This window comes from Enterobacter cloacae complex sp. 394F7, assembly GCF_057320385.1.
The window spans coordinates 115344-173014 of the sequence record NZ_JBXWCS010000007.1 but is presented as its reverse complement, the minus strand read 5'-3'; the positions used below and the strand labels follow the sequence as shown (position 1 = coordinate 173014).

Sequence of the window (57671 nt, the reverse complement as noted above, 5' to 3'; positions counted from 1 at the left end):
ACGGCCGGTTTGCCTCTCTTTCGGCGTAACATGAAACTTGATTTGTTCGCCTCGCAGCACGGTGTTGAGCGCGCGCAGATTCATGGAAAAGAAGGAGAGGTAAGAGGCCCTGCCGTCCCAGGCCGAAATCCCCCAGGTGCCGAACATAAAGGCCAGCTCAGAGAGGATAAAAAAGGGCAGAAAGTGGAGATAGAACGGCGTCGACCAGGCTGAAACCGGTGGAATGCCGGTGAACAGGTAAATGATGGGCGAAATCAAAAACACCGTGTTCCACACGCAGGCCAGATAAGACCAGAAGGTTGTGGCGTACATCAGCGTCTGAGGGAGAGAAAGCTTAAAGCGGCGGCGACTGAAGATATTGTCATGGAACAAAATATCCAGCGAACCGGCGGCATACTTAAAGCGCTGGATCATCCATGTCAGCATATCCTGCGGGGAGAGCATTTTCGATTCAACGCGCGGGTGCATGACCGAACGCCAGCGTCTTGCGGCATCACCGTGCAACAAAATTGAGGTATAGATATCTTCCGATACGTGGAATTTGTAGGGCGTTAATTCGGTGTCAAATGCCACGTGCGGACGCATCGCATTCTGCAAGGCTTCCCGCGTTTCTTCGTCACGGATATCCCGGGTATGGCGATGGATCTCCTCTTCAACAGACCAGGCATAGCTTCTCAGTGCGGCCTGCATTACGGCCTCACGGCGGTGAATGGAGGCCGCCCCACAGCAGAATGCCGCATTGGCCCAGTTGCGGCGTCGCAGGATCACGTCATAGAACATGCGCGGGTCGTTGAAAAACGGATCGCGGCCAAGGGTCACCGGGCCAACCAGCTTCTGGATCGCCCAGCCCAGGCCATAGCCAACTTTCCCTGCTTTACGGTGTCCCCAGTGTGACAAATTTTCGCCTTCCGGCAGGTCGAAGAACCATTGGGGGGTCTGTACCCAGGCGACATCGGGGTCGCGAAAATAGCCGAGCGTATGGCTGAGAAGAGTAGGGAAGACCCGGGTATCGGCATCGCAAATAACAATGAAGTCGCCGTCGGTTTGCTCAAGGCCGTTGCGCAGATTGCCGGCCTTAAAGCCGATGTTAGTCTGGCGACTGATGTAATTGACGCCTTCCTCTTCGCAGACGGCTTTCATCTCCGGGCGGCGGCCGTCATCAAGCACGTGGATCCGGTAGTCAATCGGGAAAGGGTAATCCATCTTCAGCGCATCCTGAATGGAGAGCCGTACCAGCTCGGTGTCTTCGGAATAGGTTGCGATGAATAAATCCACTTTAACAGGACGCGGTTCCGTGGCCTCCTCGGGCGACAGACAGGCGTTAATATCGCTGGGAGGGGGACTTTGCGGTGGATCCTCTTCTTTCCACAAATTGATGGTAAACAGCACGGTTCCGATCCATGCCAGGGTTTCGGCGAGGACCAGCGGAATGGCATACCACAAGGCATCGGTATTCAGGGAGGCGGTCCAGCGCCAGTAAATATAATTTGCGCCCAGTATGAGCGCCGCGACCGCTAACACCTGCCAGGTCATCATGACCCAACGTGGCGTTTTTAACGGTTCCGGAGGTTGACGATGTTCAAAACGGGAAAAATAAAAATCCATAGATCCGGCTTTCCTGATTCCGTGAAAATGCAGCCCCATTCTGCGGCGCAGACAGTTACCCGAAGGCCAAAGAAAAAGCGATTGAACGAAATTTAAGGTAAGTGTAGAACGTCGAATAAAAGTGTCCAGCCATGCACATGAGTAATATTTAGCATGGGTTAATTGGATGTAAATTTTGCTTAATCCATTTTCTCTGCCAGGGAGAAATTGCGGTTACTATTTCTATAGGCTATCTACTTTATTTAGAACTTTATTTTCGCTTCCTGGTAAAGGACACCCTATGAGCCATATTGCGCCGTCGCTCGCGCAAGAAGATAAATCAAAATCAACACCATGGCGGTATGCCGTTGCAGGTGCACGCGACCTGAGAATCGACTTTATGCGCGGTATTGCCCTCGTCATGATGGTCGTCGCACATACGGAAGTGATGTCAGTATTTAATATATTTTCCTGGGAGCGTTTCGGATTAACCACCGGCGCAGAGGGTTTTGTGATTCTCTCAGGATTTATGTTGGGCATGCTCAACCGTGCTCGCCTGCAAAAAGTGGTATTACTTACGGTGTCATGGGGGCTTTATCTCCGGGCGTGGAAAATATATCGCGTAAATATCATTATCATAGTGTCATTTATTCTTCTGTCATGGGTTCCCAATATTACTCTTTTCGAGGTTACCCATTTTACCGATCGCTTTTCGGGTGAAAGCTGGTCGCTTTATCCGGTGACACCGCAAATAAAAGAGACCTGGTTCAATATCATTCTCTATTTGCAGATTGGCCCCCATCAGACTCAAATTCTTGGTCTATATATCTTTTTATTGCTCTTTAGCCCTCTGTTTTTAGGGATGTTGCAGAAAGGGAAGGTCTGGTGGCTGCTGGGGCTGTCGCTGCTGGTGTACAGCCTGTGGCAGCGTTGGCCGCTGCGGCTGACGCCAGCGGAATTCGAATTCGCTTTTCCGCTGCTGGCCTGGCAGTTCATTTTCGTGCTGGGCATGGCGTGCGGCTGGTACAAAGCCGAATTACTCTCTTTTGCCCGCACGCCGGCAGGTAAAGTGGTGGTGGTTGCGCTGGTGATGGTATCACTTGTTCTGGGGTTTGTTGCGCAGAACCATACCAACCCGTTTATGCCGCCTGCGCTGCTGTTGCATGTGATTCCACCTGACACCTTCAACACGTTTTATCACACCTGGGCTGCAAAAAATGGGCTGGGTCCGGTGCGGGTATTAAACGATATCGCGCTGATGGTTACCGTCTATCTGGTGCTGACCTGGTGGTGGGTGCCGCTCAACAAAATGTTCGGATGGTTTCTCATTCCGTTAGGCCAGCACTCGCTTTATACCTTTATTTTGCATGTGTACGTGGTGTTGCTGGTGAGTCAGTTCATTACGTTCGATTTATGGCGTCACGCCTGGACAGAAAACACGTTAGTGCATGCTGCGGCACTAGGCATACTGTGGCTCATGGCGAAATATAACGTCGCCGCACGCTGGATACCTAACTAAGGATGGCGGTTATGCGCGAGAAATGGCTTCTGGCGGGCGTGCTGCTCGCCGCAACATCTTCCGCAGATGCGGCACAAAGTAATGAAAATGACACCCTGCGCGATAAAAACGGCGAACCGGTACAGGCTGGCGTATTTACCAGTCGATGGGGGCGCCTGTTTTCGGGTAATGACAAAAAATTCTCAGGTGCCCTGAGTTTCAGTTCGGGGCTGAAAGAGCAGTGGATGAGCATTCCAAACAGCTCAGACAGCGCCACACAAAAGCGAAAAATTAACCAGACGCTGAATCTCAGCCTGCAGTATTCGCCCTATAGCTTCTGGTTTGCCAACATTACCTCCCGGCTGCCGGTCAGGGATACCAGTCGCTACACCGCAGATTTTCGTTACAGTTTTGGCTATGACGACTGGCATGCTAATACGGTTAGCCTTGTGTACAGCAACTACGGTGATAATCACTTCTGGACGCCCGGTAGCCGACGACATACCTACTTCGAGCAGGGGGCGGTGACTCTCGCCTATAAGTTTTCCTTACCGAAGCCGATAGAAAAATCGCTTCTGATCAACAAAGGCGACTCTATTATCTGCCAGGCAGGGTACAGTTGGGTCCCACGTTACTATGACCTTAGCAGCGATGACATTCGCAAAAATAAAAATGTATTCCTCGGCGGCTGCGGTTACACCTTTAAACAGCATTTCTTTATTCGGGCAACGGCATTCTGGTTCCCCGACAGCAGTCAGCAACAACCCTGGAACGGCGATTACAGCTACAGCTTTGGTTATGCAGGCTATACGCCGGGTTCGTTCTCCGTCCAGTACGCGAACTACTCGGGAACACGCTACCCGGGCCACAGTAACGGGAATGCTAAGTTCCGCGAAGGCACCGTCAGCCTTATCTGGTTCTTACCGCTATAGGGGGATGCATGTCAGCGCTGCACGTTTTAATCGTTGAAGATTCGCTGATTTATCGTCGCTTACTCTCCCGGATGCTCACCCAGTGGGGCTACATCGTGAGCGAGGCGGAGAATGGCGTCGCCGCGCTGGAGATATTGGCCAGCGAGCCCGTCAGCATGGTGATCAGCGACTGGGAAATGCCCGTGATGGACGGGCTGGCTCTGTGCAAGGCGATCCGTAGCCGCGAATGGGGTCACTACGTTTACGTCATCCTGTTAACGGCGCGCGAGAACACGGGCGATTTGACGCAGGGTTTTCATGCCGGGGCCGATGATTTTTTGAGTAAGCCCGTCGAGCAGGCAGAGCTACGGGCACGGTTACACGCAGGAGGGCGCATTTTGACGCTGGAAGCGACGCTCGCCGCGCACAATAAGCGTCTGAGCGAGGCCTTACACCAGCTTGAACAGGATCTTGAGCTGGCGGCGCGTGTCCAGCACTCCGTGCTGCCTTCGCACCGCTTGCGTTATGGCAATTACTTTTCCGACTGGCTTTTCTTACCCTCAGCCTGGGTCTCGGGCGACGTCTTTAATATTTTTGCGCTCGATTCCCATCTGGGTTTTTATTGCGTCGATGTTTCCGGTCACGGCGTAGGCGCGGCGATGATGTCCCTCGCGGTTGCGCGCCAGTTTTTACATGGCCGGGTGGTGGACCGGTTCTTGTTTACCGAAGCGGGCGGGGTTCAGTCTCCCGCTGAGGTGATCAGAATTCTGAATAGCCGGTTTTGCAGTGAAGAGAACGACATCACCAGCTATTTCACCATTATCTACGGGGTAATCGATCCTGCAACGGGTCAGGGATTGTTGTGTCAGGCAGGGCATCCTACCCCCGTAATTGTGAATGCAGACAGTGCCGTCACCGCCGTGGGTGACGGCGGACCGCCTGTAGGGCTGATCCCCGATCTCAGCTGGGACGATGTGGCGTTTACCCTCAATCCAGGGGATCGCTTATGCTTATTCAGTGACGGGATCACGGAATGTGAGAATGTCGAGGGCGAGCAGTTTGGCCCGCAACGTCTCCAGCGCTGGCTTCATCAGCACGCCCGTTTGCCTGTTGATGAACTGTTATCACAGTTTGGTCAACACCTGACCGACTGGCGTAACGCACATCGCGATGAACCGACCGCCTTAACTGACGATGTTTCACTATTAGTAATTGAGCGGCAGGGAGAACAGAATGATGATGAACACTGAACGATTACCGCATGCCAACGTACTTACGCCGGCGGTCCGGCGGCTGGATGCCTCCGTTGCGGCAGCGTTTAAAGCCACTGTGACGGAAGAAATTGGCAGCGATCGTAAAGCCCTGATTGTCGACTTTAGCAAAGTAGATTTCATCGACAGCAGCGGGCTGGGGATGCTGGTGTCGTTGTTCAAGTTGATGAATGGCAAAGGCGAAATGGCGCTATGCTCCCTGAACCCAGGGATCATGAATATGTTCACTCTGACCCGGATGGATCGCATATTTCGCATATATCCGGATAAAAGCACCGCGCTTGCGCAGCTGGGGCAGTAAATGCAGACGCCGGAGCAGGCAGAATTTCCGGCGGTGCTCGGCTCGCTGACGCCGCTGGCAAGCTGGCTGGAAGAGAGGCTATGCGCGCTTACCGTTGATGATGAATGGCGTTTCGCGCTCGATCTCGCCGTCTGTGAAGTGGCGACGAATATCATCCGGCATGCGTTGCATGAGGATCCCTCAAGCGCATTCCGCGTGCGGTTCGACATCCGCGACAGCGACGTCTGCCTTATCTTTACCGACGCAGGTGAGGCGTTCCCGCAGGAGCGGCTTGATGCCGCCAGACGAGACCGATTTTGTGAAACATCGCCATTGCTGGAGAGCGGCAGAGGGTTGATGCTGATTTTGCTGAGCGTCGATCGTTTTACGGTGGAGCGCGTGGCGGGTGAGAATATCGCCACGCTTGAAAAGAAAATAAGCGTATGACCCGATGACCATACGCGTGCTGTGGGACTATTGCTTATTCGTCGCAAACAGCTCCGGCGCCCACGGTGTGGGATCAACCTCCATGAACGGCGCCCGTTCAAACCGCGCCTTCAGCGCCCACGGCACCGTGCAGTCGAAGATAGTCTTGCAGGAAATGCCGTTTCCACGGATCGAGGTGTTGTAGTCCGGCGACTGCGACGGATCCAGCTGGTGGCCGCGGATCCCCGGAAGCGTGGTAATGCTCACATCGCCCTGCATGCGGGTGGTCATTGCCCACAGGATGTCGTCACTGTCGAAGATATCCACGTCTTCATCCACGAGGATAATGTTTTTCAACTCTGAATAGGTGGCCAGGGCGATAAGTGCCGCCTGGCCCTGACGTCCTTCGTCTGACGGCTGGCGTTTTTTCACCTGTAAAATGCCGAGGAATTTACCGCCCCCGGCGGTGTGCGCATAGACGTTTTGCAGAAAGCCGGGAATGGCCTCTTCGACCGCGTTGCGAATGCTGGCCTCGGTCGGTAAACCGGCAAGCGTGGTGTGCTCTTCGCCCGGGCCCACCAGCGTCTGCAGGATCGCGTGGTTTCGCATCGTCACGGCTTTCACTTTGATCACCGGCAGAGACGGATTCGCCTCGCCGCAGTAGCCCGGGAACTCCGGCATGGCGTGGCCGGTGTTGGTGTGCTGATCTTCTCTTACGCGCACGCCGGGAAGCAGTTCGCCCTCGATGATGATTTCCGCCCGCGCGATCGCTTTCTCTTTTACCGCCACGCCCTGTACCAGCTCCACCGGTTGCTGGCGTAATGCCCCGGCGACGCCAAGCTCGTTGTAACCGAATGGCGTGGTTGGCGCTTCGAAACAGGCCCCAATGTAGATAGCCGGGTCAAGTCCCATATTGATGGTGACCGGCAGTGGTTTGCCCGCCGCTTCGGCCTTCTTGCGAAAGACTTCGATATGGCGACCGGCGGCAAGGAACATAGAGAGTTCATCTCGCTCCTGCACACAGAGACGGTGAATGGTCACATCGGTCAGCGAGGTATCTTCCGGATCGCTTGCCAGTACCAGCCCCAGACAGAAAAAGGGGCCTGCATCAATCGGCGTGTTGGTCGGGGCCGGAAGCAGCTTACGCAGGTCAAAGTCCGGATCGTCGGCGTAAAAGACCTGCTCCTGGCACGGTGCCTGCGAGGCCGGAACCACCACCGGTGCAACCGGGTTTTTCACCGCCTGACCAACGTGCTGCGCCAGCTTCGAGGGTTCACAGCCCAGCAGAAGCGCCGCTCTTTCCCGGCTGGCGTGCATACCTACCAGGATGCGGGAGCCGGGGTAGCCCTTCACGCTATTGAACATCATGGCCGGGCCCGTGCGGGTGGGGCGTTTTACGGTACCGCCCGCGCCGATATGGCGGTAGACGCCCGCCAGTTCAGCATTGGGATCTACCGGGTGATCGGTTTCGATATAGTGACCTGGATGGCGTTGCAGCAACGCGATGGCGCTTCTGAGATCGTTGATGGGGTTTTGCATGTTTTTCTCCCTTAATGGCTGACCTCCATTGTTGGGCGAACGACAGATAGCATCAATTGCATCATTGATGCTATTTTGATAAGAATTTTATTATCAATTTTCGCGGGACTTCATTATGCAATTTCGTCTGATGCGTAATTTTCTGGTGGTAGCCGAAGAGCTCCATATGCACCGCGCCGCGGAGCGTCTGAACATGGCGCAACCTGCGCTGAGCCAGCAGATTAAAGCGCTGGAGGCGCGTCTGGGCGTCACACTGTTTAGCCGGGCACATCGTCGCTTAACCCTGACGCCTGCCGGAGACGCGTTTCTGGTCAAAGCCCGGCTGGCAATTGCGATGACCGAGCAGGCCGTGCTGGACGCCAGACAAACCGCCCGTGGCGAACAGGGGGTGTTGAATCTGGGATGTGTATCGAGTGCGATGTTTGACGATAAGCTGCCTGCAACGCTGCGCCAGCTGCACGAGAACTGGTCCGCAATTGCCATTTCGCTGATGACCGGGAACGTGCAGACGCTTTACGAAGCCGTGCAGACCAACCAGCTGGACGTGGCGATTATCCGGGCTCCGCTGCCTGCGTTACCTGACGATCTGCAATCTCGCCCCTTTACCTCAGAGAAAACGGTGCTGGCGCTGCCTCGCCAACACCCCCTGGCCACGTCATCCGCACTGACACTTTCATCCGTGAAGGACGAAAAGTGGATCTCGCTGCGCGATCCGCAAGGCATGGGGCTGGAACAATATTTCTATGACGCCTGTAACGGTGCGGGTTTCCAGCCGGAGGTGGTGCAGAATGCCACCGACGTGCCCACCGTCATCAGCCTTGTCGCGGCGGGATTTGGCATTGCGCTCTTGCCCGCCTCAGCAAGGGCGGTGTGCGTCGGGAATGTGGTTTACGTCGACATTATTGATCGGCTCAGGGAGAGCGAGCTGACGCTGGTTTGTCACCGAATCATTCGTTCTGAAGTCTTAAAAAAATTCCTCACCACCGTTGCTCAGGGTTGACGCCCGGCGGCCAGCAGCAGTTGTTCGCGCAGCCAGGCGTTCGCCGTGTCCTGACTGTTTTTAGGATGCCAGAACATGCTGATGGCGATCGGCTGGAGCGGCAGCGGGGGCGGGAAAATATCGAGCGTGGTGGCGAACTGCTGCAACATGCGTCCCGGTAAGGTGCAAATCAGGTCAGTCCCCGCCACCAGAGGCGGTGCCATGGCATAGCTTTGCGTGGACATCACCACGTTGCGTTGATATCCCAGCCCGGCCAGCGTCTGGTCGACAAAGCCGGTAAATGGATCGCCCTGGGAGGAGACCACCAGATGAGAGAGGGCGCAATACTGCGCCAGATCCAGCGGCCCCGTACCGCGAGGATGCCCTTTGCGCTGGGCGGTGGCAAACGCGTCTTCAAACAGTTTGCGTCTGACCCAGCCGTCATGCGCGCCCGCACTCACGCCGATGTAAATATCAACGTCTCCGCTTTCCAGCTGCTGGGGCAGGTTCACCCACTCCGGCAGGGCGAAACGCAGGCGGATCCCCGGCGCTTCACGTCTGATGTGATTCAGCAGTTCAGCCCCAAGCATCAGAGCCGGGTTTTCATGCAGGGCAATGACGAACGTGCGATTGCTCTCGCGGTGGTTAAACCCGGTGGGGGCAAGCATCGCGCTGATGCCACGCAGAACGGCCGCAACCTGAGGCCTCAGCGCCTCGGCTCGGGGTGTGGGCAACACCCCACGTCCATGTGGGGAAGGGATAAACAACGGCTCGCCAAAAATGGCACGCAGGCGCGAAAGACGGGCTGACAGCGCGGGCTGGCTGACCCCCAGACGTGCGGCGGCGTGCGTGATGTTCCGGTCGGTGAGCAGTGCATCCAACGTCAATATCAGGTCAATATCCATGTCTGAAAATGGCGTCATGTTGTTTTCCGTTGTTTATTTAGCTGTGCTGGCGTCCCGGTTGGTATAGGTAACCGGAACCCAGGCATAGCCCGCGCGTTCGCCTTTGGTGACATAACCGATACCGGGGAACGGCAGGTGTGGCGCGGCAACCAGATCTCTGTTTTTGACAAAGTCGTCAAAGGCCTGCTTGCGCACACGGGCTGCTCCGTCCTGATCTTCATCGTAGGCGATGGTCACATCAGGCTGCGGGAACTGTACCGCAGCGACGTGGATAATGTCGCCCACGAAGGTAATTTTCTCGCCTTTACTTTCCAGCGTATAGAAGGCCGAGCCCGGTGTATGGCCGGGGTGAACCGTTCCGGCAATACCCGGCAGCAGCGCTGATGTACCGGTAAACGGCACCACTTTGCCGGCATCAAGGTACGGTTTTAAGGTCTTCTGTGCCACGTCAAAGTAGTTCTGATCGTAACCGGTTTTTTTCTGATTCTCTTCATTGAAGAAAAAGTCGATATCCGGTTTCCCCACGAACACGCGGGCGTTGGTAAATACCGCCTTACCGTCCTTTATCAGGCCACCGGAATGATCGGAATGCGCGTGCGTCAGTAAGATTTCCGTGATGTCCTGCGGTTTGATCCCCTGCGTGGCCAGGCTCTCGATTAAACGCCCGCCGTTGCCCGGACCAAAAAGCTGGCCTGAACCGGTATCGACCAGAATTTTGTGTCCCGGCAGCGCAATCAGAAAGGCGTTAATGGAAGCTTCAACCGGGTTAGCCTGGAAATTTTTCGCCAGTAACGCATCGGTTTTCTGCGCTGTGGTCCGGCGCAATAGCGTGTGCAGATCCTGCGCGACGCTGCCGTCCGTAAACGACGTAACCAGCACGTCGCCCACCTGAACGCTGTAACCGCCCGCCGGTTGTTTCACCACGTGCTGAGGCGTCTCTGCCAGGGAGTGCAGCGCAGGGTAAAAGAGCAGTGAACTGGTGATAAGCGTAGAGAGGGCAAGTTTCTTGACAGTAAGCATGATGATCTCCTTTAGAAAGTCCTCATCTTACTTATGCATCAAAATTTAAGAACCCGCTCAACAGTGATAGGACCTATAAATGGGATGGATAGCTCAGTGGGTTGGCCGGGCAACGGCAATACCGTGCCCGGCGGGCAGATTGTTACGGCTTCCAGCTGTCCGGCGTGGCTTTTGACCATGAGCCATAAGCGGCATTAGGCAGCACAATCCAGTCATTGCCAAAATGCTCTGCGCTTGCCTCAACCAGCTCGCGCTGCTGCTCACTCGGTTTTTTGTTTTTAAACTGCACGGCGAAATCCGGCAGACTGTCGCCAAACAACATAATGATCTGTTGCTTTTTAAGGATGCTCTGGCGGCGCTCTTCTTTACTCACCGTATCCAGAAGCACGCTGTCGTCCGAGACCTGCGGCAGGCCAAGGGATTTTAACGTGTTGATGGTATCTGCTTTATTTTCCTGCATGCGGTCAGAGACGTAGTAGATACGCACCTTGCTTTGATTCACATGCTCAAGAAACGCCTTCGCGCCGGGGATCAGGCCGGGTTTTCCCTGTTTTTCCCAGTCGCTCCAGGTATCCCATTGGGTGTAGTCATGGCACTGTTCCATGTCGCGCACGAGCAGCGGGGTGTTGTCGAGCACGGTTTCATCCAGATCCATGACCACCGCGTAATTTTCTGGCATTTTCAGATCTTTCACTTTCTCGTCAAAACGGCCGGTGGCAAAACGGTACGTCTGCAGTTGAAGCGCCATGATTTCAGCTGACTTCTGCTGGTAGCGCAGCGCCATTTCATAGGCTTTTGGTTCACACAGTTCATTATTTGCCGCGGTAGCGGTTGCGCTCAACATCGGTACTGCCACCAGTAATGCCTTAGCTATTGAATTCATTATTGTTTCCTTAACACCCTTGTCAAAATGACGAAAGCGTAATGAATTTAAGTGACAGAAAAATGACGGTTGCACGTTGGGGCTCTGTTGAAACGTGCTTTCGATCCTGAACTAAGCTTGTACTTCATTCCGCGTAAAATGTGGGTCATTCGAGGACAATGAATGGAATTCAGGACATTTCAAAAGCAGTGGGGTGCTGAGTTTATTTCCGGTGACGTTGTACGTTTTCGCGTCTGGGCTGAGGGACAACAACAACTTACGCTACGTCTGGCAGAACGCGATCTGCCCATGACGGCGGTCGGTAACGGCTGGTTCCAGATTGACGTACCTGGCGTGACGCATGGCACCGAGTATCAGTTCGTTTTACAGGACGGCATGGCGGTACCTGACCCCGCATCGCGGGCGCAGAAAGGGGACGTTAATGGCCCCTCCGTGGTGATTGACCCCGGCCGCTATCAGCCCATCAACCCAGACTGGGCAGGGCGACCGTGGGAAGAGACGGTGATTTACGAACTGCATATTGGCACCTTTACACCGCAGGGCACCTTCCGGGCGGCTATCGACAAGCTGCCGTATCTGGCTGAACTCGGCATCACCCAGCTTGAAGTTATGCCGGTTTCACAGTTCGGCGGCAACCGCGGCTGGGGCTATGACGGCGTATTGCTGTATGCCCCGCACTCCGCCTACGGCACGCCGGAGGATTTTCACGCGTTCATCGATGCGGCGCACGGCCTGGGCCTTTCTGTCGTGCTGGATATCGTACTCAACCATTTCGGCCCGGAAGGAAACTACTTACCCTTGCTGTCACCCGCGTTTTTTGATGCGCAGAGAATGACGCCGTGGGGTAACGGTATCGCCTATGAACGGGAGCCGGTCAGACACTACATTCTTGACGCGCCCCTGTTCTGGCTGACTGAATACCGTCTGGATGGCTTACGGTTTGATGCCATCGACCAGATTAAAGATACGGCGTCGAAACATATTCTTCAGCAGATCGCGGAAACGATCCGCGAAGCGCTCCCGGATCGTCATATCCATCTCACCACCGAGGACAGCCGTAACGTGATTTTCCTGCATCCTCGGGATGAGAAGGGAGCCACGCCGCTGTTTACCGCCGAGTGGAATGATGATTTCCACAACGCCGCCCACGTCTTTGCCACCGGCGAAACGCATGCCTACTATCAGGATTTTGCCTTCGAACCGGAAAAAAAATTCGCCAGAGCACTCGCAGAAGGGTTTGTCTATCAGGGTGAGGTCTCTTTGCAGACCGGACACTCACGCGGGGTGGAATGCCACACCCAGCCGCCGACCTTCTTTGTCGATTTTATTCAAAACCACGATCAAACCGGTAACCGCGCCCAGGGCGAACGGCTTATTACCCTGGCGGGCGCGGATAAAACCCGCGTTCTGCTCGCCGCGCTGCTGCTGTCACCCCATATCCCGCTGCTGTTTATGGGCGAAGAGTATGGCGAAACCAACCCGTTCCTGTTCTTTACGGATTTTCATGGCGATCTGGCGAAAGCCGTGCGGGAAGGGCGGGCAAAAGAGTTTACCGGCCACAGTGGACACGATGGCGATGTACCGGATCCGAATGACGAGCAGACTTTTGCCCGCTCAAAACTGGACTGGCACAACGTGACGACTGCGCAGGGTAAATCCTGGCTGCGCTTCACGCGAAGCCTGCTTGTCCTGCGGCATCGCTATCTTGTGCCGTTACTTCGCCCTGGCGGCACCGTTGAGGGCAAAATCGTTAAGACCGCTCCCGGTATGGTGGCGGTGAGCTGGTCTTTCCCGACGGGGACATTGTCGCTGGCGCTGAATATCGGTAATAAGCCCGTTGACGTTCCTGCGCTGGCAGGCGAAACGCTCTTTAGCTGGCCGGAGGCCGCTGAGGTGTTAGTGCCAAACAGCATTGTCGTTCGTTTTGCAGATGGAGACGCATCATGATCCCTTGTGCCACATACCGAATACAGTTCCGCAATGGCATGACCTTTGACCGCGTGGTGGAGCTGGTGCCATACCTTAAAGACCTCGGGATCAGCCATCTCTATGCCTCACCGATATTTACCGCCACCACCGGTTCAACCCACGGTTATGACGTTACCGATCCTAACGAAATCGATCCCGCCATTGGCGGGCGCGCCGGTTTCGACCGCATGACGGCGGCACTCAGGCAGGCGGGAATGGGGCTCATTCTGGACATCGTCCCTAACCATATGTCGACCTCGCTGCAAAACCGCTGGTGGCGGGATGTTATCGCGTTTGGTCAGCAAAGCCGTTACGCGCACTATTTTGATATCGACTGGTCGCGCCCGCTGACGCTGCCGTTCCTTGGCGACACCTTTGAGGCCGAGCTGGAGAAAGGGGCAATTACTCTGAAACGTGACAGTGTCACCGGTGAGGCCGCGCTGGTCTACTATGACACAGCCTATCCGCTTAACCCCGGAACATGGGCTGCGGAGAAAAGCATCGAGGCGATCCACGCGGCGCAGAGCTGGCGGCTGATGTCCTGGCGGGAAGCGCCGAAACAGCTCTCATGGCGGCGCTTTTTTGAAATTACCGGCCTGGTGGGCGTCAGAGTGGAAGACGAGGGGGTGTTTCAGGATTCGCATCGCCTGATCCTCGAGCTCGTGCATACCGGCATTGTCGACGGGTTGCGCATTGACCATATCGACGGGCTGGCCGACCCGCTGGGTTACCTGCAGCGGTTACGGCAGGCAACCGGTCCCGACTGTTATATCACGGTGGAAAAAATTCTCGCCAAAGGGGAACAACTGCCTGTGGAATGGCCGGTATCCGGCACCACCGGATATGAGTTTATCGCCTCGCTGGCCGAAGTGCTGGTCGACGATAATAACCTCGGGCGGCTGGAAAAAATCCACGACGAGACGCTGGGCGTGACGGTCGATCGCCATGCGGAACTTCGCAACGCTAAAGGGCTGATGACCGATCGCAATTTTGAGGGTGAATTCACCACGCTGCTTAACATTGCCACCGACCTTGCCCGATGCAACGACATTGACGTGCCGCAGGACGACATACGCTACACGCTGCGCGAACTGCTGATTGCGTTTCCGGTCTACCGCACCTACGGCACCGCCGACGGGTTAACCGCCCCGGATGTCGCGCTGTTGAACCGCGTTGTCGCCAGCGTCGACGCACCGGAACCGGCGTTAAGCCTGTTGGTGAGGATCCTCACCGGCGACCTGGACGCCAGCAGCCGCGATGCAGCCTCGCTGTTCATAACCCGCTTCCAGCAGCTTACCGGGCCGCTGATGGCGAAATCGGTGGAAGATACGCTCTTTTTCCGCCATAACCTCGAGCTCGCCCTGAACGAAGTGGGGGCCGATCCCACCCCGCGCGCGTTTTCGTTATCCCGCTTTCACCAGGAGATGCGTATTCGTCTGGCCCGTCAGCCCGATGCGCTGCTGGGGACCTCCACGCACGACACCAAGCGCGGGGAAGACGCGCGGGCACGCCTCTACACCCTGACGGAAGCCCCGGAACAGTGGGGCGAAAATCTGGCGCGCTGGCGGCAGATGAACCAGACCCAGGTGCGTTTTCTCAATGACGGTACCGCGCCAAACGCGGCCGATACCTGGATGATCTACCAGGCGCTGGCGGGCGTCTGGCCTGCAACGTTGTCGCCTGACGATGGTGAAGGGCTGAAGTCTCTCGAAGCGCGTTTCCTCGGGTTTATTGAGAAAGCGCTGCGCGAGGCCAAACAGCGTACCGACTGGATCGACAGCAATGAGGGCTATGAGAGCGTGGTGCTGAATTACGTCCGGCACTTGCTGTCCCCTGAGAACACGCTGTTCCTGCATGATTTCTCGTCCTCCCTGCAACCCTTTATCCGCGCCGGGCTGATGAACAGCCTGAGCCAGACGGTGATCAAACTGACGGCGCCGGGCGTACCAGACATCTATCAGGGAAGCGAGGCGCTTAATTTTAGCCTGGTCGACCCGGATAACCGGCTGGAGCCGGATTTCGCCACGCTGAGGCAAAACCTGAGCAGCGCCGACGCAAAGCTCTTTGCCGACGAACAGCAGTGGCGAAACGGCAAGGTGAAGCAGTATGTCACCGCCACGCTGTTACGCGTCCGGCAGCACTATTTATCGCTCTTCCAGTACGGCGACTGGTTGCCGCTGAAGGTCAGCGGCGAGCGCGAGGAAAACCTGATTGTCTACGCGCGCGTGAAGGACGGGGAGGCGCTGATTGTTGCCGTACCGCGTCTGGTTTTTGCTAGCCCCACAAACGAAACGCTGTGGGCCAACACTTCGGTCGTCATCCCCGAAGAGCTTTCCGGGAAACGCTACCGGGATCTGTTTACCGGTGAACGTCGGGCGCTGCGGGAGACGCTGGATTTAACGTCTGAAACAGGAAGTTTGTTAGTTCTGCTTACCTGCGAATAATCGTGGAGAACGAAAATGGCAAAGGAAAATACGTTTGACATACGGGCCGGTCATGGCCAGCAGCTGGGTGCAAATTATGACGGGAAAGGGGTTAACTTCGCGCTTTTTTCAGCCCACGCCGAGCGGGTGGAGCTTTGTCTGTTTGATCCCTCCGGTAAAACGGAAATCGCCCGTCTGGAGCTGCCGGAATATACCCACGAGATCTGGCACGGCTATGTGCCCGACCTCCAGCCCGGCGCGCTGTATGGCTATCGCGTCTACGGGCCGTATGACCCGGAAAACGGGCATCGCTTTAACCCGCATAAGCTGCTCATCGATCCCTATGCCCGTGAACTGGTGGGCGATATCGACTGGAATGATGCCCATTTTGGCTACGAACTGGGTCATGATGCGCTGGATCTGAGCTTTGATACGCGTGACAGCGCGCCGTTCACTCCAAAATGCAGGGTTATCGATCCGAATGCGTTTGACTGGCAGGACCATCAGCGGCCAGCGATCCCCTGGCCGCATACCGTGGTCTATGAGAGCCATGTGAAAGGTTTCACCCAGCTCAACCCGGCGATACCGCCCGAGCTGCGCGGCACCTTTGAAGGCATGGGGCATAAAGCCTCGGTCGATTACATCAAAAGTCTGGGTATCACCGCCGTCGAGCTGCTGCCGGTTCACTGGTTCCCGGACGATCAGCACCTGCTGGACCGCGGCCTGAAGAATTTCTGGGGCTATAACACGCTGGGCTTTTTTGCGCCCGCGTCACGCTATTACGGCCCGGCGGGGATCCAGGGCTTTCGCGATATGGTCCGCGCCTACCATGACGCGGGTATCGAGGTGATTCTGGATGTGGTCTATAACCACACGGCAGAGGGCAATGAGCTTGGCCCGACGCTCTCGTTCAAGGGTATCGATAACTACAGCTATTACCGCACGTTGCCGGATCAGCATCGCTATTACATCAATGACACCGGCACGGGGAATACGGTGAACACCTCACATCCGCGTGTGCTGCAGATGATCATGGATTCGCTGCGCTACTGGGCGGAATCGATGCATATCGACGGTTTTCGCTTCGATCTGGGTACGATACTGGGGCGCGAGCCAGAAGGGTTCGATCCGCGCGGCGGCTTCTTTGATGCCATGACCCAGGATCCGGTTTTATCAAAACTCAAGCTCATCGGTGAGCCCTGGGATATCGGCCCCGGCGGCTATCAGGTGGGCGGCTTCCCGCCCGGCTGGGGCGAGTGGAACGACAAATATCGCGATACCGTTCGTGAATACTGGCGGGGCGATAACGTTCCCACTGATTTTGCCGCCCGCCTGCTGGGCTCGGGCGATCTCTATGATTTACGCGGGCGTCGCCCGTGGGCCAGCGTCAACTTTATTACCGCGCATGACGGCTTCACGCTGAACGATCTGGTGTCGTACAACGAGAAACACAACGCCGATAATGGTGAAGAGAACAACGACGGGCATAACGATAACCGCTCGTATAACTATGGCGAGGAAGGCCCGACCGAGAACCCGGACATTATTGCCACCCGTGAACGGCAGAAACGGAACTTCCTCACTACGCTGTTGTTCTCCCATGGTACACCGATGCTGCTGGCCGGGGATGAGTTTGGCCGGACGCAAAAAGGGAACAACAACGGCTATTGCCAGGACAGCGAGATCTCCTGGATCAACTGGAAAGGGTTGTCAGAAAACGACGTCGCGCTGCGCGAGTTTACCCGGCACCTGATTGCGCTTCGCGCCAAACAGCCGCTGCTGCGCCGGGAGAGCTGGCGAGACGGTCTTGAGATCCGCTGGTTTAACGCCGGAGGAGGACCGCAGCAGTCTGAGCAATGGGAGGAAGGCTCGACAATCGGCGTCTCCATCAGCCGGCCCGATCTCATCCAGGAGGAGGGGATCTGGCACGACGTGCTGATGCTGTTCAACCCCTTCGAAGGCGCCGTGTCGTTCCAGATCCCGCAGTTTGGTGAAGGAGGCTGGGTGCTGGAACTCTCCACGGCGGGGGAGGTTGCCACGGGCGAGGTCATCACCCGGACCGTGGATTACGAACTGGCGGGGCGCAGTATTACTCTCTTCAGACGCCCGTGATGTCAAAGTGATGCCGCCGCCCGTGCGGCGGTGTCATACAGGGATGAAATGGTGCGCAGCAGCTGGGCGGTGTCACCGATAGCGGCACCCGAAATCCCGCTTTCGGCATGTATGTTGATCAGACACGCTTCGCGCACATCCCGGTATTTCATGCACAGTGCTTTTCCCGCCTCGGTGGTGGAGAAGAAAAGCTCTTTTCCTGCCTTTTCACTGGTGACGTAGCCCGCCTTGACCAGCTTTTTCAACGCGTAGGTCACCACGTGGGTGTCTTCCACGTTGAGCACAAAACAGATATCGGCCAGCTTCTTCTTGCGATTGCGGTGATTCACATGATGCAAAAGCGAGACGTCAAAGGCCCCCATATCCGGCTCACCGGCCGCGGTCATGCAGCGCACCATCCATTTATTGAACGCGTTACTGGTCATGATCAGCGCGTACTCCAGCTCCGATAGCTCCGCGCAGCGCTCGGAAACCAGATGGCGGGAGGAGACGATCCGGCCGTCGTTAATGTCGTCGTGATTCATTGATGCAGCACTTTTCTTCAGGGTCATAACGTTCCTTACGGGAGTGTGGCTGTTGCCCGGAAATGTAAACTCATCGATAAAATAAGAACATTTTATTGATAAATTGTTTACATGTTTTTGCGGTTCAGATATAGCTTTTTAACGCAGGTTTTCGAAGCCTGACGGAAAACACAACATCGCTCGCCGCAAATTAAAAAAATAGCCGTCGGCGCGCAACGCTCACTTTGGATAGGGTAACGTTTATGGACGGTTCTACACTGTTGCCGCTTATCGGGATCCCGGTGGTGGTTATTGGTTTTGCCCTGCGCTTCAACCCGCTACTGGTGGTCGTGGTAGCGGGGCTGACGACGGGTCTACTGGTTGGGATGGATTTCGGCATGCTGCTGGAAACCTTCGGCGAGAAGTTCGTCAACAGCCGCTCTCTGGCCACATTCATTCTGATCCTGCCGGTTATTGGTCTGCTGGAATATTACGGTCTAAAAGAGCGCGCACAGGCGTGGGTGGCGAAGATCGCCAGCGCCACTTCGGCGCGTATTCTGATGATCTATTTTGTCGCCCGCGAGGGGACGGCCGCGCTGGGGCTGATGTCGCTGGGCGGTCATGCCCAGACGGTGCGTCCGCTGCTGGCACCGATGGCCGAAGGGGCGGCGCTGAACGAATACGGCGAACTGCCCCAGCATATTCGCGACAAAATCAAAGCCCATGCCGCCGCGTGCGACAATATCGCGGTGTTCTTTGGCGAGGATATTTTTATCGCCTTCGGGGCGGTGCTGCTGATCGACGCTTTCCTGAAGGAGAACGGTATTCAGGGTATTGAACCGCTGCATATCGGCCTGTGGGCGATCCCGACGGCGATTGCGGCATTGATTATTCATATGACGCGTCTGTTGCGCCTGGATGCCAGCATCCGTCGTGACGTGATGGCCTGGAAAGCCGGGCAGGGAACGCAGGAGATCGCGCCATGATGACGCTGCTCACCATTAACCGCGTGTACTACCTGATTGGCTTTGTCGTGATGCTGCTGGTGGTCATGACCCTGCGCGATCGCGCCAACCCCAAACGTTTTACCACGGCACTGTTCTGGTTTCTGTTCGGTGGGATCTTTCTGTTCGGTGACCTGATGGTGCAGGAGCTGGGCCGCTCGCTGGCGTACCGGATCATTGGCGGCGCCGTGATTGTAATTGCCCTGCTGGCAGGCTTTGGGCTGGTCGGTAAAGGGCAGTACAAGATGGCCAGCGAGCCCGAGCGTATTGCCTCGTCAAACCGGCTGAAAAACTGGCTGTTTTTACCTGCCCTGATGATCCCGGTAGTGACGGTTATCGGCACGCTGTTCCTGAAAGGGGTGTCGATTGGCGGGGTTTACCTGCTCGATCAAAAACAGCTCACGCTGGCGGCGCTGTGCGTGGCTTGTGTGGCGGCCATCCTTACCGGCTGGTGGCTGACAAAAGGAACGCCGCTGCATGCCGTCCGTCAGTCTCGCCGCCTGGTGGATACCATTGGCTGGGCGGTGATCCTGCCGCAGATGCTGGCCATGCTGGGCGGGGTTTTTGTGGTGGCCAATACCGGCAACTCCGTGCAGAAGGTGGTCAGCCTGTTTGTGAATCCGGACAGCCGCTTTATGCTGGTGGTGATTTACTGCGTCGGCATGGCGCTGTTCACCATGATCATGGGTAATGCCTTTGCGGCCTTCCCGGTGCTCAGCGCCGGTATCGCCTTACCGTTTCTGATCCACGTGCATCACGGTAATCCGGCACCGCTGCTGGCGATTGGTATGTACGCTGGCTATTGCGGCACGCTGATGACGCCGATGGCGGCGAACTTCAACATTGTTCCCGCCGCGTTACTGGAGCTGAAAGACAAATATCAGGTCATTAAGATCCAGATCCCGACCGCGTTAACCCTGCTGGTGGTCAACGTGTTCTTAATGTATTTCCTCGTGTTTCGCTAAGCGTGGCAACCTAAGGAGCTGTGATGGAATTAACGCAACACCAGGCTGATGCTTTTGCCAGAATGCCTTTGACCTATCTGCGCCAGGAATACCCGAACCACATTATGCATCTGCTCAATGATGACGGGGACGTCCTGCCGCCGCGCGAACTGCATCCCATTTTTTATGGCTGTTTTGACTGGCACTCGGCGGTACACGGCTACTGGCTGCTGCTGCGCTGCCTGCGCCTCTACCCGGAACTGTCGTGCCGGGATGACATTATCACGCTATTTGCCGACCATCTCACGCCAGAAAACGTGGCGCAGGAGCTGGCCTATTTCAACGCGCCGTTCCGCGCCTCGTTCGAGCGTCCGTATGGTTACGGCTGGCTGCTGGCACTGGCCCAGGAGCTGAAACAGTCATCGCTGCCGCAGGCGGCAGGCTGGTATCAGACGCTTGCGCCGTTAACGCAGGACATTCGCAACCGTCTGGTGGATTACCTCAGTAAGCTGACGTACCCGATCCGGGTTGGCACGCATTACAACACCGCGTTTGCCCTCGCGCTGGGGATCGATTACGCCCGGGCGGTGGAAGATAACGCGCTGGAGAGTGCCATTCTGGGGGCGGCGACGCGGTTTTATCACGCGGATACCCAGTATCCGGCTCACTATGAACCGGGGGGCGATGAGTATGTGTCCGGCGCGCTGACAGAGGCTCTGCTGATGAGCAAGGTCGCGGAGAATTTCCCGGCCTGGTTCGACGCGTTTCTGCCGAATATCGGGGCTGTTTCAGCGCTGATGAACCCGGCAGAAGTGAGCGACCGTACCGACCCCAAAATTGCGCATCTGGACGGATTAAACCTCAGCCGCGCCTGGTGCATGAAGCATATTGCCAGTGCGCTGCCGGAGGATCATCCGGCGCAGCAAGCGCTGCGTGATGCGGTGGCGAAACACCTGAAGGCGAGCGTCGGGCATGTTGTCGGCAGCCACTACAGCGGTGGGCACTGGCTGGCGAGTTTTGCGCTGCTGGCGCTGGAGTAAATATGGGGGCAGCGTCGCAGGACGCTGCCCTGGCATTTATGCCGTAGCCTGTCGCGCGCGACGCAGTCGGCTAACGCTAAATAATACTGACGCAGTTGACGCGATCACCGCGATCCACAGCGCAATATGAACGGCACCGTCATCCAGCATTTGATGATCTGACCCTGCGGTCGCAGCCAGCAAAACTCCCACCACGGCGGCACCGAGACACTGGCCGAACGTTCTGACGATGGACAACACCCCGGATGCATAGCTGGCGTACTCCCGGGCAACGTTAGAGAGCATTTCACGGTTATTGGGACTCTGGAAACAGCCAAAGCCGATACCGCACACCAAGCTCCTGAGGCAGATATCCCAGGCAGAAGGGCCGGCAGGCAGCGTCGCCAGCAAAATCAACCCAACGACAAAAATCATCAGTCCAAGTGTGGAGATCAACGGGGCGGAGATCGTGTCTGCCCAACGGCCCGCGTGCGGCGCAATAAGTACGATACCTATCGGCCAGGGGGTGAACAGTAAAGCGGAGATCGCCGGGCTATAGCCGTACACGCTCTGAAACAGAAACGGCAGCGCGATAAAGGTAATGCCCTGACTCACAAACGAGGCCAGCGAGGTTAGCGCGGCGAGGGTAAACCGTCCGTTGCTGAATATCACCGGCGGCAGGATGGGGCTCCGGGCACGGCGGATATGCCAGACAAAAGCGATGAGGCTGACCGTAGCGACAAATGCCCAGCAAACGGTGCTGATGGCGTGCGCTCTATTCTCTATGCTGTTTGCCGCCATGATCATCGACCCCAGCAGGATCACGGACAACAGGGCACCGGGCACGTCGAACGGGGACGTATCAGAGGCCGTCGCCCGCGGCAGCGCTTTCCAGGCCAGCAGCAGGGCAACGGTGCCGGGAATAATGTTGATCGCGAACAGCCATTGCCAGCTCAGTACGTCGAGTATTGTTCCGCCCAGCACCGGTGCAATGGCGGTGCTGGCGGCGATAAACAGAGCGTGCAGCCCCAGAATGCGGCCAAGCAGCCGTCCCGGGAATACCGAGCGCAGGATCGCCGGGGCAATACTCAGCGTGGCCGCGCCGCCGATACCCTGCAAAATACGCATCCCGATCAGCATTTCCGGCGTTGTTGCCAGCGCGCAGCCGAGCGAGGTCAGGGTAAACGTAGCCAGTCCCGCCAGAAACACCGGGCGGTAACCCACGCGCGCGGCAAGTGCGGCGAAGATGGCTAACGTCATGGCCGCAGACAGCAGATAGCCGTTGGCGAACCAGACTGCGACATTCGCGGGCACCTGCATCGCGCTGGCCATTGATGGCAGGGCAATGTTGATCATGGTGCCATCGAATACGCCCATCAACGTGGTGGTCATCACCGCAGCCATCACCCGGGCGCGTTCATGTCCCGGTAACCCTTCGTCGCCGGGTTGGTTTGAAAAGAGCGTCATCGTGTTATCTCCAGGCAAAAATGTTGATGACGACACTATAGTAATGGGTTATACAGGGCGGAAGACGCAGCATTTGCACTTATACGTTGCATCAAACGCCCTGTATGAGGAGGTTTTGTGACCGATCCTGATTTCAACTTGCTTGTCGCGCTCGACATCCTGCTGGCTGAAGCCAGCGTGGCGGGGGCGGCGCGGCGTCTTAACCTGAGCACCTCAGCCATGAGCCGCACGCTGAGCAGGCTTCGTGAGGTCACCGGCGATCCGATTCTGGTGCGGGCCGGGCGTCAGATGGTGCTGACTCCGTGGGCCGAAGCCACCCGGGATCGCGCCCGACATGCGCTGCATGAGGTAAGGGCGGTGCTGCAGCCTTCAACGGACACCTTCCGGGCAGAAAATCTTGAACGGGTGTTTACCGTCAGAGCCAATGATGGCTTTGTGGTGGCGTTTGGCCCGTTGCTGATTGCGGCCGTTGCGGAAGCAGCGCCGGATGTCTGCATCCGCTTTGCCCCGAAACCGGAGAAAACGTCGCGTTATCTGCGGGAGGGGCTGGTTGACCTGGAAATTGGTGTGCAGAGCAACATGGGGCCCGAAATTCGTCTGCAGCGACTCTTTGAGGACCGCTTTGTTGGCGCGGTGCGCAAAGGGCATCCACTGGCGGCGCTGCCAGCAGTCAGCCTTGAGGATTATGTCGCCTGGGGTCATGTGGTGACCGCGCCAAATGGCTCATCACACGGTTTTGTTGATGATGCCCTGGCCGCGCGGGGGATGAAACGCAAAATCGCCAGCGTGGTGCCCGGTTTTCCGACTGCCTTATCCGTGGCGCTGGCGTCCGATCTGATTGCGATGGTCCCGGCGTTGTATCTGCTCAATCAACCGATGAGCGAGAATGTGCACATCTTTGAACTGCCGTTCAACACCCGGACCATTACCGTATCTCAGATGTGGCACCCGCGGATGGAACAGGATCCGGGCCACCGGTGGCTCAGAGAGAAGGTGCTATCGGTGTGCCATCAGTCGCGGCACCGATAATATAAAACGGGTCGACACGGCATCGGATTCCACACGTACGTTGCCGTGATGCGCGGTGATGATGGATTTCACAATCGCCAGGCCGATCCCGCTGCCTTCGCCTTTTCGCTGTCTGGACGGATCCACCCGGTAAAAGCGGTCGAACAGCCGGGGCAAATGCGCCTCAGGGATCGGCTTGCCGGGGTTGGCAACGATCAGCTCGCACGCATTTTCCTTTTCGCTTACCGACACGGTCACCGTTTCTCCTTCCGGCGTATAGCGCAGGGCATTGGAGAGCAGGTTATTGATGGCTCTCCGGAACATCTGCGGATCGCCGTCTATCCGGCAGGGCGTGCCGTTAAAACGCAGCGTGATATGGCGTTCTTCCGCCCAGGCCTCGAAGAAATCAAAGACTTTCATCACCTCCGCGCTCAAATCAAAGGTTACCCTGTCAGGGATCAGCTGATTATTATCCGCCTGGGCCAGGAACAGCATATCGCTGACCATGCGGGTCATCCGGTTGTACTCTTCAAGGCTGGAGTACAGCACATCCTCCAGCTCTTTCGGCGAGCGGTTCTGGCTTAACGCAATTTCCGTTTGCGTTACCAGATTGGTGATCGGGGTTCTGATCTCATGGGCGATATCGGCAGAGAAATTTGCCTGACGGGTAAAGACATCCTCAATTTTTTCAATCATGTGGTTAAACGAGATCACCAGCTGCTCCAGCTCAACCGGCACCCGCGACGGCTCAAGCCTCGCATCCAGATTCTCTGAGGTGATATTTTTTATCGCATTGCTGACGTTACGCAGGGGCAGGTGTCCCTGACGTACCGCGATGCGAATGAGCAGAATAATCAGCAGGCTGATCGCCACCGCGATGGCAATCAGGTTCTTTTTCAGCGCCTCGAGGTAGTGAAGATGAAAATTAATGGAGAGGCCGATCAGCATGACATAGTGTTGTTCTTTTCCCTGCAATGTCGCCGTGCCGGAAGAGGCGATAATCCGGTATGTTTCCATCTTCATGTCGGACCCGGCGTGCATCGCCTTGCCAGCGTCCTCCACTGACCAAAGAAACACATCCTGCGCGCGGCGATGGGCGCTGAAATCCGCGGTATTCACCGCTGGCCGGATGGCCTCACCCTGTGAGCTGAAGAGCACATTGCCACGGGGATCGAGCAGCAGGACGGCAACGTTGCGATAGCTGGCCAGCGACTCTTTGATTTTGCTGATTTTCTTTTCATCCGGATCCGCGGGCGACTGCAGTATGCGGTGCATGGCGCGGCTGATTTGTTGCAGATCGCTGATATCCTGCTCGGCAAAGTGCTTTTCAACGGAGTGGAGCATAAACCAGGTAAACGCGAAAAAAGCCAGAATGGTGGAGAGGCTGATAAAGAACGTCAGGCGCAGAGCCAGGGAGAAGGGGCGTCTGGCGGGCTTACTCTGCATCCGGAACCTCCAGCATATAGCCCACGCCGCGTACCGTCTGGATCAGTTTCGGTTCATAATCGTTATCGATTTTGGCGCGTAACCGCTTCACCGCGACGTCAATCGCGTTGGTGTCGCTGTCGAAATTCATGTCCCAGACCTGCGCGGCAATCAGCGAGCGGGGCAGCACTTCACCCTGATGGCGAACAAAAAACTCCAGCAGGCTGAACTCCTTGCTGGTGAGCAGAATGCGGTTTCCGGCGCGGTTTACCTTTCGTGATACGAGGTCGATACTCAGATCTGCCACCGTAAACTGGCTCTCGGCGATCACCGTATTGCCGCGTCGTAACAGCGTTCTGACCCGGGCGAGCAGCTCAGCAAAGGCAAAGGGCTTAACCAGGTAATCATCCGCCCCCAGCTCCAGGCCTTTCACCCGGTGATCAATGGTGCCGAGAGCCGACAGCAACAGGACCGGCATTCCCTTTCCGGCAGAGCGGAGCATGCGGATGATATCCCAGCCGTTCACATCAGGAAGCATGATATCCAGAATGAGCAGGTCATAAGCGGCGGTCATGGCGAGATGGTAGCCGGTCAGGCCGTTGTCAGCGCGATCCACCACAAAGCCCGCTTCCGTAAGCCCTTTGCTGAGGTACTCACCGGTTTTAATTTCGTCTTCAACAATCAATATTTTCATCACGCTTCCCCGACTGGCTGCTCAGCACATTCTATTGCACCCGTGACCGTTAACAATGACTTACGCCATAAATGACAACATTGTCATTATCCTGTCACCCGTCAAACAGGACGCGTTCAGTAGAGTAGCCCTAAAAATACTCTGGAATTCATCTGAACCGCTATGTTCCTGCTAAAACGACTAAGCATCACTACAGTATTTATCCTGACAGGATGCGTCTCGCTGGCCCCTGAATACCAGCGCCCGACGTCACCGGTACCCCAGCAGTTTTCGCTGTCGCGTAACAGCCTGACGCCCGTGGAGGGCATGTATCAGGACACCGGCTGGCGCAACTTCTTCGTCGATCCGCAAATCGCGGGATTGATTACAGAGGCCCTGAAGAACAACCGCGATATAAAAATGGCCGCGCTGAAGGTTGAAGAGGCCCGGGCGCAGTTCAACGTGACGGATGCGGATCGTTATCCTCAACTGAACGCCTCCTCGGGCATCACTTACAGCGGGGGGCTAAAGAGTGACAAACCCACTTCCCAGCAGTACGACGCGGGACTTGCGCTTAGCTACGAACTCGACTTTTTTGGCAAGCTAAAGAACATGAGCGATGCCGACCGACAAAACTTTTTCGCCAGCGAAGAAGCCCGTCGTGCCGTGCATATTTTGCTTGTCGCTAATGTGTCCCAGAGCTATTTCAACCAGCAGCTGGCCTACAAACAGCTGCGTATCGCGCGCGATACGCTGTCAAATTATCAGCAGTCTTACGCCTTCGTTGAGCAACAGCTGGTGACGGGAAGTACGAACGTGCTGGCGCTGGAACAGGCCCGGGGGCAGATCGAAAGCACCCGGGCAGAAATTGCCAAAAGAGAGGGGGAGCTGGCACAGGCCAATAATGCCCTGCAGCTGGTCCTCGGAACGTATCGCGCGCTACCTGGCGACGGCGGAATGAACGTCAACGATATTGCGCCGGTAATACTGCCGCCCCATCTTTCATCGGCAATATTGCTGCAGCGCCCGGATATTATGGAGGCGGAGTATCAGCTTAAAGCGGCCGATGCGAATATTGGCGCGGCGCGCGCTGCCTTTTTCCCGTCCATCTCCCTGACCAGCGGGCTTTCAACGGGCAGCACGGAATTATCTGGCCTCTTCACGTCCGGCAGCGGCATGTGGAATTTTATTCCCAAAATAGACATTCCCATTTTTAATGCGGGCAGGAATAAAGCCAACCTGAAGCTGGCCGAAATTCGCCAGCAGCAGTCGGTTGTAAATTACGAACAAAAAATTCAGTCCGCCTTTAAACAGGCCGCCGACGCGCTCGCACTGCGGGACAGCCTCAGCCAGCAGCTTGCTGCGCAACAGCGGTATCTTGATTCGCTAAACATCACCCTGCAGCGTGCCAGAGGGTTATATACCCGCGGTGCGGTCAGTTATATCGAAGTATTAGACGCGGAACGCGCGCTGTTTTCCACGCAGCAAAACATTCTCGACCTTATTTATGCCCGACAGGTTAATGAAATTAATCTCTTCACCGCGCTGGGCGGCGGTTGGGTCGAATAACCTTAATTAACTCAACAGGAAAATAATATGCGTAATTCAATGAAGGCCGTTGTATTCGGTGCGTTCTCCATGATGTTTTCTGCCGGCCTGCAGGCCGAGGTTCATCAGCATGCAGAGATGAGTGCTGCCAGAGAAGGGGCCACAGAGCAGGTTGTCTCCGGGACTGGCATCGTAAAGGACATTGATCTCACAAACAAAAAGGTAACGATCGCTCATGAAGCCATCCCGGAAATTGGCTGGCCCGCCATGACCATGCGTTTCACCTTTACTGACGCAGACGAAAGTATTAAGGCCGTAAAAGTCGGCAACCGCGTGAAATTTTCTTTTGTGCAGCAGGGCAATATCTCTTTACTAAAGAGCATTAAATAGCGAGACACGGCATGGCATCGTTAAAGGTTAAATATGCTGCAATGATAATCGGCAGCCTTCTTGCGGGAGGGCTGATTGCAGTGACGGCGTGGCAGTATATTTATGCTGCAGAAAAAACAGAAATTACCCCGCCGGAACGAAAGGTGCTTTTCTGGTATGACCCGATGAAGCCCGACGTTAAATTCGATAAGCCCGGTAAATCGCCGTTTATGGATATGGATCTGGTACCTAAATACGCGGATGAGAATGACGATAAAAACGGTGCCGGTATCCGTATTGATCCGACGCAGGTTCAGAACCTGGGATTAAAAACGCAAAAAGTGACCCGCGGCACGCTGAATTATGCCCAGACCATCCCGGCCAACGTCAGTTATAACGAATATCAGTTTGTGATTGTGCAGGCACGATCCGAAGGCTTTGTGGAGAAAGTGTATCCCCTGACGACAGGCGATCGTGTGAAGAAAGGCACGCCGCTCATCGATATCACCATTCCGGAGTGGGTGGAAGCGCAGAGTGAGTTCCTTCTGTTGTCCGGCACCGGTGGCACGCCCACGCAGCTGAAAGGGGTGCTTGAACGGCTTCGTCTGGCAGGCATGCCGGAAGCGGATATTCAAAGGTTACGCTCGACCCGCACGGTCCAGACCCGGTTTACCATCAAAGCGCCGATTGACGGGGTGATCACCGGCTTTGACCTGCGTACCGGGATGAATATTTCGAAAGATAAGGTTGTGGCACAGATTCAGGGGATGGATCCGGTGTGGATCAGCGCGGCCATGCCTGAATCCATCGCGTATCTGCTGAAAGACTCCTCGCAGTTTGACATTTCGGTCCCGGCGTACCCGGACACATCGTTTCACGTTGGAAAATGGAACATTTTGCCAAGCGTCGATCCTGCCACCCGTACGCTGCAGGTTCGCTTGCAGGTTTCCAACAAAGACGAACGGCTTAAGCCGGGCATGAATGCGTACCTGAAGCTGAACACCCAAAGCCAGGAGATGCTGTTGATCCCCTCCCAGGCCGTTATCGATACGGGTAAAGAACAGCGGGTCATCACCGTTGACGCGGAAGGGCGGTTTGTGCCGAAGCAGATCCACGTTCTGCACGAATCTCAGCAGCAGTCCGGCGTAGGATCCGGCCTCAACGAAGGGGAGTCGGTGGTAGTCAGCGGTCTGTTCCTGATTGATTCCGAAGCCAATATTACCGGTGCGCTGGAGCGTATGCGTCAGCCTGAAAAGAGTCATTCAGGTCATTGAGGAGACGACGATGATTGCATGGATTATCCGGCGCGCCGTCGCCAACCGTTTCCTGGTGATGATGGGGGCGCTGTTTCTTAGCGTCTGGGGAACATGGACCATTATCAATACGCCGGTGGATGCCTTACCCGATCTCTCTGATGTTCAGGTGATTATTAAAACGAGTTACCCCGGCCAGGCACCGCAAATTGTCGAAAACCAGGTGACGTATCCGCTCACCACGACCATGCTGTCGGTGCCGGGTGCGAAGACCGTGCGTGGGTTTTCACAATTTGGTGACTCCTATGTGTACGTTATTTTTGAAGACGGGACCGATCTCTACTGGGCCCGCTCGCGCGTTCTGGAATATCTCAATCAGGTTCAGGGGAAGCTGCCTGCTGGTGTCAGTTCGGAAATTGGGCCAGACGCTACGGGCGTGGGCTGGATCTTTGAATATGCGCTGGTGGATCGCAGCGGAAAACACGACCTGTCCGAACTGCGTTCCTTGCAGGACTGGTTCCTGAAATTTGAGCTGAAAACCATCCCGAACGTGGCGGAAGTGGCCTCGGTCGGCGGGGTGGTAAAGCAGTATCAGATCCAGGTCAATCCGCTGAAACTGGCGCAATACGGCATCAGTCTGGCTGACGTGAAGCAGGCCCTGGGATCCTCTAATCAGGAAGCAGGGGGCTCATCGGTCGAAATGGCGGAAGCAGAGTATATGGTCCGGGCCAGCGGTTATCTTCAGACCATTGATGATTTCAATAACATCGTCCTGAAAACCGGCGAGAACGGAGTACCGGTTTATCTGCGTGATGTTGCTCGCGTACAAACCGGGCCTGAAATGCGGCGCGGGATCGCCGAGCTTAACGGGCAGGGAGAGGTCGCGGGCGGCGTGGTGATCCTGCGTTCGGGTAAAAACGCACGTGAAGTGATTACCGCGGTAAAAGATAAACTGGAGACGCTGAAGGCCAGCCTGCCGGAAGGTGTTGAGATTGTTACCACGTACGATCGCAGCCAGCTGATTGACCGGGCCATTGATAACCTGAGTTATAAACTGCTGGAAGAGTTTATTGTGGTGGCCATCGTCTGCGCGCTGTTTCTCTGGCATGTGCGGTCTGCGCTGGTGGCGATTATCTCTCTGCCGCTAGGCCTGTGTATTGCTTTTATCGTCATGCATTTCCAGGGGCTGAACGCCAATATTATGTCCCTGGGCGGGATCGCCATTGCCGTGGGGGCGATGGTAGATGCCGCCATCGTGATGATTGAAAACGCGCATAAACGGCTGGAAGAGTGGGATCATCAGCACCCTGGCGAGCAGATTGATAACGCGACCCGCTGGAAGGTGATCACCAACGCCTCCGTTGAAGTAGGCCCCGCGCTGTTTATTAGCCTGCTGATCATCACCTTATCATTCATCCCTATTTTTACCCTCGAAGGTCAGGAAGGGCGACTGTTTGGTCCGCTTGCCTTTACCAAAACGTACGCCATGGCAGGCGCAGCCGCGCTGGCCATTATCGTCATTCCCATTCTGATGGGCTTCTGGATCCGGGGGAAAATTCCTGCCGAGAGCAGTAACCCGCTGAACCGGCTGCTGATTAAAGCCTATCATCCGCTGCTGCTGCGGGTGCTTCACTGGCCAAAAACAACCCTGCTGGTGGCGGCCTTGTCGATCTTCACGGTTATCTGGCCGCTGAGTCAGATGGGCGGCGAGTTTCTGCCGAAGATCAACGAAGGCGATCTGCTGTATATGCCATCAACACTGCCGGGCGTTTCTCCGGCTGAAGCGGCTGCGCTGTTGCAGACCACGGACAAGCTCATCAAAACCGTTCCTGAAGTGGCGTCTGTGTTTGGCAAGACCGGTAAGGCAGAGACCGCAACGGACCCCGCACCGCTTGAAATGGTGGAAACCACCATTCAGCTGAAACCCGAGGATCAGTGGCGACCCGGGATGACGATTGACAAGATTATTGACGAACTCGATAAAACCGTCCGTCTGCCGGGTCTGGCTAACCTCTGGGTTCCGCCGATCCGTAACCGCATCGACATGCTTTCTACCGGGATTAAAAGCCCAATCGGTATCAAGGTGTCAGGCACCGTTCTGTCGGATATCGACGCCACGGCGCAGAGCATTGAAGCGGTCGCCAAAACCGTACCCGGCGTGGTGTCTGCTCTTGCAGAGCGGCTGGAAGGCGGGCGTTACATTGATGTGGATATTAATCGTGAAAAAGCGTCCCGCTTCGGTATGACGGTGGGGGATGTGCAGCTGTTTGTCTCCTCCGCCATTGGTGGCGAGACGGTAGGGGAAACGGTCGAGGGCGTGGCCCGGTACCCGATAAATATTCGTTATCCTCAGGACTACCGGAACAGCCCACAGGCTCTGAAAGAGATGCCGATCCTGACCCCGATGAAGCAGCAAATCACGCTGGGGGATGTGGCGGACATACGTGTCGTTTCCGGCCCGACGATGCTTAAAACGGAAAATGCCCGACCAACCAGCTGGATCTATATTGATGCCCGCGGCAGGGATATGGTGTCGGTGGTCAATGACCTTAAGACGGCCATCAGCCAGAACGTGAAGCTGAGACCGGGAACCAGCGTGTCGTTCTCCGGTCAGTTTGAGCTGCTGGAACATGCCAATAAGAAACTGAAGCTGATGGTGCCGATGACGGTGATGATTATTTTCATTCTGCTGTATCTGGCATTCCGCCGCGTTGATGAAGCCTTGCTGATCCTGATGAGTTTGCCGTTCGCCCTTGTCGGGGGGATCTGGTTCCTGTACTGGCAGGGCTTCCATATGTCTGTCGCCACCAGCACCGGGTTTATTGCCCTGGCCGGGGTGGCCGCCGAGTTTGGCGTGGTGATGCTGATGTATCTGCGCCATGCCATCGAAGCGAACCCGGCCTTATCCCGACGGGAGACATTCACCGCACAAGCGTTGGATGAAGCCCTGTACCATGGTGCGGTTCTGCGTGTCCGACCTAAGGCGATGACGGTGGCGGTTATTATTGCGGGTCTGCTGCCCATACTCTGGGGAACCGGCACGGGGTCAGAAGTTATGAGTCGGATCGCCGCGCCGATGATTGGCGGGATGATAACAGCGCCGCTGCTGTCGCTGTTTATCATTCCGGCGGCGTATAAGCTTATCTGGCTGCGCAGGTATAAAAAGCAATAAACAGACCCCGCCAGAGATGGCGGGGTTTTACGTTTTACGAGTCTGGTGCAAAAGTTTACGCCAGGCACGATTGTGCAGGGTAAAGAGCAGCATCTTATAGAAAGAAGTAGAGTGGATGCAGTAACCGCTGAGCAGCAGCATAGAGATGCTTATCAGCGCCGCGATGAGACTGACGCCCGGAACACTCGCACCGCTTAGCGCAGTCAGCAGATAGACTGACGTTAACACAAGGCTCATAACCGCCAGCGTAAGATGCACCTGCACGGCACGCATGAGGCCTTTGCCAATCAGAAACATCGTCATGCCATTGATGCCTGAGAACAGCAGGGCGATCAAAACCACCCATATAAATACGCTTTCTTCAGGCTGCCCGAGGGCGGCGCTGACGTTGTAACCCAACCACAGCTGCGGTATCCCAAAACTGACGATCACCCCAAGGGTACTGAGAACAGCTGGAATGCCCATGGTATAGCATCCCGTGGGTGTCCCGATCAGTTCGGCCAGTTCCGCTTTTAACTGTTGCAGTTGTGCAGTATTGGCCTTGCTGATTCTTACCGCCAGGTCGTTACAGTGGTTTAGTCGACGATATAGTGCTTTAATCATTTGAATATAATGACATAAACGTCATCAGCCCGTCATGCGAAAGAGGTTCAGCCATATGAGCTGCGAGCACTGCCGTGAACTCTGTGTTAAGTACGTTATCCGGACGCCCGATCAGTTACGAAAAGCAATTCGTATTGCCAGAAATGCAATCAACGAAGGGATGTTGTCAGAAGTTCTGACAAAGGACGACTGGAATCAGTACAGCTTCAGTGAGTGCGCTGAAAAGATGATATGGGGCGACATCGTCGATTACCACTTTGCATGCAACTTTTGCGGTACCCAGTTCGTCCTGGGGGCAGAAACGTACCATGGAAGTGGAGGTTACTGGTCGCCAGAGTTTGAAAAGCCTTCCGACATCATTGACTGATTATGATGTGAGAGCAGAGGCTGAGGCACAGGATATGATTTAAGGATTTATTGCATTTAACTTATGTATTGTGAATGTTGAGAACGCCAATTAGCTTTCTATTATCTATCTGTTTTTAATGGTTTTTCTTGGTGAAAATATATTATATCTCCCAGCGCACTTCATGAACTAGCAATGCAAACATGAGCCTATCCTAAACTTTCACCATGACCGTCCCATAATTTATAAAAATGGAGCCTCTCTATTAATATGCCAAACAAAAACGTATAGACTGTAATCAGCAAATCGGCGAGGTTGGGCAGCAGATCACTGATATTGTGGTGACGCAAGCGGAAATCGCTGCCACCAGGAAGGTCAATAATGACTGGACAACGCATTCCGAGGCTGAACGAGATGCGGCGAAACTAGCTAAATACGAGGACGGTACTGACAGCCTTCACGCAGCTGTTGGGGCATATCAGGAATCGCTGAAGGTCTGAACTTTCGACCGCGGAAGAGTAGCTTGGGCAACCACCAAGTGTTCTCTAGGTAACACTTTTCTTCTTATCGGCCAGCACGAAAGAGGAACTAAGTATTTGAAACGAGCAATTCAGGAATATCTGTTCGCACTACCAGAGCTTGGCTTTCCACTTAGAGAGCAGGCGGAGAACCGCATCGGTCTCATTCAAGAAATTCTTCAAGAGCTCGGTTCGGAAAAGTAGTATCTTTGCTTTAGAGCGCACCTTGCTTGATTTTCGTGATTGGCTGACTTCGTGCTTGGAACATTCTGTGCAAAGCGCTATTTTATGTTCATCTGATAGCATGGCGCTTGGGTTTTGCGGCCATATCAAAAGGAATGTTGAATGGGTATTCGCGTACGGGTTTTGCAGGCAAATCACGGAGACAGTATCCTAGTCTCTCATGACGGGCCTAGTGAAACGTTTAATCTTCTTATTGACGGCGGCAACGCCAGCGCCTTCAAATATGGCCCTCAAGAGCGTATGAAAGGCGATCTTTGCAAAGTCCTTGACGAGTTGAAAACCAAGAATCAATATCTTAATTTGGTGATACTAACCCATATCGATGACGATCATATCGGTGGCTTTCTCCGAGCTTTCAAAACGCCTGGCTATGGAGACATGATAAAGACCATTTGGTTTAATACATCTAAACTTATTACTGATCATTTCAACTCTCCTGAGATTCCTGAGAACAACATTTACTTTGCTGATGCCTCGCCAAATACAAGCGTGCGGCAAGGAAAAAAGTTTGAACAACTACTGAAAGATCTTAACATTGAGCATAGTCCTTTGATTATGGCTGGACAAAAGATCGTTCAAGGTCCGTTTATATTCACTATATTGTCGCCGACTGAAAAACAGCTTCAAAAGCTACTTTGTATATGGCCAGTGGAGAAATCTTCCCCTGATACGTCAGCAGATGAGACCGACTATTCTATAAGTTTCGAAAAACTGTGGGCCGAAGATCATTTTATAAGTGATACCTCCGTCGCTAACGGGAGTTCAATTGCATTCATACTTGAGGCCGATAGTCAAACCATGCTGTTCCTGGGTGATGCTCATGACGCTAGCATTTTAGATAGTTTGAGGTCTTTGCAGTTTGATGAGGCAAATAAACTTCAACTAAGCTTGTTGAAAGTTTCGCATCACGGTAGCGAATACAATACCAGTATGGATTTTCTTAAAATTGTATCGGCTGACCGCTATGTAATCTCTACCAATGGCACCAAGCATGGGCTCCCTAACAAAAGAACTGTGGCGAGAATCCTCGCGTCAGGTGAAGGGATGATTTGTTTTAATTACCCTAAAATCACTGAAACAATACTGCTTCCGGAGGAGCGTATTGATTACGCCAAGCGTTTCGAAGTGATAAGCCAGATTGAGTTTGGTTATGACGACTGATGAATTAACTGTCTCATATGCCGTTAAAATTAACGGAGGGAGCGGTGTACTCGTAGGTGCACTCTCTCAAGAATACACCTATGTATTCACCGCCAAGCATGTTGTAGGTACCAGAAACCAAGTAACTCGTAATGGTATTCCGATCCGCATTTTGAACGGCCCATTCCTGCATCCATCTTTAGACTGTGCAATATTGCAAGTTGAATTCCAACCGGACGTTACGCAGCGCCATTGGATAGGTGAGATCAGTGCTACCGCTGCAGTTTCATTTGTAGGTTACCCAAATACAAATACGGGTACTACAACCCCTTATAAAATTTACATTGGCCAACTCAATAGCGTTAATAACGATTTGCTAGTATGTAATCTCGATAATGGGCCTCAGCAGGAGGCTATCGCTGGCATGTCGGGAGGGGGGATATACCATATTTATAACGGTTACCCCTATCTACTTGGTGTTGAGTATCGCATGGACGACGAGGATGAGAATCTTCGATGGGGGCGAATCCGCTGCATTTCGCTCAAGCCATATGAAAGCATATTGGCTGCGAACAGCCTTGCCTTTATAGCCCCTAGTTTCATGAAGTGCTTTTCTCAATTGAAAGACGATATATTTCATTTCAATGCCGCTAGGCCTGAAAATGTGCTACAGCTGAACAACAAATTACGTGAGTATGCTCAAGCTCTAATAGATGCTGGCCTTCCACCACCACATGACTTCATGCTTAAGCAGCAGAAAAAACTTTTAGTTGGTCATGAACCTCATGGGGCCATTTTAAACAGGGACTTATGGGTCGCCTACTTTGAGTTTGTTATTGTTTGTGTACTTATTGATGAGCCTGAAAATATAGATGGGGAGTACTTGAGCGGATTGGAGAGTCGACGGCGATTCGTATATTCCAGCAGCAATGCACATTGGATCAGGCATCTATCAGAGATGCTAAAGGCGGCACGATTAGCTCTAGATGAACATGGTGTCATGATTATCAACTCACCTCAAGAAGAGGCTCCTCATCTCCCAGACGAAGATGACTTAGAGGAGGTGATTGACGATATTGCATCCGCTCCAAAAATTGGAGCAATGCCAAGGATTGATGACGTACACGGCGAAGTCTACAGAACATATACCGTTACTCATATGAAAGGGTTACGAAATGAGTATGTTTTGAAGAAGCACCGTATATACGGCGCAGCCTCGGCAAGTAACCAACTGCCTCTATTCAGAGAGTTCTACAATGAAGTTATCAAATAAACTGCAAGATTTTAGCTATCTTGCAACAGAGTTTGAAGGGGCGAAGTTCGAGTTGTATGCCTCAGACGAAGATTTTCTTAATTGTATTGTTTGTTGGTTTCCGTCTGCAAATGATATCGTGAATTCTTGGCAGGCGATACAAAGTATTGTATCTGTAAAATTTAAACCTGAAGGCAAATATGCTAAGTGGAACATTTACATAGTCATGCTATGCGCTGATAAGCTCGGCATCAAAGAAAAATACGTGATTCAGAACGATCGTTACGCCGCCAGAAAAATTGTACTGGACGGGCTTAGTGTACTGCCGGACTCTCAGGAAGTCGAGAAAATGGTAAATATCGAATTGCTTGGGACAGACCTCGAGCTTAAAGTCGTTTCGGAAAAAGCCAACGAAGGGGCAGATATTTCTCTCGCCTCATTGGTGAAAGGCGCTCCATCAGCGGCCACAAGCGCGGCGAAAGAAGAGCGAGTCGCGATGATCAATAAATTAATCGAGTTCTTGTCAAACGATGAAAATAAAAAAGGTTGAAATTGAGGGGTTTCGCGCCTATCAACTAAAGAAGGATGGCACGTTTGATTTTACAACTGATGGTGAAATGCCTTCGAATTTTGTTGCTATCTATGCGCCCAATGGGTTTGGTAAAAGCTCGTTTTATGACGCGGTAGAATGGGCCTTTACTGATAATCTTGAAAGATACACGGGGGAGCACAATAAAAAGAATAATGCTATCGCCGCTAAAGGTACCAAGAAGCACAAGGTTGCTCAGAAGATAATTCGCAACAAGGAGGTCTCTGATGATGTGCCAACTCAGGTCTTTGTGTCCACCACAACCACTAAGTTCAAACGGGTATTAAAAAAGCCGAAGTCGAATTCTGCTGATTTGACATTTTCTTCAGGTAAAAATAAAAAGAGTGAAGACATAGAAATCTACAAAAGAATCATTCTCTCGCAAGATGCTATTGATCGTTTCCTTCGCGAAGCGAAACCCCAAGAGCGTTACGAATTGTTCATGAGCTTTTTTGGAGGAGACACAGAACAAATTCGTCAGGAACTAACAACGCTTTTAATGGAAAACAAGCTACAAATAGATGTCCTTCAATCTGAGCAGAACGACATTGAGCAACTGCTTAAAAATCCTATAGATTATAGCATTTTTGAGGAATACAACAATCTAGCTAGATACCTGAATGATACAGGTGAAAATATTTCCCTAGTCAATGAGGACTTCAATGCACATATTGAATACCAAATACTCTCATCGATTGTGACACGAACTCATTCATTGAATGCTAATCAGATTGCACTCAAGCAACGGCGTGCTGCACTGATCGATCTATTATCTCGCTTGCCAGAGTTAAAAACTAACCTTGAAGCAGTAGTAAGTGAGCAATCCCACCTAGCACATATGTCGAAAGCTGTTCAGGACTCAATAAATTATCAAACATTGACTGCCGCTCATAGTCGGTATCTTGCTGACTGGCAAGCTGCGAGTGTATACGTTGAGAAGCTGGATCTAATAGCTGCGCTGCTCCCTTCTTTTTTAACTGATGAAAAGTTGAGAGTAAGATCCGCTGCCGAGCTTCCTAACTTAAATGCAGAAAAGGCTCAGGCAACCGCGGAGCTAAAAACTATAGATGCGTCCATTGCTCATTTCAAAAGCTCTGGTGTTGAAGCAGACCAACGAGAAACTGATTTGCGGTCAATGCTGGCAAATAGCCCGGCAGTATATTCGGAAATCGCTTCACATGAAGCAGGATTGGTGACATTAAAATCGGATCTAAACAGCACGTTTATTTCAGTTCAGTTGGCTACTGCAGAACGACAGAAAGTAAGTACTGACCTAGAGAGAGTCTATCCTCTTCAAGTTACTGTTGATTTATTGCTGCGCGGAGATACGAGTGATCTCAATCTGTCAGATGACTTCATCTTGAAAATTCACACTGCGAACAAGGAACTATCAGCTTTACGTCTACATGATCAGTCTATTAAAACTACGCAGGCGGCTTTATCAAAGCAGATGGAGGCAGTACAACGCCTTGTTTCTGAAGGGATTTCCTATCTCACAAACTGGCCTAGCGATACTTGCCCGCTCTGCAGATTTTCCCATCGGTCGCCAGAAGATCTGATCTCGGCAGTCAAGAATAATGAACTTCTGTCTCAAGTTGCTAAACAAAATGCTCAAGAGCTGGAGAGCGTAGCCCTACGTATCAATAAGCTCTCTGAGCAAATCGAAGAAAATGTTTCGTTCGCGAAAAACAAGCATGCAGAAAGAGTGAGTGTTTTACGTAGTAAGCTCAATGAACTAAGCGCAAAGATCACTGAGGGTGATAATCAAAAAACATTGCTTGCTGCAAGCATCAAAGCCGCTGAACAAACAATCCAAACTCTTCAGCTAAGAGTCTGGGGAGTAAACTCGCAAGAGCTGCATCGCAGAGTTGAAGCAGAACTCAGAGCTATCTCAGCTAATAGAACTATATGGGCTCAGCAGTTGGTCTTGGCTGAAAGTAGTGCTTCTGTATTGCGAGCTAAAATTCAAGAGCTAGATTTCAAGATTATTAGTTTGAGTAATTCCATTGAGGGTATTGTTTCAAAGTCCGACTACAAAAGGGTTAAGCAATTTGCGTCCGAAGAAGCTGTGCTTAATTTTGATGATCTTAGCCAGCACTGCATCGAGAGGAAAGCTATCCTTATAGACACACTGAGTGAGCTTTCTAAAAAAATGGAAAAATCACTGGCTGAGTGCACAGAGCTCCAGGGCATAATGATCAAAGAGGGCAGTTGGGTTGATTTCGCGCGATTGGAAGCGGCAAAAAACTCTGCGGCTAGACAACTCGATGCTACGCAATCTAGTATCAATAGCTTTATGCAAAATGTAAGTACCGTGGTCGGTAAAGACTTAGTCTCAAATATTGAGGTCGTGAGTGTTGAAATACATGGTGCTGTTCAGATTGTAGAAAAAGAATCCTTTGCGATGGATAAGAAAATTCAGTCACTAGATTTACTTGGCGAGTTGTTGAAAACATTTAAGCCGTATTTTGAAAGTCTGAAATTGCGCGATAGACTCAAAGAGGTTGAGTATGAACTGGTCCAGCATAGGATGGTTGAAGGACGCCTAACTGCCGATCGCGAAATAGTTATTTCAAATCTGAGAAAAAGAATTGAAGAATTTTTCTTTACTGACTTAATCAATGCTATTTACAGTAAGATAGATCCACACCCATCTTTCAAGACTGTGCAGTTTGTGGCTGATTTCAATGTTACTGATAAGCCATGTCTGAATATTGTTTTGCAAGATGAGCGTGGGGATGTGATTTCTCCAATGCTTTACTTTAGCTCTGCACAGTTGAATATTCTGAGTCTAAGCGTTTTCCTAGCTAATGCTTTGCACGCAAGAGATAAAAATAGCAATCCCCTCGATGTGATTTTAATTGACGACCCTATTCAAGCAATGGACTCCATCAATGTTCTTGCGACGATTGATTTGCTCCGGAATGTATCTGCTCGTTTTGATAAGCAAATTATCATTTCTACTCATGATGAAAACTTTTTTGAGTTACTTAAGCGTAAGATTCCCACAGATGTTTTCGGTTCCAAATTCCTTCAATTGGAAAGCTTTGGAGTGGTCAGCCAAAGCTAACTTTATTGTGCACTGAAAACCCCCAGCTAGGCTGTAATGCCGATCAGTTAAGGATCGGTTGACCGATCCAGTGGCTGTGTAAGAATCCGGAAATGTTCACCCGTTTCCGGATTTTTTTATGCACATTGGACATGCTCTTGATCTGGTAAACCGTTACGCTACCCGGTAATCGTCTGTTCGTTGCGCCCAGTGCCGTGATCCATGCCCGCCAGCGACTGGGAAGCGAAGCCGTCCGCCGTGTGTTCACGCAAACAGCGCAGCTCTGGCATGAGGCCACGCCGCATTGCGCTTGTGATTTCCGGGCCTTTTGGCGCGGTAAAAGAACAGGCCTCAGGTCTCTATGCTCAGACCTTAGCAGAGCGTGGATTCGTGACGCTGGCATTTGATCCGTCTTATACCGGTGAAAGCAGTGGTGAACCCCGCAATATTGCTTCACCTGATATCAATACCGAAGACTTTATGGCCGCATTTCGTCCGAGCCTATAGTGGTACCCGTTCAAAATGGTATCAGGCTGCATTGTCTCAGCAGGCGGGTAAGATACTGGCTAACGGACAGGAATTCGACGTACTGTTCGCAAAACCATCAGACCCTGAGCTTGAAAGTAAAATTGATCAGGCTTACCAGAAAAAGTACTCCAGCAGCAACTATGTTTCCGCAATGACAGGGACACGCGCGAAAGCGGCAACGATTGAGATTTTACCTTTAAGTTAACCCCTTAACATAATGCCGGCATACGAAAGAGGATGGGGTGCTTAACCCCATGGTTTTATGAGAACCGACCTGGTTCATGAAGTAAGTTATCAGTTAATGTAATTTAACATAATATACATTATGCGCACTGGGGTTGATTCAGGGCGAATCCAGCATTCCGTGGCCGTCATTTCATTGTGTTCCCTTGGCTACTGATAGCTGTTGTAAAATCATTTACGAGTTTGTACATAACGCTACCCACTGAGCTACCTGGTTGATAGTCTTGATTACACGGAGTAATCAGCGCTGATGGAGAAAACATGTCGATAACCGAAGCAAAGCTGCTGGCATCTGGATTTACATCCTCGGACCTTCAGAAGTTGCGTAAGTACATAACAAAAGATGCCCTTTCTCTGGATATGGTGATATCTGACTTGTCCAGACGTTTTAACGCAGCGTTGTTATTGACCATATTGCTTGCAGCTGTTTACCTCATAGTTCTTATCATCGCGTCCAGAGAAAATGTAGTATCCACGGGCGTTGCGATGTTGATCGCTTTGTTCATCATTTGGTTTTTTCAGCCTCCGTTTCTTTCCTATAAAGCATGGAAAATTAAAAAGAAATACCGTTAACACGGCCGCTGTCTTTAGAATCTCTTATCTCAGTTTGCTGACGTAGCCATCATCACTCATCTTTCATAAATATGGCATATGCTTAGCGGATCCTTCTCTCAGCATAATTCAAAAACAGGTTCAGATACTCATGAACAGCAATCTGCCTCCGGTCGACGACGAACCGGGCGTTCCACCTCCGCATGTCAGTTTCCGTGAAGCCTTTTTATTCTGGCTGAAGCTGGGATTCATCAGCTTTGGCGGGCCGGCTGGACAAATTTCGATAATGCATCAGGAGCTAGTTGAAAACCGACGCTGGATATCCGAACAGCGTTTTTTGCATGCACTGAATTACTGTATGGTGCTTCCGGGCCCGGAGGCGCAACAACTGGCGACCTATATTGGCTGGCTGATGCACCGCACCTGGGGCGGCGTGGTTGCCGGGACACTGTTTGTGCTCCCTTCCCTTTTTATCCTTATTGTCCTGTCATGGATTTACGTGGCGTATGGCCATTTGTCTGTCGTGACCGGTCTCTTTTACGGCATAAAACCGGCAATTACGGCGATTGTTGTGCAGGCTGCGCACCGTATCGGTTCGCGGGCGCTGCGTAACCGCACGCAGTGGGCAATCGCTGCCGCCGCGTTTGTTGCCATTTTCGCCCTCAATGTCCCTTTTCCCGCTATTGTCCTGTCAGCCGCAATGATGGGTTATGTGGGTGGGCGCCTTTTCCCCGACCATTTTGGTCAGGGTAACGCCCATGACACCAGCCGAAAATCCTACGGTGCTGCCATTATTGATGACCATACGCCAGCGGCTCCGCATACGGTTTTCAAATGGTCACGCTTGACCCTGATTATCATTGCCGGTGTTTTTTTATGGGCAACGCCAATGGCGATGCTCTATCTTAGCCTTGGCTGGATGCACCCGTTTACCCAGATGGGCTGGTTCTTTACCAAGGCGGCGCTGCTGACCTTTGGGGGTGCCTATGCGGTACTGCCTTATATCTACCAGGGCGCGGTTGGTCATTATCAGTGGCTCACGCCAACGCAGATGATTGATGGTCTGGCACTGGGCGAAACCACGCCGGGGCCGCTTATCATGGTTGTGGCATTTGTGGGATTTGTTGGTGGCTATGTGAATATGGCGTATGGCCCGGATCAGCTTTTCCTGGCGGGCGCTGTTGCGGCCATGCTGGCGACCTGGTTTACGTTTCTGCCATCGTTTCTGTTTATCCTCGCCGGTGGGCCTTTTATTGAAACGACGCACAACAATATTAATTTCACCGCGCCACTCACGGCAATTACCGCAGCGGTGGTTGGCGTGATCCTGAATCTGGCACTCTTTTTTGGCTACCACGTGCTCTGGCCACAGGGTTTTGATGGCAAAATGGACTGGATAGCAGCGGTCATTGCACTTGCTGCCGCTATCGCACTATTCCGGTCCAAATATAAAGTCACACATGTAATTGCCGCATGTGCGGTAATCGGGTTGATTTTACATCTTTTCCTCAGAACATAGAGCAAGGCCCCGAATAACCGGGGCCTGACAGCCATTCTACCCTTCACGTTTAAAGAAAGTTGAAGCACGTCTGATATACTTCAGTTTTTAAAAAAAGCCGTACTAAGTAAATGGAAATTGAACTGGATAAAAGTTTTAAAGAACGCGTTTTGCATGCGGTTCTTTTCGAAGTGACGGCCAATGTCATCATTGCGCTGTCACTTGCATGGCTGATGAACGTGTCGGTGCTTCAGTCGGGTTCGTTGTCCGTGATATCTGCACTTGCCGCCACGGCATGGAATTTTGTGTTTAATAAATTCTTTGACGCCTTGCAGAAAAAATATGCGTTTCAACGAACATTTCTCGTGCGTGCAATCCATGCTGTCTGCTTTGAAACAGGACTTATCATTACATTAATTCCTGTCGCGATGGTAATGCTGAATTTAACAGTCACTGAGGCATTTTTTGTCGAGATCGGTCTGGTACTGTTTTTTCTGCCATACACGATGCTCTTCAACTGGCTTTATGACTACCTGCGTTGGACATTTGTTGGGCGGAAACGGTCCGCCATCTAGATCTATACTCTTTATTTCTGCATCTTATTGAGGAAAGAAGATGTTCGATCATGTGAAATTCGGCGTCAGTGATTACGAAAGAAGCAAAACCTTTTTCATCAAGGCGCTTCAGCCGCTTGGTATTAAGATCGTTGATGAAGGCACACCCGAATATGGGGTTGAAATGAGTTCCGGCAACGTGTCACTTTGCCTGTTCCAGACGCGCGACAAACCGGCCCCTCTGCACCTGGCGTTTGTGGCAGAAACACGCCAGCAGGTAGATGATTTTTACCAGGCTGCCTTGCAAGCGGGCGCCCGTGATAACGGTGCCCCAGGCTTGCGGCCCTACAGCAAAAACTACTATGCCGCCTTTGTCATTGCGCCTGACGGCCATAATATCGAGGCGGTCTGTCATGCACCGGACTGATTCATGATGGCTTTTGTGCGGGTTTCTCTGCCGGTGCTGCGAACCAGTTTTCTTCCGCGACGACGACCGCACCTTCCGGCTGCATCACGAAGTTTGGCGACATAATCTGCACGTTGAACTCGTTGAAAACGTCCTGAATGTTACTGTGGAGCTCATTGCGGGCTTCGGCAAGTGACTGTCCGGGCTGCAATTTTACCTGCAGCTCATAGGCAATGTACCAGTCCATCAGCCCCAGCTGACGCACCAGGGGCTGCTGCGAAGGGTCAACACATTTCGACCGTCTCGCCGCCATCTCCAGCATGGCATGAACCTGTCGCCACGGTGTGTCATAGCCAATCGTCACGCCAATCGTTAGGTTCACGCCACCGTCAGGATTCTGTACGCTCAGATTGGTGATTTTTCCGCTCACCACCACCGCATTGGGTACGGTCACAATATAGTTCTCGCGGGTGATGATCTTGGTCGCCAGCATGCCTATCTCCGTGACCAGCCCTTCGTTATCCGCCACCCGTATAACGTCTCCTTTCCTCAACGCTCGTGAGTAGATCAGTACCAGTCCGCTCATCGCATGGTTCATTACGCCTGCCGAACCCAGAGTAAGCATCAGGCCAAAGAAGACGCTAATGCCTTTAAACGCCAGCGAATTCGCTCCCGGTAAAAACGGATAGGCCGCAGAGAGGGCAAATAACCACACCACGACAGAAATCAGTTTACGCGTTGCTCCCACGGTTTCAGGATGAATGCCCGGCAGCTGCAGGCGCCCTGCTTCCACCTGATTTAACAACACCTTCAGGAGCTTCAGAATAAAGGCGGTAATCACAAAGATGATCAGGACAATCATTATTCCCGGCATGGTCGAGACAATCGACAGCGCAATATCCCGCAGCACGCGCATGGTCCAGTCGCCTAACGATGCACCCCAGACGCGTGTCCAGGGGAACAAGCTGAACGCCCCAATCCGAGAATGCCCAGTAAAATCATCAGCAAAGCATACAAACGAGCCTCAATTGCGCCGACAAACTTACGCCAGCTCTGCGGGATAACGCTGCGGTTTTCAAGAATGCGGCGACGACAGACATTGCGAACCCAGCGCCACGACCGCCACGCCCCGTACCAGAAAAGAGACAGAACCAGCAGCCCGACGACAGTTTTCCCGGCGGAGAGCGCCAGCCAGCCGGTGTCATATTGATCGCGAAGCGCCGTACGTTGCGCCTCCATCCGCGCCAGCACGCGCTGAGCGGCCTGGTCGAGAGTCAAATCGTCCCCCTCATCCAGGTCCGCCTGCGTAAGCAATAAAACAGGCTTATTGTTCATGACAATCAGCCTTCCCTGCTGGTTGTAACGGGTAACGGGGACAATTTTCAGCGGCTCACGCACATCCTGCTGGGTGAAATTACGCAGGGTATTACGAATACGCAATACGCGCTCTTCAGGAGTGGTGAGACCAAATTTGGCCTGTAGCATCACAATCGGCTGGTGAAAAATGTAAACCGTTCGGGCACGTTCCTGCTCAGTAGGCTCCTGCCGTGGCTCGGCGGCGATGCCGGTAAATGAGATGATCGAGAGCACGCAGGATAATAATGCGAGCAGGACCTTGTTCATTTCCACCCCCTGAAACGCAACTTATTGTTATTTTTCAATTGCCCCAGAGAATGGCGAGTCTCTGCATGTTGAGCATAGACCAGCGTCGCGCTTATGCAACATCACCACTATGCATGATACTGCTTGTATTTGCACGATGGTGCCTAATAAGATACGTTTCAGAGCTGAAAACCGATACGTCAATTATTAACGTGCAAATTCATGCACCATCACGCAACGAGGTATGTATGACACAACAGTTGATTTTAATCGCGGGCCCCTGGCGCAGCGGGACTGATGGCGACCAGGCCAAAATGGATGAAAACCTTGCCCGTCTGGAAAACGCAGCATTAGCCGTATATCAGCGTGGCCACGTTCCGGTGATTGGTGAATGGCTTGCGCTACCGCTGGCAAAGGCCGCGGGTTCAACGTCCATTGGGGATGAAATCAGTGAAGCGATGCTCTATCCCGTTGCACACCGGCTTATTGGGAAATGCGACGCGATTTATCGTATTGCCGGTGCGTCTAAGGGAGCTGATATGGATATCGAGGTTGCCCGTAAGCTCGGGCTGAACGTTTACACCTCGTTAGAAAGCATCCCTCAGGCCTGAGGACGCGCCTGAACCTGCCTGCTGATCACAGGCAGGTTCAAGGGTTATTCTGGATCTGAGGTCGTCACCACGCAGACGCCCTTCTCACTTACCGCGCTAATCCAGGCGCGATCGGTATCGTCTTCCACGACAATCGTATTGGCCAGCGATAGCTCGCCAATCACAAACGATGACGCGGTGTTAATTTTTTCTGGCGATGCCAGGACCACTGTCTCGGCGGCCCTGCCGGAAAATGCACGTTTGATGCACGCCTCTTCGAAATCGCCGGTGGTAAGCCCGGCTTCAGGATGGATGCCGGTAACCCCCATGAAGAACAGATCCGCATGGATATTGTCGATGCCTTCAATGGCCGCTGCGCCTACCGTCACGATGGAGTGTTTGTACAGACGTCCTCCGATCAGGATCACTTCAATCGAAGGATGCTCGACGAGCCCAAGGGCAATGCTCGGGCTGTGTGTGACCACGGTAATGCGTAAATCCGCCGGTAAATACGCGATCAGTTCTGACGTAGTTGTGCCGCCGTCGACAATCACCACTTGCCCAGGGGAAATGAGCTTTGCGCCTTTGCGGGCCACATTTTTTTTCGCGTCCATCTTCACCGATTTACGCTCGGCAAATGGCACAGTAGCCGACGAGGCCGGCAGCGCACCGCCATGGACACGCTGCAAACGCCCTTCCGCCGCCAGTTCGCGGAGATCACGACGAATGGTGTCTTCTGACACCGCGAAATGTGCACTGAGCGCTTTAGACTGGACCTGGCCTTCAGCGGCAAGCTTCTCGAGGATTAATTGTTTTCGCTGACTGGTGAGCATTGTGGATTCCTGATGTTGCACGTTTTATCTTGAATGTGCATGATGATGCTGTTTATGACGATCACTCTACGTAAGGAGCAGCAAACGTGCAATCGAAACGTGCAGATGTGCGCATCATTGAAAATGAAACCCTGTCGGATAACTGGTACATCCTGAAAAAGTACACCTTTGAGCTGCAGCGACGCGACGGCGAATGGCAGCGGCAAAGCCGCGAAGTGTATGACCGGGGAAACGGGGCCACGATACTGCTCTATAACCGTGATAAAAGAACGGTGATCCTGACGCGCCAGTTCCGCTTTCCGGTCTTTATCAATGGCCATGAGGACGACCTTATCGAGGCCGCTGCCGGGCTGCTGGATAACATGGATCCCGAAAGCCGCATCAAGGCGGAAGCGGAAGAAGAGACCGGATATCGTGTCTTCCGTGTTGAGAAAGTCTTTGAAGCCTACATGAGCCCAGGATCCGTCACGGAAAAACTCTATTTTTATATCGCAGAGTATCACCCGCAGGATCGGGCCAGCGCAGGCGGCGGCATCAAGTCAGAGGGAGAAGATATCGACGTGCTGGAAATGCCGCTGGATGAGGCCTTGCGCGGTATTGATACCGGCAGGATTGTCGACGGCAAAACGATCATGCTGCTTTACCATATCGCGCTGAAAGGCGTTCTGTAGTCACTGCGTCGGTCGAGACCTGCCCCAGTGCGGGTCTCTGCCTGTGCTATTCTTGCTGATGAATTCAACACGGAGAGGCAAAAATGGCCGACTGGAACCCTTCGCTTTATCTGCAATACGGTGCCGAACGCACGCGCCCTGCTGCTGAACTGCTCGCCAGAATTCCACTGGATGAGGTGTCCACCATCGTTGATTTAGGCTGCGGACCGGGAAACAGCACCGCGCTGTTGAAGCATCGCTGGCCTTCCGCCCACATCACCGGTGTTGATAACTCACCGGCGATGCTCGAAGAGGCGCGCCAGGCGTTGCCCGATTGCCACTTTGTTGAGGCCGATATCCGGCAGTACAAGCCAGGCCAGCCGCTGAGCCTGATTTATGCGAATGCCTCGCTACAGTGGATCCCTGACCATTACGATCTCCTGCCGCATCTGGTTTCGCTGCTGAAGCTAAACGGCGTGCTGGCGATCCAGATGCCGGATAACTGGCTTGAACCGACACACGTCTCGATGCGCGAAGTGGCTGTTGAACAAGGTTATCCGAATCGAGGCCGTGAACCTCTGCCCGGTGTCCATGCGTATTACGATATTCTGACGGAGGCAGGTTGCGACGTGGATATCTGGCGCACGACCTACTTCCATAAAATGGGATCGCATCAGGCGATTATTGACTGGGTCAGCGCCACGGGGCTGCGTCCGTGGTTACAGGAGTTGAATGAAAGCGAGCAGAAGCAGTTCCTGAAACGCTACCATGAACTACTGGAAGAGCAGTATCCGCTTCAGGAAAACGGGCAGATACTGCTGGCATTTCCACGCTTGTTTATCGTTGCTCAACGTCAGCCATAAGTCGGCTCAGGAGCGAGCCTCTTTCAGCAACTGCTGAATGACTTTTTCCTGCTGGTCATAATTGCCTTCGCCAAAGGAGGTGTAGCGCAGTTGCCCTTTGGCATCGAAATAGTAGTGTGCGGGCCAGTACTGATTCCCGAAGGCGTTCCAGATCTTATAGTTATTATCCGTGACCACCCGATACGGGAGCTGCCATTTCGTCACCGCTTTTTGTACCGAGGCGAGCGGTTTTTCCCACGGGTATTCCGGCGTATGCACACCTATCACCACCAGACCTTGCGCCTGGTACTTTTGGGCCCAGTCGCGAACGTGCGGGAGCGTATGCTGACAGTTGATGCAGTCCCACGTCCAGAAATCAATCAATACTACCTTCCCCCGCAGAGAGTCAGACGTGACAGGGTCACCATTAACCCATCCTGTTCCGCCGCTTAAGGAGGGTAACTGGCTGCTAGGTTCGGTCATCACCACCGGCTGAAGCTTCACCGGTGCCGTTGCGGGTTTCGCCAGCGTCAGGAGCGAATTTTCCAGACGGTCTGCGACCCCGTTGGCGCCTTTCAGAACGGACGTCATCCCGGTGGCGTTAAACGCAACGGTCGCTAACATCACCACGCCCGCCCCCTTGCGTAACCTTTCCATCAATGCCGATCTGGCACGCAGGGGTGCCATCAGCCCGCGACCACCGATAACCAGCAGCCCCAGCATCAGCGCGCATCCGCTGCCGTAAGCGGCCAGCAGTGCCCCTGTGGCAATGGCGGAGTGACCGGCAATATTCAGGCTGAAGATGGCACCCAGAATCGGTCCGGCGCACGGCGACCAGAGCAACCCAACGGCCAGCCCTGCCAGAAATGCGGAGAGAGTACCGCGCGTCTGTCCGCTGCGTGTGTTGAGAAGATTACCTGCGCTGACGGCCGGTCCGGCAATACGCTGGGCGAATGTCGGGAAAATAAGAGCCAGCGCGGCTATTGCCAGTACAACCAGTGCGACCCAGCGCCCTGCTATCGTCGCCTGGGCGATCCAGCTGCTGGCGGCGGTAGCCACCAGTGCCACGAGGGTGAACATTACAATCATCCCCGCGAGCAACGCCAGAATATGCCGTCGTTGCCCCTGGAACCCGGCAAACAGCAGTGGAATAACCGGGAGTGTGCATGGGCTGAGCAGACTTATCATCCCGCCCAGAAAAGCGATTATCAGAAACATAGTGACCTCACATTACAGATGCCCTGCGAAGCTGCAGTGAGGTTATTTCACCGTGTTGATATGTTCAGGATGTGTGCAAATCAGCGCGAATTGTCTGCGCGCGTATCATGAGGGCTGTCCGATACAAAACCGTACAATTACCCGCGCGGCAGCGTAATCGAAACGTCCAGCCCACCCTCGGCGTGGTTCGCCAGATGCAATTTCCCGCCTAACTGCGCAGTCAACTGGGCGGCGATCGCCAGCCCTAATCCGGTGCCCCCGGTGTCGCGGTTTCGTGAGGTTTCCACCCGATAAAACGGCTGCAATACTGCCTCCAGTTCGGCGTCCGGTATCCCCGGCCCCCAATCGCGAATGGCGATCGTGACATGATGGGCATCTGAATGAATCGTAATGACGGCGTAGTCGCCAAATTTCAGCGCATTATCCAGCAGATTGGTCATCACCCGGCGTAGCGCCTGCGGACGCGTGACCACGGGCAGACGGGCATCGGTTGCCTGAAGCTGCACGTTTTTCCCGATGTCCTGGTAATCACTGGCGATGCTGTTTATCCAGGCATTCAACTCCAGCTTGAGCGAGGTCTCTTCCAGAGATTCTGATGACCGGGCATACGCTATTCCTTCCCGCACCAGGCGCGTCATATTGTCCAGGTCGTTGAGCAACTTGTCCCGTAGCTCCGGCTGGTCCGCCATTTCGACGCGCAACTTCATGCGCGTTATCGGAGTCTGAAGGTCGTGCGATACGGAGGCCAGGATCTGCGCACGCTCGCGCAGGTAAGACTGGATACGCGCCTGCATCGCATTAAAGGCGTGTGCGGCCCGTTGCACCTCGACTGGCCCTGTCTCGGTCATTGGCGAGCTTGCTGCCGGGTCGAGGGAATCCACCGCCCGGGTAAACTGAGAAAAGGGTCGAATAACCTGGCGCACGGCAATCCATGAGCAGAACGCCAGAAGCAGCAGCTGCAACACAAGCACTACAGGCAGCCAGCTGGCGACCGGGGGCATTCGGGGGATAAGGTCAATGGTCAGCGGCGAACCATCGCTCAGCGTAAGGTGGGCCTGAATATGGGAAACCGGCCCCGGCACGGCAGTAAACGTCAGTGGCCAGGTTGCCGACAGCGCCTCTGTCAGGGTGCGGATGGCATCCTGCGAGCGTTTGTCATGCGGTGCGGGCCCCGGTTCACCGGTGCCCAGAATGTAGCGATAGTTCCCCCGCGCCAGTCGTTCCAGCCAGGCTGGACGCTCCTTTGCGGGAAGCCGGTCGAGGATGGCCACACTGGTGGAAACGTCATATTCCAGGTTGCCGAGCATCACCGTGCGGGCGCTGCGCATTCGCTCAAGCATGACCAGCGTGAGGCTGAGCGCGTTGGCCAGCAGGAGCCCCAGCATCACGATGATCAGCAGTCGCGTCAGTAACGAGCGTGGCCAGAGCCTCATTCATTGGCCTCTTTGATGATCACCGGCATGGTAAAAACGTACCCTTCGCTGCGAACGGTCTTGATGTAGGCCGGCGTGCGGGCATCTTCATTCAGTCGCTGACGAACCCGACTGACCAGCAGATCAATCGAGCGCTCAAAGAGTTCAGCATCTCGCCCCTGGGTCAGGTTAAGCAACTGATCGCGGCTCAGCACACGCTGAGGATGGTCTAGGAACACGCGCAGAAGTCGGTATTCCGCCCCGCTGAGTGCCACAATCATCCCCTCGCTGTCGATCAGGTGACGAGCAACGGTGTCCAGTTGCCAGTCGCCGAACATCACCAGGCGCCCGGCCTCGGTCACCTGCAGATTGGGTGGCATGGTGCGAAAACGGCGCAAAATGGCTTTGATACGCGCCAGCAGTTCGCGCGCAACAAAGGGCTTCACGACATAGTCATCGGCCCCCATTTCCAGCCCCAGGATCCGGTCTGTCTCTTCGTTGCGCGCGGTCAGCATCAGGATCGGCAGATCTTTATGTTTACCGCTGCGCAGTCCCCGGCAGAGCGTTAATCCGTCATCGCCTGGCATCATCACGTCCAGCACCACCAGATCGACATGCTGTTTATCTAGCACGGCCCGCATCTCTTTACCGTTTGCCGCGCCAGACGCGCGATAGCCCGACTTGACGAGATAGTCGACAATCAATTCACGAATATCCCTGTCGTCATCGACGACAAGGATATGATCAATATGCTCCACCGGGATCTCCTGACTGAGGGGTAACGTATTGAAAATAGCACATATCACAGCTTATCCGCGTCGATAACCGCCTTGACGAAATCCTGCGGATCTTCCTGCGGCGGGTTGTGCCCCACGGTGGCCCCAAAGGTGCGGTGTTCATATTTACCCGTGAATTTACCGGCATAGGCTTGCGGCGCAGGATGTGGCGCCCCGTTGTTGCCGCCTTCGATGGTGATTGTCGGAACGGTGATATTTGGCAATGTCGCCAGCTTTTGTTCGTAGCTGTCGTATTTACGCTCGCCTTTTTCGAGGCCTAAACGCCAGCGATAGTTGCTGAGCGTAACCGCGACGTGATCGGGGTTATCGAGGGATTTTGCGCTGGCGTTAAAGGTCGCATCGGAAAACTTCCAGTCTGGTGAGGCCTGAGACCAGATCAGACGGGCGAAGTCATGGGTATTCTTGGCATAGCCTTCGGCACCGCGTTCTGTTGCGAAATAGAACTGATACCACCACTGCTGCTCTGCTTTTGGCGGCAGCGGCTGTTTACCAATCTGCTGGCTGCTGATGAGATAGCCACTTACCGAAACAAGGGATTTGACGCGTTCAGGCCACAGCGCCGCGACAATGTCCGCCGTACGGGCGCCCCAGTCGTATCCCGCAAAAACAGCCTGCTTAATGTTGAGGGCATCCATCAGGTTAACGATATCTTTCGCCATGGCCGAAGGCTGGCCGTTACGCGGCGTGCTTGCTGACAGGAAGCGCGTGGTGCCGTAGCCGCGCAGCGAAGGCACAATGACCCGGTAGCCTTTTGCCGCCAGCGCGGGTGCGACTTCGGCATAGCTGTGAATATCGTAGGGCCAGCCATGTAACAGAATCACCGGCTGTCCCTCTTTTGGTCCGATATCGACATAGCCGATATTCAGATCGCCAGCGTTAATTTGCTGTGGGTGATCGAAGGCTGCGGCAACATCTTTGCCGGTGACTTCGGCCTGACAGGACATAACGGTGCCAAGAGAAACGGTTAACGCCAGGGTTGAATACGCGAGTTTGCTGAACATGTTGGTATCTCCGGTTAAGAACAGTTGACGGGGATATAACAACACGCGTTTGTATAGCGGATATGTGCGAAAGGGGGTTTATTGCAATCCTGTGTATGTATCCGGTACACAGATACAGTGTGATACAAACACAGGTGATTGAGGCTTACAGCGAGAGGCGGTAACGTACGTAATCGTCAGCTTCACCGTATTTGTCATAGAGTTTACGCGCCGGATTGTTCTCCCGGGTCACCCAATACAGTTTCGACCACCCTTCGCGCTTGCCTTCGGCTATCAGGGCATCAATGAGCGCCTTCCCGGCCCCCGCACCACGCTCCGTGGCATCGACAAACAGGTCTTCCAGGTAGCAAACGGGGGCCGTTGACCAGGTGCCTTCGTGGAGAATGCACATCGCGAAACCAATGACCTTTTCGTCTTTCTCTACTACGCGGCAGAACATTGGTGAATGCGCTGAGAGCGCCCTCTCCCATGTCGATGCGGTAACCGATTCATCAAGAAAGCAGTCATAAAAATGGGTATACCCGTCCCATAGCGGTCGCCACTGGGCGTAATCGTCTGCGCTTAAAGGTCTTACCGTGACAGCCATGCGTTCCTCACATTACAAGTTGATCGCCATTTCAAAACAGCGTAAATCAGCGCCCGCCATGCGCGAGTGATGATACTTTTCGCTCAGCGTGACAAACCCCAGTTTCTGGTAAAACGACCGGGCGTTAGGCGTTGCATCGAGCGTCAGGCGGGTTAACCCCCGGCTATGGGCCTCCTGTTTGAGCGCCTCGATAATCCGGGTCGCCATGCCTTTTCCGGATGCCGCCGGCAAGGTGAATATCGCCTCCAGACAGTGGGTATCCAGATCAAGATAGCCAGTTGCCGCAATGTCGCCCTTTTCATCTTCCACCACGTAAAAAGGGTATTCAATGACCATTTGCCGGTAATGCTCCGGCATGTCGTCGGGCGTCCAGCGCGCAATGACGTCCGCGTCGTAACTGGTTTTACAGCCGTGACGAATCGCCTGATTGCGAATATTCCAGAGTATTTCGGCTTCCTGCGGATGCGCTTTTCGTAATGTCATATTACCTCTTTAACGACTTTTTAACCGGATTTCACGAGCCACTCTGGCAAGACGCTGAGTGCGACAATAGAGGGTAAACAGCACAAAGCCGCTGCTGTTCATCACCCTCCGACAAAGTATCAGCGCGGAGGATGCGATGACCTGTGGCCAAAGGCTTCCGTCATGAGAAAACAGCAGATGCAGCCCCTGAGCGAGTGTCACGACCAGCAGAATGATGAACACCGTCATAACCCCCAACAATCCTGACGTCATCCCTCGGGCCAGAAGCACGCTGATAACAATGAGCGCGCCTGTCATTATTAATGATGGTACGAAAAAGCTCAGTGCATGCTGTAAAGGTGACAAACCCGGCAACGCGCTGAGAAAAGGCAGAAGGTTTAACGCAAACGCCACTAAAAACAGAGGTAACAGCGCCGCCACCGGGTAAGGGTTTTGACGCGGCAGCTCGCTGAGGGGGCGAGAAAAATACCGTTCCAGCTCGGGGGTGGAATGATTCAAAAGACGGGTATCACGACGAGCAATGGCCTCCTTTATCTCTTTGCCATGCTGCAGGAGATCCTGGAAAACACGTCCGGTTAAAAGAGACCACAAGCGCATTAAAATTTCGCCATTGAAGAAATGATGCCTATTTTTGGTAGGGTATAAACTCAGCACGCCTCAACTGAATGTGATAGAGATGAAAATACCAGAACGCAAACAAAAGCATAACGCTTAAATAGGGAGATCTGCGGATGACGATACCGACGCTCACGACAGAACGCTTGCTGCTAAAACCGCTGGTTGCCGAAGATGCCGTTCAGATTCAAAAGCGCTATCCGCGCTGGGAGATCGTCCGCTATCTGGTCTCTTCCGTGCCCTGGCCCTACCCGGATAACGGCGCGGAGAACTATGTCAACAACGTGGCGCTGCCGGATATGGCGAAAGGGATTGCCTGGTTCTGGAGCATCCGCCGTCGTGAAGCGCCGGACGAACTGATGGGGGTTATCTGCCTGTACGATGTGGAAGATAACAACCGCGGGTTTTGGCTGGCGCCGGAGTTTCAGGGAAAGGGATATATGCGCGAAGCCAGCATTGCGGCAACGGATTACTGGTTTAACACGCTGAACAAACCCGTATTGCGCGCGCCGAAGGCGGCCGCCAATAGCCGCTCCCGTCGTATTTCAGACAGTAGCGGCATGCGGCTTATCAGAACGGAAAAGAAAGCGTACGTCAGCGGTATGCTCGATTCTGAGCTGTGGGAAATCACCCGGGACGAGTGGAACGCCCGTCAGGTCAGCTGATAATACTTATCCGGCATCAGCCTTTCCGGAATGTTCTCTTCATCGTTCATCTGCAGCAGATCGCGTTCCATCATGTTGCAGATGGCGTCCAGCGGCAGGTCGTTGTCTTCGGTACCAAACGGATCTTCCAGCTCTTCTGCCAGCGTATCCAGCGAAATAAAGGTATACGAAATCAGCGCAGAGACAAACGGCGTCATGTAGTGCAGGTCAACAACCAGCGCGAACGGCAGCATGATGCAGAACAGATAGACCGTACGGTGCAGGATAAGCGTATAAGCAAATGGCACGGGCGTGGTGGCGATGCGCTCGCAGCCTGACAGGACAATCGACATATCGTTGAGACGGTTGTTCAGGCTGTGGAACAGAATATCGGAGAGGTCTCCGTTACGGCGTCTGACGGCCAGCCATTCACCCATGATCAGCAGAATACGGTTCGCCGGGGAATTGGCGGCCATGACGTTGCGTAAATCCTCCGCCGCCAGATAGCGCGCCAGTTGCCCTTCCCCCTTTTCACGACGCAGGGTCATGCGCAGACAATGGGCAAAGGCGATCTGCAGGCGGACGAACTCACCCAGATGTTTATCATCCGGCAAGGTGTTTTTAACCTCGCGAAATAACGAGCGTGCCGCTATCATCAGTTGCCCCCACAGCTGGCGCGCCTCAACGTAGCGCGAATAGCAGGCGTTGTTTCTGAACCCCAGAAAGATAGCGATGGCCACACCCAGGATGCTGAACGGCGCAACGGTAAATTTAATGCCCAGCGAGGTATACCACGGCAGCATCAGAATAACGGCGATGGATAGCAGGAAGTTAAGTAACAACCGGGTATAGATTTTAGGAAGTACCGAACCGTGCCAGACGAAAATCAGTTGTAGCCAGTGCTGTTTGGGACGAACAATCATAGTCAGCTTCAGGAAAGGAAAGAGCCGCGTTATTAAACGTGATCCCTGTCACGGTTGCAAGCTTGTTAATAAGAGATTGCACTTTATCACCTGATAAGCAATAAACCGCACGGTGCTAGAGCCTGTTTTACATAAAAGAGCCAATAGTATGTTGTAACTAATAAGGTATAAAATACCCGGCCGAAGCCGGGCATGGTTTAACAAAGCGGTTTTACTGCGGCCCGCATCCCCTGTTGCAGAATCGCGTCGAGATCGCACGAAACCTGACCGACAAGACCCTCTACCTGAGTTAAATCCTCCTCCCAGTGCTCAGTAACGCTTAAAACGGAGGCGACCAGCTCGCGGGTGGTGATCTGTTTATCGTGATGCTGCGCCCACAGCTGTTGGTAACGAGCAAGCCAGTGCGCGTCATCCTGCACCGGATAGTTCTCCCCATTACGCTCTGCACGGTAGAACGCGATCAGTGCGGCCAGCGCGAACGTCAGGCGAGCGGGCAACGTGCCAGATGCCCTCACCCCCGCCAACAGCTGCGGCAGAATGCGCGTGCGATACTTGGTCATGCCGTTAAGGGCAATCGACAGCAGCTGATGCTTGATATACGGATTGCGGAAACGACCCGTAACGGCGCTGGCGAAAGACGCCAGTTCATCACGCGGCAAATCCAGGACCGGAATGATTTCCTCATAGATCGCTTTTTCGATAAACGCGCATATGTCAGCATCGTTCATCGCCTCGCCCACCGTATCCAGCCCCGCCTGGAACGCCACCGGCACCAGCGCCGTGTGCGCGCCGTTGAGAATCGCCACTTTGCGCTCCTTGTACGGCTTAATGTCATCCACAATCCGCACGTTTAGCGGGAGTTTGTCCAGACGCAGTTCGCTGGCCAGGGATTCAGGCCCCTGAATAACAAACAGGTAGAAATGTTCAGCGGTATCCAGGAACGCATCGTGATAACCAAGCCCGGCTTCGAGCGTCGCCGCTTCGTCGCGCGGATACCCCGTTACAATGCGGTCAACTAACGTGGAGCAGAAGCTGTTATGCGCATTCAGCCACTGAATAAATTCCGCTGGCAGTGCCCACGCCTGTGCATAGCGCAGCACCAGTTCGCGCAGCGCTTCGCCGTTATAGTCTATTAGCTCGCACGGAATGATGATCCAGCCTTTGTCCGCTGCGCCGTTAAAATGGCTGAAGCGCTCAAACAGCAGCCGCGTCAGCTTCGCTGGATAGCTCACCGCTGGCGCATCTTCGAAACGATCGCCCGCGTGCCAGCTAATCCCCGCCTCGGTGGTGTTGGAGAAGACAAAACGCATCTCCGGATTATGCGCCAGTTTCAGAAATTCATCGTACTGGCTGTAGACGCTGATCTCCCGATTCACCGAGCGGATAAGACGCGCTTCGCTGACCGCCTCGCCCTGCTCATTCAGACCACGAATGATCGTGGTATACAGGCCATCCTGAGTGCTTAATGACGGCGGGGAGTCGCTTTGAATTGGGCGTACGACCACGACGCCGGCATTGAGATCGGTATGTTCGTTTAACAGGTCGATTTGCCAGTCGACAAACGCACGCAGGAAATTGCCCTCGCCAAACTGAATGATTCGTTCGGGGTAGAGAGCACCGGGGAAATCACGACGGTTAAGTGTGTTCACAATGGGGTCCTTTTATGATTAGTCGTACAACCTGATTAAATTGGTATGATAACTTACCAAAGGTTTTCGACCAGAACCCCGCTTTTGATCAATTCATCACGTCATTGAGGGAAATAATCAC

The 57671-nt window shown here is 53.7% G+C and carries 50 protein-coding genes and 4 pseudogenes (2 of these 54 cut by a window edge); 32 read left to right on the top strand and 22 right to left on the bottom strand.

Annotated elements, in window-relative coordinates:
- Window positions 1-1605 carry the 5' portion of a glycosyltransferase family 2 protein gene (locus AC2FAK_RS12495; RefSeq protein WP_095455238.1) on the bottom strand. Its footprint begins 213 nt before the window's first position, so 1605 of the gene's 1818 nt are visible here — the first part of the coding sequence; it begins with the start codon at window positions 1603-1605; its stop codon lies off the left edge, out of view.
- Between the two features lie 280 nt (window positions 1606-1885).
- On the opposite strand from AC2FAK_RS12495, the gene opgC reads away from it, so the two are divergent.
- The 5 genes from opgC to AC2FAK_RS12470 are packed head-to-tail and all read left to right on the top strand — an operon-like array spanning window position 1886 to window position 5991.
- Window positions 1886-3103: an OpgC domain-containing protein gene (opgC, locus tag AC2FAK_RS12490; RefSeq protein ID WP_095455237.1), complete on the top strand. Its 1218-nt coding sequence runs from the start codon at window positions 1886-1888 to the stop codon at window positions 3101-3103.
- 11 nt (window positions 3104-3114) lie between these two features.
- Window positions 3115-4014, top strand: coding sequence for a hypothetical protein (locus tag AC2FAK_RS12485; RefSeq protein ID WP_045294355.1), 900 nt, complete (start codon window positions 3115-3117; stop codon window positions 4012-4014).
- Between the two features lie 8 nt (window positions 4015-4022).
- Entirely contained in the window at window positions 4023-5243 is a 1221-nt protein-coding gene (locus AC2FAK_RS12480) for a PP2C family protein-serine/threonine phosphatase (protein ID WP_058679074.1), read from the top strand.
- Window positions 5227-5565 (top strand): STAS domain-containing protein, encoded by a 339-nt coding sequence (locus tag AC2FAK_RS12475; protein ID WP_045294124.1) that lies wholly within the window; start codon window positions 5227-5229, stop codon window positions 5563-5565. Before AC2FAK_RS12480 ends, AC2FAK_RS12475 begins: the two co-directional genes overlap by 17 nt.
- Window positions 5566-5991: an ATP-binding protein gene (locus AC2FAK_RS12470; protein WP_045294122.1), complete on the top strand. Its 426-nt coding sequence runs from the start codon at window positions 5566-5568 to the stop codon at window positions 5989-5991. It begins immediately after the preceding gene.
- Window positions 5992-6018: 27 nt separating this feature from the next.
- Here AC2FAK_RS12470 and AC2FAK_RS12465 read toward each other — a convergent pair whose 3' ends face one another.
- Window positions 6019-7509: a UbiD family decarboxylase gene (locus AC2FAK_RS12465; RefSeq protein WP_095455236.1), complete on the bottom strand. Its 1491-nt coding sequence runs from the start codon at window positions 7507-7509 to the stop codon at window positions 6019-6021.
- A gap of 115 nt (window positions 7510-7624) precedes the next feature.
- Here AC2FAK_RS12465 and AC2FAK_RS12460 point away from each other — a divergent pair, with 115 nt between their 5' ends.
- Window positions 7625-8509, top strand: coding sequence for a LysR substrate-binding domain-containing protein (locus AC2FAK_RS12460; RefSeq protein ID WP_095455235.1), 885 nt, complete (start codon window positions 7625-7627; stop codon window positions 8507-8509).
- Here the strand turns inward: AC2FAK_RS12460 and AC2FAK_RS12455 are convergent.
- The 3 genes from AC2FAK_RS12455 to AC2FAK_RS12445 form a co-directional block, all read right to left on the bottom strand.
- Window positions 8500-9411, bottom strand: coding sequence for a LysR family transcriptional regulator (locus tag AC2FAK_RS12455; protein WP_095455234.1), 912 nt, complete (start codon window positions 9409-9411; stop codon window positions 8500-8502). The genes AC2FAK_RS12460 and AC2FAK_RS12455 overlap by 10 nt on opposite strands.
- Window positions 9412-9426: 15 nt before the next feature.
- Window positions 9427-10413 (bottom strand): MBL fold metallo-hydrolase, encoded by a 987-nt coding sequence (locus AC2FAK_RS12450; RefSeq protein ID WP_095455233.1) that lies wholly within the window; start codon window positions 10411-10413, stop codon window positions 9427-9429.
- A 142-nt stretch (window positions 10414-10555) separates the two neighbouring features.
- A complete protein-coding gene (locus AC2FAK_RS12445; RefSeq protein WP_095455232.1) occupies window positions 10556-11296 on the bottom strand; it encodes a 5'-nucleotidase, lipoprotein e(P4) family in 741 nt (246 codons plus the stop codon).
- A 162-nt stretch (window positions 11297-11458) separates the two neighbouring features.
- Between AC2FAK_RS12445 and treZ the strand changes: the two genes are divergently transcribed.
- From treZ to glgX, 3 genes are read left to right on the top strand one after another with little or no spacing between them, the layout of a single operon-like run.
- The gene (treZ, locus tag AC2FAK_RS12440; protein ID WP_095455231.1) at window positions 11459-13243 is read left to right on the top strand and encodes a malto-oligosyltrehalose trehalohydrolase; all 1785 of its coding nucleotides are present in this window, start codon (window positions 11459-11461) and stop codon (window positions 13241-13243) included.
- Complete coding sequence (gene treY / locus AC2FAK_RS12435; RefSeq protein WP_095455230.1) at window positions 13240-15708, top strand: malto-oligosyltrehalose synthase; 2469 nt, start codon at window positions 13240-13242, stop codon at window positions 15706-15708. Before treZ ends, treY begins: the two co-directional genes overlap by 4 nt.
- 15 nt (window positions 15709-15723) lie before the next feature.
- Entirely contained in the window at window positions 15724-17799 is a 2076-nt protein-coding gene (glgX, locus tag AC2FAK_RS12430; protein ID WP_095455229.1) for a glycogen debranching protein GlgX, read from the top strand.
- A gap of 2 nt (window positions 17800-17801) precedes the next feature.
- On the opposite strand, the gene AC2FAK_RS12425 is transcribed toward glgX, so the two are convergent.
- On the bottom strand, window positions 17802-18350 hold the full coding sequence (locus AC2FAK_RS12425; RefSeq protein WP_013096572.1) for a winged helix DNA-binding protein: 549 nt from the start codon (window positions 18348-18350) through the stop codon (window positions 17802-17804).
- Between the two features lie 215 nt (window positions 18351-18565).
- Here AC2FAK_RS12425 and AC2FAK_RS12420 point away from each other — a divergent pair, with 215 nt between their 5' ends.
- Genes AC2FAK_RS12420 through AC2FAK_RS12410 form a run of 3 tightly spaced genes read left to right on the top strand, consistent with a single transcriptional unit; the run spans window position 18566 to window position 21290 of the window.
- The gene (locus AC2FAK_RS12420) at window positions 18566-19288 is read left to right on the top strand and encodes a DUF969 domain-containing protein (RefSeq protein WP_013096573.1); all 723 of its coding nucleotides are present in this window, start codon (window positions 18566-18568) and stop codon (window positions 19286-19288) included.
- Complete coding sequence (locus AC2FAK_RS12415; RefSeq protein WP_013096574.1) at window positions 19285-20271, top strand: DUF979 domain-containing protein; 987 nt, start codon at window positions 19285-19287, stop codon at window positions 20269-20271. The genes AC2FAK_RS12420 and AC2FAK_RS12415 overlap by 4 nt, the downstream gene beginning before the upstream one ends.
- Before the next feature lie 23 nt (window positions 20272-20294).
- Window positions 20295-21290 carry a DUF2891 domain-containing protein gene (locus AC2FAK_RS12410; protein ID WP_095455228.1) on the top strand — a complete coding sequence of 332 codons (996 nt, stop codon included), beginning with the start codon at window positions 20295-20297 and terminating at the stop codon, window positions 21288-21290.
- 36 nt (window positions 21291-21326) lie between these two features.
- Here the strand turns inward: AC2FAK_RS12410 and AC2FAK_RS12405 are convergent, their stop codons facing one another.
- The gene (locus AC2FAK_RS12405) at window positions 21327-22736 is read right to left on the bottom strand and encodes an MFS transporter (protein ID WP_095455227.1); all 1410 of its coding nucleotides are present in this window, start codon (window positions 22734-22736) and stop codon (window positions 21327-21329) included.
- A 117-nt stretch (window positions 22737-22853) separates the two neighbouring features.
- Between AC2FAK_RS12405 and AC2FAK_RS12400 the strand changes: the two genes are divergently transcribed.
- Window positions 22854-23765, top strand: coding sequence for a LysR family transcriptional regulator (locus AC2FAK_RS12400; protein WP_095455226.1), 912 nt, complete (start codon window positions 22854-22856; stop codon window positions 23763-23765).
- On the opposite strand, the gene AC2FAK_RS12395 is transcribed toward AC2FAK_RS12400, so the two are convergent.
- Window positions 23733-25190, bottom strand: a complete 1458-nt coding sequence (locus tag AC2FAK_RS12395; protein WP_095455225.1) for a Cu(+)/Ag(+) sensor histidine kinase — start codon at window positions 25188-25190, stop codon at window positions 23733-23735. The two genes, AC2FAK_RS12400 and AC2FAK_RS12395, sit on opposite strands and share 33 nt — an antisense overlap.
- Window positions 25180-25863, bottom strand: coding sequence for a copper/silver response regulator transcription factor (locus AC2FAK_RS12390; RefSeq protein ID WP_095455224.1), 684 nt, complete (start codon window positions 25861-25863; stop codon window positions 25180-25182). Before AC2FAK_RS12390 ends, AC2FAK_RS12395 begins: the two co-directional genes overlap by 11 nt.
- Window positions 25864-26025: 162 nt before the next feature.
- Between AC2FAK_RS12390 and AC2FAK_RS12385 the strand changes: the two genes are divergently transcribed.
- The 4 genes from AC2FAK_RS12385 to silA are packed head-to-tail and all read left to right on the top strand — an operon-like array spanning window position 26026 to window position 32184.
- Window positions 26026-27411, top strand: a complete 1386-nt coding sequence (locus AC2FAK_RS12385) for an efflux transporter outer membrane subunit (protein WP_095455223.1) — start codon at window positions 26026-26028, stop codon at window positions 27409-27411.
- Between the two features lie 27 nt (window positions 27412-27438).
- Window positions 27439-27780: a cation efflux system protein CusF gene (cusF, locus tag AC2FAK_RS12380; protein ID WP_095455222.1), complete on the top strand. Its 342-nt coding sequence runs from the start codon at window positions 27439-27441 to the stop codon at window positions 27778-27780.
- Between the two features lie 11 nt (window positions 27781-27791).
- Window positions 27792-29033 (top strand): efflux RND transporter periplasmic adaptor subunit, encoded by a 1242-nt coding sequence (locus AC2FAK_RS12375; protein WP_095455221.1) that lies wholly within the window; start codon window positions 27792-27794, stop codon window positions 29031-29033.
- 10 nt (window positions 29034-29043) lie between these two features.
- Entirely contained in the window at window positions 29044-32184 is a 3141-nt protein-coding gene (gene silA, locus AC2FAK_RS12370; protein ID WP_095455220.1) for a Cu(+)/Ag(+) efflux RND transporter permease subunit SilA, read from the top strand.
- A gap of 27 nt (window positions 32185-32211) precedes the next feature.
- Here the strand turns inward: silA and AC2FAK_RS12365 are convergent, their stop codons facing one another.
- Window positions 32212-32787, bottom strand: coding sequence for a hypothetical protein (locus AC2FAK_RS12365; protein WP_095455219.1), 576 nt, complete (start codon window positions 32785-32787; stop codon window positions 32212-32214).
- Window positions 32788-33996: 1209 nt separating this feature from the next.
- Between AC2FAK_RS12365 and AC2FAK_RS12360 the strand changes: the two genes are divergently transcribed.
- The 11 genes and pseudogenes from AC2FAK_RS12360 (at window position 33997) to AC2FAK_RS12310 (ending at window position 43726) form a co-directional block, all read left to right on the top strand.
- Window positions 33997-35055: a ComEC/Rec2 family competence protein gene (locus AC2FAK_RS12360; protein ID WP_095455218.1), complete on the top strand. Its 1059-nt coding sequence runs from the start codon at window positions 33997-33999 to the stop codon at window positions 35053-35055.
- On the top strand, window positions 35045-36307 hold the full coding sequence (locus AC2FAK_RS12355; protein WP_095455217.1) for an ABC-three component system protein: 1263 nt from the start codon (window positions 35045-35047) through the stop codon (window positions 36305-36307). The genes AC2FAK_RS12360 and AC2FAK_RS12355 overlap by 11 nt, the downstream gene beginning before the upstream one ends.
- Window positions 36291-36836, top strand: coding sequence for an ABC-three component system middle component 1 (locus AC2FAK_RS12350; RefSeq protein ID WP_095455216.1), 546 nt, complete (start codon window positions 36291-36293; stop codon window positions 36834-36836). Before AC2FAK_RS12355 ends, AC2FAK_RS12350 begins: the two co-directional genes overlap by 17 nt.
- Window positions 36817-39945: an AAA family ATPase gene (locus AC2FAK_RS12345; RefSeq protein ID WP_095455215.1), complete on the top strand. Its 3129-nt coding sequence runs from the start codon at window positions 36817-36819 to the stop codon at window positions 39943-39945. The genes AC2FAK_RS12350 and AC2FAK_RS12345 overlap by 20 nt, the downstream gene beginning before the upstream one ends.
- 152 nt (window positions 39946-40097) lie before the next feature.
- Window positions 40098-40259: pseudogene (locus tag AC2FAK_RS12340) on the top strand (transposase domain-containing protein); the annotation flags it as partial.
- Window positions 40231-40413, top strand: a pseudogene (locus tag AC2FAK_RS12335) (alpha/beta hydrolase); the annotation flags it as partial. The pseudogenes AC2FAK_RS12340 and AC2FAK_RS12335, both read left to right, overlap by 29 nt.
- A 1-nt stretch (window position 40414) precedes the next feature.
- Window positions 40415-40657, top strand: a pseudogene (locus tag AC2FAK_RS12330) (DUF2255 family protein); the annotation flags it as partial.
- A gap of 299 nt (window positions 40658-40956) precedes the next feature.
- The gene (locus AC2FAK_RS12325; protein WP_045902974.1) at window positions 40957-41268 is read left to right on the top strand and encodes a hypothetical protein; all 312 of its coding nucleotides are present in this window, start codon (window positions 40957-40959) and stop codon (window positions 41266-41268) included.
- A gap of 130 nt (window positions 41269-41398) precedes the next feature.
- Window positions 41399-42766, top strand: coding sequence for a chromate efflux transporter (gene chrA / locus AC2FAK_RS12320; RefSeq protein WP_095455214.1), 1368 nt, complete (start codon window positions 41399-41401; stop codon window positions 42764-42766).
- 110 nt (window positions 42767-42876) lie between these two features.
- Window positions 42877-43320: a PACE efflux transporter gene (locus AC2FAK_RS12315; protein WP_013096588.1), complete on the top strand. Its 444-nt coding sequence runs from the start codon at window positions 42877-42879 to the stop codon at window positions 43318-43320.
- 40 nt (window positions 43321-43360) lie between these two features.
- Window positions 43361-43726 (top strand): VOC family protein, encoded by a 366-nt coding sequence (locus AC2FAK_RS12310; protein WP_013096589.1) that lies wholly within the window; start codon window positions 43361-43363, stop codon window positions 43724-43726.
- Between the two features lies 1 nt (window position 43727).
- On the opposite strand, the pseudogene AC2FAK_RS12305 reads toward AC2FAK_RS12310, so the two are convergent.
- Window positions 43728-45328: pseudogene (locus tag AC2FAK_RS12305) on the bottom strand (mechanosensitive ion channel family protein).
- Window positions 45329-45555: 227 nt separating this feature from the next.
- Between AC2FAK_RS12305 and AC2FAK_RS12300 the strand changes: the two are divergent.
- Window positions 45556-45918 carry a TIR domain-containing protein gene (locus AC2FAK_RS12300; protein ID WP_023619585.1) on the top strand — a complete coding sequence of 121 codons (363 nt, stop codon included), beginning with the start codon at window positions 45556-45558 and terminating at the stop codon, window positions 45916-45918.
- 44 nt (window positions 45919-45962) lie between these two features.
- Here the strand turns inward: AC2FAK_RS12300 and AC2FAK_RS12295 are convergent, their stop codons facing one another.
- Window positions 45963-46730, bottom strand: a complete 768-nt coding sequence (locus tag AC2FAK_RS12295; RefSeq protein ID WP_095455213.1) for a DeoR/GlpR family DNA-binding transcription regulator — start codon at window positions 46728-46730, stop codon at window positions 45963-45965.
- An 86-nt stretch (window positions 46731-46816) separates the two neighbouring features.
- Here AC2FAK_RS12295 and AC2FAK_RS12290 point away from each other — a divergent pair, with 86 nt between their 5' ends.
- Window positions 46817-47401 (top strand): NUDIX hydrolase, encoded by a 585-nt coding sequence (locus AC2FAK_RS12290; protein WP_095455212.1) that lies wholly within the window; start codon window positions 46817-46819, stop codon window positions 47399-47401.
- Window positions 47402-47484: 83 nt separating this feature from the next.
- Complete coding sequence (tam, locus tag AC2FAK_RS12285) at window positions 47485-48243, top strand: trans-aconitate 2-methyltransferase (RefSeq protein WP_095455211.1); 759 nt, start codon at window positions 47485-47487, stop codon at window positions 48241-48243.
- A gap of 6 nt (window positions 48244-48249) precedes the next feature.
- Here the strand turns inward: tam and AC2FAK_RS12280 are convergent, their stop codons facing one another.
- The 7 genes from AC2FAK_RS12280 to AC2FAK_RS12250 form a co-directional block, all read right to left on the bottom strand.
- Window positions 48250-49440 carry a cytochrome c biogenesis protein/redoxin gene (locus AC2FAK_RS12280; RefSeq protein WP_095455210.1) on the bottom strand — a complete coding sequence of 397 codons (1191 nt, stop codon included), beginning with the start codon at window positions 49438-49440 and terminating at the stop codon, window positions 48250-48252.
- A gap of 137 nt (window positions 49441-49577) precedes the next feature.
- The gene (locus AC2FAK_RS12275) at window positions 49578-50873 is read right to left on the bottom strand and encodes a sensor histidine kinase (protein ID WP_095455209.1); all 1296 of its coding nucleotides are present in this window, start codon (window positions 50871-50873) and stop codon (window positions 49578-49580) included.
- Window positions 50870-51610, bottom strand: a complete 741-nt coding sequence (locus AC2FAK_RS12270) for a response regulator (RefSeq protein ID WP_020688639.1) — start codon at window positions 51608-51610, stop codon at window positions 50870-50872. Before AC2FAK_RS12270 ends, AC2FAK_RS12275 begins: the two co-directional genes overlap by 4 nt.
- Window positions 51611-51654: 44 nt before the next feature.
- Window positions 51655-52650, bottom strand: coding sequence for an alpha/beta fold hydrolase (locus AC2FAK_RS12265; RefSeq protein ID WP_013096598.1), 996 nt, complete (start codon window positions 52648-52650; stop codon window positions 51655-51657).
- Between the two features lie 145 nt (window positions 52651-52795).
- Window positions 52796-53236 (bottom strand): GNAT family N-acetyltransferase, encoded by a 441-nt coding sequence (locus AC2FAK_RS12260; RefSeq protein ID WP_062729535.1) that lies wholly within the window; start codon window positions 53234-53236, stop codon window positions 52796-52798.
- A 12-nt stretch (window positions 53237-53248) separates the two neighbouring features.
- Entirely contained in the window at window positions 53249-53719 is a 471-nt protein-coding gene (locus AC2FAK_RS12255) for a GNAT family N-acetyltransferase (RefSeq protein WP_020688637.1), read from the bottom strand.
- A 9-nt stretch (window positions 53720-53728) separates the two neighbouring features.
- Complete coding sequence (locus tag AC2FAK_RS12250; RefSeq protein ID WP_095455208.1) at window positions 53729-54316, bottom strand: hypothetical protein; 588 nt, start codon at window positions 54314-54316, stop codon at window positions 53729-53731.
- 134 nt (window positions 54317-54450) lie between these two features.
- Between AC2FAK_RS12250 and AC2FAK_RS12245 the strand changes: the two genes are divergently transcribed.
- A complete protein-coding gene (locus AC2FAK_RS12245) occupies window positions 54451-54999 on the top strand; it encodes a GNAT family N-acetyltransferase (RefSeq protein ID WP_013096602.1) in 549 nt (182 codons plus the stop codon).
- On the opposite strand, the gene AC2FAK_RS12240 is transcribed toward AC2FAK_RS12245, so the two are convergent.
- The 3 genes from AC2FAK_RS12240 to AC2FAK_RS12230 form a co-directional block, all read right to left on the bottom strand.
- Window positions 54987-55901, bottom strand: coding sequence for a bestrophin family protein (locus AC2FAK_RS12240; RefSeq protein ID WP_023619574.1), 915 nt, complete (start codon window positions 55899-55901; stop codon window positions 54987-54989). The genes AC2FAK_RS12245 and AC2FAK_RS12240 overlap by 13 nt on opposite strands.
- Window positions 55902-56098: 197 nt before the next feature.
- Window positions 56099-57550 (bottom strand): tagaturonate reductase, encoded by a 1452-nt coding sequence (locus tag AC2FAK_RS12235; protein WP_095455207.1) that lies wholly within the window; start codon window positions 57548-57550, stop codon window positions 56099-56101.
- A gap of 117 nt (window positions 57551-57667) precedes the next feature.
- On the bottom strand, window positions 57668-57671 hold the 3' end of the coding sequence (locus tag AC2FAK_RS12230) for a GNAT family N-acetyltransferase (RefSeq protein ID WP_095455206.1). The gene runs 524 nt beyond the window's last position; the window shows 4 of its 528 coding nt (coding positions 525-528); the start codon falls outside the window, past its right edge; its stop codon occupies window positions 57668-57670.

Bases quoted from the DNA above. Each gene is read 5' to 3' on its own strand.
- AC2FAK_RS12260 (WP_062729535.1), bottom strand. From the start codon at position 53,236: ATGGCTGTCACGGTAAGACCTTTAAGCGCAGACGATTACGCCCAGTGG.
- AC2FAK_RS12480 (WP_058679074.1), top strand. From the start codon at position 4,023: ATGTCAGCGCTGCACGTTTTAATCGTTGAAGATTCGCTGATTTATCGT.
- AC2FAK_RS12245 (WP_013096602.1), top strand. From the start codon at position 54,451: ATGACGATACCGACGCTCACGACAGAACGCTTGCTGCTAAAACCGCTG.
- cusF (WP_095455222.1), top strand. From the start codon at position 27,439: ATGCGTAATTCAATGAAGGCCGTTGTATTCGGTGCGTTCTCCATGATG.
- AC2FAK_RS12295 (WP_095455213.1), bottom strand. From the start codon at position 46,730: ATGCTCACCAGTCAGCGAAAACAATTAATCCTCGAGAAGCTTGCCGCT.
- AC2FAK_RS12265 (WP_013096598.1), bottom strand. From the start codon at position 52,650: ATGTTCAGCAAACTCGCGTATTCAACCCTGGCGTTAACCGTTTCTCTT.
- AC2FAK_RS12465 (WP_095455236.1), bottom strand. From the start codon at position 7,509: ATGCAAAACCCCATCAACGATCTCAGAAGCGCCATCGCGTTGCTGCAA.
- AC2FAK_RS12315 (WP_013096588.1), top strand. From the start codon at position 42,877: ATGGAAATTGAACTGGATAAAAGTTTTAAAGAACGCGTTTTGCATGCG.
- AC2FAK_RS12385 (WP_095455223.1), top strand. From the start codon at position 26,026: ATGTTCCTGCTAAAACGACTAAGCATCACTACAGTATTTATCCTGACA.
- chrA (WP_095455214.1), top strand. From the start codon at position 41,399: ATGAACAGCAATCTGCCTCCGGTCGACGACGAACCGGGCGTTCCACCT.
- AC2FAK_RS12395 (WP_095455225.1), bottom strand. From the start codon at position 25,190: ATGCAGAGTAAGCCCGCCAGACGCCCCTTCTCCCTGGCTCTGCGCCTG.
- AC2FAK_RS12470 (WP_045294122.1), top strand. From the start codon at position 5,566: ATGCAGACGCCGGAGCAGGCAGAATTTCCGGCGGTGCTCGGCTCGCTG.
- AC2FAK_RS12390 (WP_095455224.1), bottom strand. From the start codon at position 25,863: ATGAAAATATTGATTGTTGAAGACGAAATTAAAACCGGTGAGTACCTC.
- AC2FAK_RS12445 (WP_095455232.1), bottom strand. From the start codon at position 11,296: ATGAATTCAATAGCTAAGGCATTACTGGTGGCAGTACCGATGTTGAGC.
- AC2FAK_RS12360 (WP_095455218.1), top strand. From the start codon at position 33,997: ATGGGTATTCGCGTACGGGTTTTGCAGGCAAATCACGGAGACAGTATC.
- AC2FAK_RS12415 (WP_013096574.1), top strand. From the start codon at position 19,285: ATGATGACGCTGCTCACCATTAACCGCGTGTACTACCTGATTGGCTTT.
- AC2FAK_RS12250 (WP_095455208.1), bottom strand. From the start codon at position 54,316: ATGCGCTTGTGGTCTCTTTTAACCGGACGTGTTTTCCAGGATCTCCTG.
- opgC (WP_095455237.1), top strand. From the start codon at position 1,886: ATGAGCCATATTGCGCCGTCGCTCGCGCAAGAAGATAAATCAAAATCA.
- AC2FAK_RS12240 (WP_023619574.1), bottom strand. From the start codon at position 55,901: ATGATTGTTCGTCCCAAACAGCACTGGCTACAACTGATTTTCGTCTGG.
- silA (WP_095455220.1), top strand. From the start codon at position 29,044: ATGATTGCATGGATTATCCGGCGCGCCGTCGCCAACCGTTTCCTGGTG.
- AC2FAK_RS12375 (WP_095455221.1), top strand. From the start codon at position 27,792: ATGGCATCGTTAAAGGTTAAATATGCTGCAATGATAATCGGCAGCCTT.
- treY (WP_095455230.1), top strand. From the start codon at position 13,240: ATGATCCCTTGTGCCACATACCGAATACAGTTCCGCAATGGCATGACC.
- AC2FAK_RS12475 (WP_045294124.1), top strand. From the start codon at position 5,227: ATGATGATGAACACTGAACGATTACCGCATGCCAACGTACTTACGCCG.
- AC2FAK_RS12425 (WP_013096572.1), bottom strand. From the start codon at position 18,350: ATGACCCTGAAGAAAAGTGCTGCATCAATGAATCACGACGACATTAAC.
- AC2FAK_RS12410 (WP_095455228.1), top strand. From the start codon at position 20,295: ATGGAATTAACGCAACACCAGGCTGATGCTTTTGCCAGAATGCCTTTG.
- treZ (WP_095455231.1), top strand. From the start codon at position 11,459: ATGGAATTCAGGACATTTCAAAAGCAGTGGGGTGCTGAGTTTATTTCC.
- AC2FAK_RS12345 (WP_095455215.1), top strand. From the start codon at position 36,817: ATGAAAATAAAAAAGGTTGAAATTGAGGGGTTTCGCGCCTATCAACTA.
- AC2FAK_RS12300 (WP_023619585.1), top strand. From the start codon at position 45,556: ATGACACAACAGTTGATTTTAATCGCGGGCCCCTGGCGCAGCGGGACT.
- AC2FAK_RS12255 (WP_020688637.1), bottom strand. From the start codon at position 53,719: ATGACATTACGAAAAGCGCATCCGCAGGAAGCCGAAATACTCTGGAAT.
- AC2FAK_RS12455 (WP_095455234.1), bottom strand. From the start codon at position 9,411: ATGACGCCATTTTCAGACATGGATATTGACCTGATATTGACGTTGGAT.
- AC2FAK_RS12485 (WP_045294355.1), top strand. From the start codon at position 3,115: ATGCGCGAGAAATGGCTTCTGGCGGGCGTGCTGCTCGCCGCAACATCT.
- tam (WP_095455211.1), top strand. From the start codon at position 47,485: ATGGCCGACTGGAACCCTTCGCTTTATCTGCAATACGGTGCCGAACGC.
- AC2FAK_RS12280 (WP_095455210.1), bottom strand. From the start codon at position 49,440: ATGTTTCTGATAATCGCTTTTCTGGGCGGGATGATAAGTCTGCTCAGC.
- AC2FAK_RS12355 (WP_095455217.1), top strand. From the start codon at position 35,045: ATGACGACTGATGAATTAACTGTCTCATATGCCGTTAAAATTAACGGA.
- AC2FAK_RS12325 (WP_045902974.1), top strand. From the start codon at position 40,957: ATGTCGATAACCGAAGCAAAGCTGCTGGCATCTGGATTTACATCCTCG.
- AC2FAK_RS12460 (WP_095455235.1), top strand. From the start codon at position 7,625: ATGCAATTTCGTCTGATGCGTAATTTTCTGGTGGTAGCCGAAGAGCTC.
- AC2FAK_RS12350 (WP_095455216.1), top strand. From the start codon at position 36,291: ATGAAGTTATCAAATAAACTGCAAGATTTTAGCTATCTTGCAACAGAG.
- glgX (WP_095455229.1), top strand. From the start codon at position 15,724: ATGGCAAAGGAAAATACGTTTGACATACGGGCCGGTCATGGCCAGCAG.
- AC2FAK_RS12420 (WP_013096573.1), top strand. From the start codon at position 18,566: ATGGACGGTTCTACACTGTTGCCGCTTATCGGGATCCCGGTGGTGGTT.
- AC2FAK_RS12365 (WP_095455219.1), bottom strand. From the start codon at position 32,787: ATGATTAAAGCACTATATCGTCGACTAAACCACTGTAACGACCTGGCG.
- AC2FAK_RS12310 (WP_013096589.1), top strand. From the start codon at position 43,361: ATGTTCGATCATGTGAAATTCGGCGTCAGTGATTACGAAAGAAGCAAA.
- AC2FAK_RS12275 (WP_095455209.1), bottom strand. From the start codon at position 50,873: ATGAGGCTCTGGCCACGCTCGTTACTGACGCGACTGCTGATCATCGTG.
- AC2FAK_RS12450 (WP_095455233.1), bottom strand. From the start codon at position 10,413: ATGCTTACTGTCAAGAAACTTGCCCTCTCTACGCTTATCACCAGTTCA.
- AC2FAK_RS12405 (WP_095455227.1), bottom strand. From the start codon at position 22,736: ATGACGCTCTTTTCAAACCAACCCGGCGACGAAGGGTTACCGGGACAT.